This window comes from Streptomyces sp. NPDC018029 (genome assembly GCF_044327655.1).
GTDB lineage: Bacteria > Actinomycetota > Actinomycetes > Streptomycetales > Streptomycetaceae > Streptomyces.
Genome location: NZ_JBIRFV010000015.1, coordinates 56,264 through 112,273, shown reverse-complemented (window position 1 = coordinate 112,273; position 56,010 = coordinate 56,264). Strand labels below are relative to the sequence as shown.

Here is a 56,010-nt window from a genome sequence, read left to right as displayed (position 1 = left end):
CCGGAGCCGGAGCCGGAACACGAGTCGGAGCGGCACGTCCGCTCCATGACCGGCAGGTGAAAGGCGGCCGGACTCCGGCGCGTCCGGGCGGCTGACCGGCCCGGGCAGGCGGTGGAACACCGGCGTGCGCCATCCGCCCCGCCATGGAGTTGTGGGCAGACGGCGGGACGGACGACGCGAGTGAGGGCCGCCGCGCTGTTCGAGGGGGGAGCCGACGGCCCGGCCGGCCTCCTTAACTGATGAGGCACCTCAGTCAAGCGATCCCACACACCGTGCGGCAGAGCGCACACCCCCCGGATTCGAGCACTCCGTTCACACCCCGTGTGAAGGGACCTCCACTAATCTGAGGAGCACCGAGCCACCGGAGGGCATCCATGCAGCCCAACACCCTGCTCGACGCGATCCTCGACGAAGCCGGCATCTCCCACGCGGGACTTGCCGCACATGTGAACCAGGCCGGCAGATCCAGAGGCCTCGCACTGCGGTACGAACACACCGCCGTGTCCCGCTGGTTGAAGGGCCAGCGCCCGCGCGGCCAGGTGCCCGACCTGATCTGCGAGGTGCTCGCCGCCCGGCTGCAGCGGCCCGTCACCCTGGACGACATCGGCCTCGGGCTGCCCGGTGTCCCCGCCGCCCGGGTCGGCTCGGCCGCCTCCACGCTCTCCGGCTTCGTGGAACGGGCCACCGCCCTGTGGCGCTCGGACGAACAGCAGCGCCCGCACCTGCTCGGCGCCCCCGCCGTCACCGGCACACCCGCCGTGATGCCCGTCTGGGAGTGGGAGAACCCGCCCGACGACGTCGACGTCTCCCGCGGCGGACGGCACCCCGTCAGCACGGCCGACATCGAGATGATGCGCGCCGCCCGCGCCCACTACGAGCAGATGTACCGCAAGACCGGGGGCATCGCGACCCGCACCCGCATCGTCGGCTTCCTCAACGCCGAGGCCGCGCCCCTGCTGCGCGGCAGCTACACCGACGAGATGGGCCGCCAACTGCACCGCTCCACGGGCGGGTTGGTGGCCATCGCGGGAATCTGCGCCTACGACTCCGACGCGCACGGCCTCGCCCAGCGCTACTTCCACCAGGCGCTGCGCCTCGCCAAGGCGAGCGGCGACACGGGGCTCGGGGCGTATGTGATCGCGCTGCTCGTCAACCAGTCGCTGTTCATGCGCGAGTACCGGCAGGCCGTCGCGTTCGCCGAGGCGGCGCTGCGGGCGGCGGGCCGCGACCTGACCCCGGCGCTCGCCTCCGACCTGTACGCGATGCAGGCCAAGGCGTACGCACACCTGGGCGACGGCAGGAGCGCGCTGTCCTGCATCCGGCGTGCGGAGGCCGCGGCCGACCGGATCCTGCGCGGCCGTGAGCCGGACGAGACCGGCTATGTCCAGCCCGGTCTGGTGAACGTGCAAGTGGCGGAGGCGCTGCTCAGCCTCGGCGATCTGGTCAGCGCCCGGGAGCACGCCGCGGCGGCCGTGGACACTCCGGCGCACGACCGCGGGCGGGTGCACCGGCTCGCCATGCTCAGCCAGATCGAACTGCGCCAGGGCAACACCGACGAGGCGGTGGCCACGGCGGTGGAAATGGCGGAACAGGCGCGGGGCATGGAGTCCCAGCGGCTGCGCGACCGGCTGCGCGCCGTGCGCGAGCACCTGGTCCGCAGCGACTGCGCGGGCACGGCCGAGGCGGCCGAACTCATCGCGGGGGCGCTGCGCGTACCGCTGTGACGCACAGTCCGGAGGCGCACACACGCTGCTGCAAAGATTCGTCTGCTGCGATATTGCCATCTACCAGTCGGAAGGTGGCAGAACCGTGCAGTGGACGAAACAGAGCGAACAAACTGTGTATGGAAACAGGTGGTTCACGGTCAATCTCGCCGACGTCGAACTGCCCGACGGCCGGCATCTGGACCACTTCCTGATACGGCTGCGGCCCGTCGCCGTGGCCACCGTCGTCAACGACGCCAACGAAGTGCTCCTGCTGTGGCGGCACCGCTTCATCACCGACAGCTGGGGCTGGGAGCTCGCGGCAGGCGTCGTCGAGGACGGCGAGGACATCGCGTACGCGGCGGCACGCGAGATGGAGGAGGAGACCGGGTGGCGGCCGGGCCCGCTGCGGCACCTCATGAGCGTGGAGCCGTCCAACGGCCTCACCGACGCCCGGCACCACATCTACTGGTCCGACGAAGGGACGTACATCGGTCATCCCGAGGACGACTTCGAGTCGGACCGCCGCGAGTGGGTCCCGCTCAAGCTGGTCCCCGACATGGTCTCCCGCGGGGAGGTGCCGGCCGCGAACATGGCCGCGGCCCTGCTCCTCCTCCACCATCTGCGCCTCGGTCAGGACGCGCGCTAGTCAGCGACCGATGGCCTGCCAGACCGCCACGGCGATCGCCGCGACCGCCGCGAGGGCGACGATGGTGGGCAGCGGCCAGCGTGTGTTCTCCAGCGCGGTGACCCTGGCCTCCATGGTCTCCACGTTCTTGGCGGTCTGCTCGTCGTGCTGAGTGAGCAACGCCAGCCGTCCGTCGACGCGGGCGAGCCCCACGTCCAGGCAGCGTCGCAACTCCGCGAGTTCTTCCGGGACCACGGCACTCTCGCCGTCGGTGGTCACGAGACCACTCCTCTCTGTAATGGCGCGTCCCCCCTTCCTCCGCACAGAAAGTGAACTAGCGCGGTGGCCAGGGCGGGAGAGTGTGCGATGGGCATATGCGAGCCCCCGGCGCACACGGTGTGTGAACGCCGCGGGCCCGGCACTCGCAGGAGTGCCGGGCCCGTCGGGTACAGAGAGTGTTCGTACGGGGAGTGAGCCCCGTCAGGCGTACGGCCCGTCAGGCGTACGTGTAGAAGCCCGAGCCGGTCTTCCGGCCGAGCCGCCCGGCGTCCACCATCCGCTGCAGCAGCGGGGGAGCGGCGTACAGCGGCTCCTTGTACTCGGCGTACATGGAGTCGGCGACCGAGGCGACCGTGTCCAGGCCGATCAGGTCGGAGAGCTTGAGCGGGCCCATCGGGTGGGCGCAGCCCAGCTCCATGCCGTTGTCGATGTCCTCACGGCTCGCGATGCCCGACTCGAACATCCGGATCGCGGAGAGCAGGTACGGGATCAGCAGCGCGTTGACCACGAAGCCGGAGCGGTCCTGGGCGCGGATCGCGTGCTTGCCGAGGATCTTCTCGACCACGGCCTGGGCCCGGCTGATGGTGCCCTCGGAGGTGGTCAGCGCGGGGATCAGCTCGACGAGCTGCTGCACCGGCGCCGGGTTGAAGAAGTGGATGCCGATGACCTGGTCGGGACGCGAGGTCGCGACGGCCAGCTTCACCAGCGGAATGGAGGAGGTGTTGGAGGCGAGGATCGCGTCCTGCCGGGTCACCACCTGGTCGAGCACCTGGAAGATCTCCGTCTTGACCTGCTCGTTCTCCACCACGGCCTCGATGACCAGGTCACGGTCGGCGAACTCGCCGAGGTCGGTGGTGAAGCTGAGGCGGTCGAGCGTCGCGTCGCGCTCCTCGTCGGAGATCTTGCCGCGCTCGGCTGCCTTGGAGAGCGAGTTGTAGAGCCGTGTACGCCCGATTTCCAGGGCCTCGCCGGTGGTCTCCGCGACCTTCACGTCCAGTCCGGAGCGGGCGCAGACCTCTGCGATTCCGGCGCCCATCTGGCCACAGCCCACCACTCCGACGCGTGCGATATCGGTCATGGAGTCGGTCACCTCGTGCCTTTCGCTGATCAACGGGGCCGGCAGGTCCCCGTACCCCCGTTTGGATGCGGTGCCTGCCTCGGCCGTGAACGTTACTCCGCAATGAGGGGTCCATGGCGGGCCGGGTCGGGCATGCTGTCCGCAACCGGCAAGGGGTGCCGGTGCACAGCGAGCTCAGGGGGCATGCAGATGAGGCGTATGTCACGTCGGGGTTTCTCGGTGGTGGCCGCGGCGGCGGTGGCCGGCCTGGCGACGGCGGGTGACGCGGCCGCCGCTCCCGACCGGCGACGGAAGAAGAAGCGCGAACTGCGGGGCATGTGGCTGGCGAGCGTCGTCAACCGCGACTGGCCCTCCAAGCCGGGGCTCCCGGCGGCACAGCAGCGCAGCGAGCTCCTGGCCTACCTGGACTCGGCGGCGAGCCGCAGACTCAACGCGGTGGTCTTCCAGGTGCGCCCCACGGCCGACGCCCTGTGGCCCTCGCCGTACGAGCCGTGGTCGGAGTACCTCACCGGGACGCAGGGCAAGGACCCGGGCTGGGACCCGCTGGGCACCGCCGTGCAGGAGGCGCACCGCAGGGGTCTCGAGCTGCACGCGTGGTTCAACCCCTTCAGGATCGCCAACCACACCGACCCGTCGCGCCTGGTGGCCACGCACCCCGCGCGGGTGCACCCCGACTGGGTCGTGCCGTACGGCGGGAAGCTCTACTACAACCCGGGCCTGCCCGCGGTGCGGCGCTTCGTCCAGGACGCGATGCTGGACGCCGTCCGCAAGTACCCGATAGACGCGGTGCACTGGGACGACTACTTCTACCCGTACCCCGTCGCGGGCCAGGTCTTCGACGACGACGCGGCCTTCGAGGAGTACGGCGGCGGCTTCCCGGACCGGGCCTCCTGGCGCCGCGACAACATCGACCGGCTGGTGCGCGAGATGTCGGGCCGGGTGAAGAAGGCGCGGCGGCAGACGCAGTTCGGGATCAGCCCCTTCGCGGTCTGGCGCAACATCGCGACCGACCCGACGGGTTCGGACACCCGGGCCGGGGTGCAGACCTACGACGACCTGTACGCCGACACGCGCGGCTGGGTGAAGAAGGGCTGGCTCGACTACATCGTCCCGCAGGTGTACTGGAACATCGGCTTCCCCGCCGCGGACTACGCCAAGCTCATCCCGTGGTGGAACGACGTCGTGCGCGGCACCGGCGTGAACCTCTACATCGGCGAGGCCCTCTACAAGGCGGGTGACCCGGCGCAGCCCGCGGCCTGGCAGGACCCGGCGGAGTTGTCCAGGCACCTCACGTACGCCAAGGGGTTCGACGAGGTGCGCGGGCACATCTACTTCTCGGCGAAGGAAGTCGGCGTCGACAAGATCGGCGCGATGGCGCGGGTGGTCGCCGACCACTACCAGGAGCCGGCGAAGCCACCGCGCGGAGCCATGTGAGCTACTGAGCCGGGTCCTGATGCCGTACGACGGTGTCGGGGCCCGGCGACATCAGGGTCTCGTGGCCGTCGTCGAACCGGACGCGGTACGGCGGGCCGCCGTCCGCGCCCAGCACCTCGATGATCTCCGCCGTGCGGTCGCGCTGCCCGACGATCCTGCCGTGCACCAACAGTCGGTCACCTACGGTTGCGCGCATGTGGAGTGCTCCCTCGTCCGCTCTGCGGTCGCGTTCCGTGGCCGTCAGTCTACGACGGGTGGTGGCGGTTGACCCCTGGTGCGGCGTGCCGCGGGTCAGCTCCGGGCCCGCTGGGTGACCGCGATGCAGACGAGGACGGCGGCGGCCGTGAGCGGCGCGGCGACGGTCAGGTGCTCGCCGAGCAGGAACACGGACCAGACCAGGGTCAGCAGCGGCTGGGCGAGCTGCAGCTGGCTGGCCTTGGGGACGCCGATCGCCGCCATGCCCCGGTACCAGACGACCAGGCCGAGGAACTGCGAGCCGATCGCGGCGTACAGCAGCCCGGCCGTGCTGTGCCCGGTGAGCTGGAAGGACTCGTGGGGCAGGGCGACCAGCGCGCCCACGACGTTGAGCGGCAGGCAGAGGATCAGCGCCCAGCCGATGACCTGCCAGCCGGGCATCTCACGGGCCAGCCGGCCGCCCTCGGTGTAGCCGGCCGCGCAGATCAGCAGCGCGCCGAAGAGGTAGAGGTCGGCGGCGGTCAGGGCGCCGCCGCTCTGCTGCACGGTGAAGGCGATGACGGCGGCGGCCCCGGTGAGCGCCGCGGCCCAGAACGCGCGCGACGGGCGCGCGCCGGTGCGCAGCGCCGAGAGGACGGCGGTCGTGAGGGGGAGCAGGCCGACGACCACGGCGGCGTGCGCGGTGGTGGAGGTCTGCAGGGCGAGCGTGGTGAGCAGCGGGAAACCGACGACGACGCCCGCGCCGACCACCGCGAGCCCCGCCCAGTGGCGGCGGTGCGGGACCGCGATGCGCAGGGCGAGCAGACAGCCGCCCGCGACGAGTGCGGCGAGCACGCCGCGCAGGGTGACGAAGCTCCAGGGCCCGATGCCTTCGAGGCCCCAGGCGGTCGAGGGGAAAGTGAGGGAGAAGGCGGTGACGCCGAGGGCGGCCATGACGGTGCCGGCGCGGCGGGTGCCGGAGGGACGGGCCGGCCGGGGAGTCTCCGCGGGGGCCGGGACCGCTATCCGGGTCGGGCGAGTAGCGCTATCCTGTGCTGTCATGCATGACAGTAGCAGCGTGGCTGAACTGGCGAAAAGTCTGCGGAGCGAGCTGGACCGCTACTCACCGGGTGGAAAGCTGCCGTCGAGCCGGTCGCTCGTCGAACGGTTCAGGGTGAGCCCGGTGACCGTGTCGCGGGCGCTGGCGCAGCTCGCCGCCGAAGGGCTCGTCGTCACCCGGCCCGGCGCGGGCGTCTTCCGCGCGGAACCGGCGGCGGCCGCCGCACCCGCCGGGGACACCTCGTGGCAGGAGGTGACGCTGAGCGCCGACGCCGCAGCCGAACTCGTGCCGCGCTCGGTCGACGCCTCCGGGGTCCTGGCCACCCTCGCCGCGCCGGCGCCGGGCATCATCGAGTTCAACGGCGGCTATCTGAACCCCGCACTGCAGCCCGAGCGCGCGATGGCGGCGGCCCTCGCACGGGCGGGTCGGCGGCCCGGCGCGTGGGGACGGCCGCCCGTCGACGGCCTGCCCGAGCTGCGCGAGTGGTTCGCCCGGGGGATCGGCGGCGCGATCACGGCCGCCGAAGTGCTGATCACGGCGGGCGGCCAGAGCGCGCTGACGACGGCCCTGCGGGCGCTCGCCCCGCCCGGCGCCCCTGTCCTCGTCGAGTCCCCGACGTATCCGGGCATGCTGGCGATCGCGCGGGCGGCGGGGCTGCGGCCGGTGCCGGTCCCGGTCGACACCGACGGGGTGCGGCCCCAGCTCCTGGCGGCCGCCTTCCGGGCGACCGGCGCCCGGGTCTTCGTCTGCCAGCCGCTGTTCCAGAACCCGACCGGCGCCGTGCTCTCCGCCGAGCGCCGCCCCGAGGTCCTGCGGATCGCCCGCGAGGCGGGTGCCTTCGTCATCGAGGACGACTTCGTGCGCCGCCTCGTCCACGAGGACGCCGGGCCGCTGCCGCGCCCGCTCTCGGCCGACGACCACGACGGCGTCGTCGTCCACGTCTGCTCGCTCACCAAGGCCACCTCGCCGAGCTTCCGCGTCAGCGCGCTCGCCGCCCGCGGACCGGTCCTCGAACGGCTGCGCGCGATCCAGGTCGTCGACCACTTCTTCGTGCCGCGCCCCCTCCAGGAAGCGGCACTCGAACTGGTGGGCACCCCGGCCTGGCCGCGCCATCTGCGGGCGGTGGCGGGGGAGTTGAAGGAGCGCAGGGACGCGATGGCGGCGGCGCTGCGGCTGCGCCTGCCCGAGTTCACGGTGCCGCACATCCCGGCGGGCGGCTACAACCTGTGGCTGCGGCTGCCCGACGGTGTGGACGAGTCCGCGTTCGCCTCCGCGGCCCTGCGCGCGGGCGTGGCCGTGGCCCCCGGCCGCCCGTACTTCGCGGCCGAACCCCCGGCAGGACACGTCCGGCTGAGCTTCGCGGCGATCGCCGGGGTGGGGGAGATCACGGAGGGGGTGCGCAGGCTGCGGGTGGCGTGCGACGAGGTGCTGGGGTAGCCGTGGACCACCCGTCCCACCAGGCGGAATCCACTCGACTCCACCCCGCGGCGGCTGCGAGGCTCGCCCCATGAACGACAGTGTCACCGTGCCCGACGGTTATGAGATATCCGCCGACCCCGCCCGCATCGACGCCGCCCGCGTCCACCACTGGCTCTCCACCGACGCGTACTGGGCGCTCGGACGCACCCGCGAGAAGCAGGACGCGGCGATCGCCGGATCGATCAACTTCGGGGTGTACGAGGCGGGTTCGGGGGAGCAGGTCGCGTACGCCCGCGTTGTGACCGACCGGGCCACCTTCGCCTGGCTCTGCGACGTGTACGTCTCGCCGGACGTGCGCGGCAAGGGCCTCGGTGTCGCGCTCGTCGACGCGGTCTGCGCGCACCTGGAGCCGTACGGCGTGCGACGCACCCTGCTCGCCACGGGGGACGCGCACGGGGTCTACGAGAAGCTCGGCTTCAAGGTCCTGGAGGCCCCGGAGAAGTGGATGGCGCGCGGCACCCAGTGAGTCACTGCGTCCGCCGGTACTCCGTGACGAGCAGCAGGTCCTTCGCCGGGCCGCCGACCCGCCACCGGGCGCGCCAGCGGTCCGCGTCGACCACCTCGAACTCGCCGCGGTAGAGGTCGCGTGCGCAGGGGTGGTCCGCCGTCCAGCGGCCCGTGCGCAGGTCGAGGTCGTGGAAGAAGCGGCCGTCGGCGAACTCCACGCGGGCCGTACCCGCCTCCTCGCCGGGCAGGAACCGCAGTGTGCGCTCGGCGGGGCGTGCGACGCCGTGCCAGGTGAAGGTGCCGGACTCGTGGTGGAGGAGGCCGCCGGTGTCCGGGGCGGGCAGCGGCGAGAAGAGCGTCGTACCGGTGAAGCGGCCCTCGGAGCCGTCAGCGAGGTCCCGGACCGTACGCTCGACGCGCCACTCGCCCGCGAGGTGGGCCAGGACGTCCGGCACGGGACGGAACACCGGGACGGCACCGCTCGCGGCGCCGTCGGTGTTCTCGTCGGGAAAGGACATACCCGCAGGTTACGCGCCCCTACTTGTCCACGGCCGCCAGGCTGCGCTCGTCGTACCGCGTGCCCGCCACCCGGCCCGCGGGCGCCGCCGCGTCGATCGCGGCGAGCTCGTCGGCCGACAGCTCGATCGCGACGGCTCCGACGTTCTCCTCCAGGTACTTCTCGCGGCGCGTGCCCGGGATCGGCACCACGTCGGCACCCCGGTGCTGCACCCAGGCGAGCGCGAGCTGCCCCGCGGTGACGCCCTTCTCGGCGGCGAGCGCGTCCAGGGTCTCCACGATGGACAGGTTCCGCTCCAGGTTGCCGTCGGTGAAGCGGGGCTGGGTGCGGCGCAGGTCGTCCTGGGGGAGTCCGTCGAGCGAGGTGTAGCGGCCGGTGAGGAAGCCGCGCCCGAGCGGCGAGAACGGCACGAGGCCGATGCCGAGCTCGCGGCAGACCGGCGCGATCTCCGCCTCCAGGTCCCTGGTCCACAGCGACCACTCGCTCTGCAGCGCGGCGATCGGGTGCACGGCGTGCGCTCGCCGGAGGGTGCGCGCACTGGCCTCGGAGAGCCCGAGGTGGCGCACCTTGCCCGCCCGGACCAGCTCGGCCATCGCGCCGACGGTCTCCTCGATCGGCACGCTCGGGTCAACCCGGTGCTGGTAGTACAGGTCGATGTGCTCGACGCCGAGACGGCGCAGCGAGGCGTCACAGGCCTCGTGCACGTACGCCGCGTCGCCCCGGATGAGCGTGGGCTCGCCGAGCCGGTTGGCGAAGCCGAACTTGGTGGCGATCACGGCCTGTTCGCGCCGCAGGCCCGCGAGGGCGCGGCCGATGAGCTGTTCGTTGTGGCCGCCGCCGTAGAAGTCGGAGGTGTCGAGGAGGGTGACGCCGAGGTCGAGGGCGCGGTGGATCGTCGCGATGGACTGCGCGTCGTCCGACGTGCCGTAGCCGTGGCTCATCCCCATGCAGCCGAGGCCCTGGGCGGAGACGGTCAGCGCGCCGAGCCGGCGCGTGGGAAGGCTGGTCATGGTGGTACCTCCTGGGGTGTGCCCGGTGATCGGCTCCGACCCTAGGAGCTGGAGTGGACTCCAGGTCAAGGCGGTTCGGGCGCGGGACCGAGGTGTGCGTACGGGGGCTTTCCCCAGGGGGATTCGGCCCGGTAGCCCGATGGTTCGGCGGTACGCCGGTTCCTAGCGTGGAGATCGTCTTCATGTTGCCCCCTCGCCGAACCAGGTCGCCCCTTCCGAACCACATCCAAGGAGCACGATGCGCGTCGCGTCAGCAGTCACCGCGGGTCTGGGACTCGTCGGGTTACTCGCGAGCGGAGTGGCCGCCGCGGCCCCGCCCGGGGACGGGGGCCCGAAGAAGCCGCGCCCGACGCTCAGTTGGGGCCGCTGCCCGGCGGACCAGAAGGAGCTGAACGAGGCGGGCGCGCAGTGCGCGAAGGTGACCGTGCCGCTGGACCACGCCGATCCCGGCGGCCGCACCATCAAGATCGCCATCTCGCGCGTCAAGGCGAAGGCGCCGGGTGAGCGACGCGGCATCCTGCTCTCCAACCCGGGCGGACCGGGCGGCACGGGCCTCGCCAGCACCCTCGCACTGCGGCCCGCGCTGAAGGACGTGGCGGACCGCTACGACCTGATCGGCTTCGACCCCCGCTTCCTCGGCGAGAGCACCCCGATCACCTGCGGCGAGGCCCCGCGGCCCGCCCCGCCCCCCGAGACCACGACCCCGCGCCGCGACTTCGAGGACTCGGTGCGGTCCGCACGCGACACCGCGCGCCGCTGCCAGGAGCACGGCGACAACGCCGAACTGCTCCCGCACGCCTCGACCAGGAACGTCGCCCGCGACATGGACGCCGTCCGGGCGGCGCTCGGCGAGCCCACGCTGTCGTACTACGGCATCTCGTACGGCGCCGACCTGGGCGCCGTCTACACCCAGCTGTTCCCGCGCCGGGCCGACCGGATCGTCCTGGACTCCTCGACCGACCCGGCGGCCACGCAGTACGAACTGTTCCAGCGGTCGGGGGCTCCCGCGGAAGCCGCACTGGGGGGCCAAGTGCGCGCGGACGTACGGAAGTTGCTGGGCCGGGCCGAGCGGCGCCCCATCGCAGTCAAGGGGCTGCGCCTGACCGCGCCGCTCCTGCGGATGATCTTCAAGCAGCTCGTCCAGCACGAGGAGTACGACCCCCAACTGGAGGCCGTCGTAGCCGACTTGAAGAAGGCCGCTGCGGGCGAGGAGGTCGAGCCGGGCCCCGCGCTCGGCGGGCTCCTGGAACTCCTCTCCTCGCCCGGCCTTGCGGACAGCATGGTGGGCGGCGCGATCTTCATGTGCGGCGACGGGGGCTGGCCCGCGGGCGGCTGGCCCGAGAACCCGGCGACGTACTGGAAGAACATGCAGCGCAGCCGCGCCACCCAGCCGGTCTTCGGGCCGTACGTCAACGGAATGATCGCCCCGTGCGCGTTCTGGGGGAGCGAGCCCCGCGAACCCGGCACGAAGATCGGCAACGACGTGCCCGCCCTGCTGCTGCAGGCCCGCCACGACAACAACGTCCCGTACGAAGGGGCTCTCGCCCTGCACGAGAAGCTCACCGGATCCCGCCTCGTGACGGCCGACATCCGCTCGCACGGCGTCTACGGGCGCGGCACCGACGGCCTCACCCCCGTCCCGTGCGCCGACGACGCCGTCAACACCTACCTGCGCGACGGCGAACTGCCCGCCACGGACATCACCTGCACGAAGACCGACCGGAAGGCGGAGAGGACCCGATGACGGAGATCAGCAGGCGCACCGGACTCGCGGCCACCGCGGCGGCACTGCTCACGGGAGCGTCCGGAACGGCCGCCGACGCCGCGCCCTCCGCGCCCTCCGCGCCCCCCGCGCCCGCCTCGCGCAGGAGCACCCTCCAGCGTGGCGTCGACGCGATCCACGCGACCGGCGCGACCGGTGTCGTCGCCGAGGTGCAGAGCGCGCACGGCCGCACCACCGCCCGCGCGGGCGTCGCCGACCTCGGCGGGAAAGGCCCTGTACCCGAGGACGCGTACTACCGCATCGGCAGCGACACCAAGACGTTCACCGCGACCGTCGTCCTCCAGCTCGTCGGCGAAGGGCGGCTGAGGCTCACCGACACCGTCGAGCGGTGGCTGCCCGGCACGATCCGCGGCCACGGCAACGACGGCCGCCGGATCACCGTTACCAACCTGCTGCGGCAGACCAGCGGACTCAACGACTACATCACCGCGGACAGCGGCGACTTCACCCCGGACGCCTACCGGCGCAACCGCTTCCGTTCCCAGTCGCCGAAGGAGCAGCTGACGGCGGCCCTGAGCACGCCACCGCAGTGGCTGCCCGACGCCGACGACCCGGCCGGGGAGCGGCGCTGGTCGTACTCCAACACCAACTACGTCGTCGCCGGGCTGGTCGTCGAGGCGGTCACCGGACACCCCTGGGCCCAGGAGGTCCACGAGCGGATCGTCGAACCGCTCGGCCTGCGCCACACCTTCACACCCGGCACCTCTCCGTACGTGCCGCACCCGACGGCCACCGGCTACACGTACTTCCCGCACGAGACCCGCCCCACGGAGACCACCCTCGGCTTCGGCGGGGGAGCGGACGGCTGCCTCATCTCCACCACCCACGACCACGGCGTCTTCCTGCGCGCCCTGCTCGGCGGGCGGCTGCTGCGCCCGGCGCAGCTCGCGGCGATGAAGAGGACCGTGCCGGTGCGGGACTGGATCCCGGCCGACGGGGTCCGCTACGGCCTGGGCATCGCCTGGCGTCCCGTCGCCGGGCGCGCGGACGGCATCTGGTTCCACGGCGGGACCAGCCTCGGCTGCGTCAGCGAGTGCGGCGTGACCCCGGACGGCGCCACGGCCGTGACCAGCGCGGCCTTCACCCTGCGTCTCGACGACGCCCGGGCGAACGAGGCACAGGCGCGCGCGACGCTCCGGATGGTCGACTCGGCGTTGCGGCGCGGGGACGGTTCGTAGCACCCGGCAGCCGTGTCGCCGCCAGTGCGCCGAGTGCCGCCACCGCCGCCAGGACCGTCAGCGTCGGGGTCATCGCGGAGAGGGACGCGTCGTGGGGCCAGTGGGGGTCATGCCCCTGCGGGCGGTCCGTGGGGGAGGTGAGGGCCGTCATCAGGGTGGTCGCCGCGGCGATGCCCACGGTGGGGCCCACGTTCATCGCCGTCTGCTGGAGGCCGCCGGCCACCCCGGCGTCGGCCACCGGGGCATGGCGTACGACGACGGCCGTCGCTGCCACCATCACCGTGCCGAACCCGGCCCCCACGAGCGCGAACGCGACGCCGGTCGCGAGCGGCCCCGACGATCCGTCCAGCCGGGACAGGGCCAGTACGCCGAGGGCGAGCACCGCCATCGCCGCCGTGACCGTCCGCCGCGGCCCCTGCCGTCGTAGCAGCACGGCGGCGAGCGGCGCGCCCACCACCATCATCACCGCGAGCGGCAGCGCCCTCAGCGCACTGTGCAGCGGGTCGAGCCCCAGCACGTCCTGGAGGAAGTACGTCCCGACGAAGAGCGCACCGAACATCGCCGCGGACGCCGCGACGAGAATGCCGAGCGCGGGGCCGACCGCGGCGGCACCGAGCAGGCGGGGCGGCACCAGGGGGCTCGCCGCACGCCGTTCGTGCCGGACGAACGCGCCGCCCGCGACGACCGCCGCCAGGAGCCCCGCCGCCGTCGCCGCCGTCCAGCCCTGATCCGGCACGGCGACCAGAGTGTGCACGAGACAGGCCAGCGCCACCGCGAGGAGCCCGGCACCCGGCAGGTCGAGCCCGGGTGCGGGAGCGCCGCCCCCGTCCCGCACCGTCGGGACGCGTACCACCAGCGCCAGTACGCCGATCAGGAGCGCGGGCACCACGCTGAGGAAGAACACGGAGCGCCAGCCCAGCTCCGTGGCGAGCGCGCCGCCCAGCACGGGACCGGCCGCCGCCGAGAGGCCGATCGCGCTCGTCCTCAGCGCGATCGGCATCCCGAGCCGGTCCGCAGGGAACGCGGCCCGCAGCATGCCGAGCGTCGCGGGCTGCAGCAACGCCCCGAAGACCCCCTGGGCGACGCGCAGCGCGATCACCCAGCCGACGCCGGACGCGAGGCCGACCCCCGCCGACGCGGCGGCGAAGCCGAGTGTCCCGACGGCGAAGACCCGCCGGTGTCCGTACCGGTCGCCGAGCCGCCCGGCGAAGACGAGCAGGCTCGCCACGGCGATCAGATAACCGGTGCTCGTCCACTGGACCTGTGCGAACGAGGCGTCGAGGTCGCGTTGCAGTGCGGGCTGGACGACCGTCAGCGCGGTGCCGTCCAGCGCGACGACCATCGCGCCGACGACGCTGCAGGCGAGGGTGAGGTGCCGCCGACCCGCCGACGGTGCGGGCGTCGCGGCTGCCCCCGCCTGCGTCTCCGTGGCGGCCGTCACGCCTCCTCCGGTCCGAGATGTGCCTCCAGCGCCGCGTCGAGCAGCGCCTCCACGTCCTCGGCGCCCGTGGCGAGGCGCAGGCTGCCCCAACCCCACAGCTGGGCGATGCCGTGCAGATTCGCCCAGAGCGCGCCCGCGACGACCCGTGCACCCGCGCCGGTGGCGGGGCGGGCCTCGGCGACGAGTCCGGCCAGCGTTTCGAAGAGGGGCAGGCTGGTCTCGCGCAGGCCGAGCTGATTGCTCTCCAGCAGGTCGTGGCGGAACATCAGCTCGAACATCCCGCGGTGGGCGGCGGCGAACCCGAGGTAGGCGCGGCTCAGCGCCTTCAGCCGTGTCCGCGCGTCCTGGTCTGCCCCGTCCGTCAGGGCCCGCGCCGCATCGGCCGCCAGTTCCTCGAAGCCCCGCCGCGCGATCGCGGACAGCAGCGACACATGCGTGGGGAAGTACCGCCGGGGCGCACCGTGCGAGACCCCCGCCCCGCGCGCGATCTCCCGCAGCGACAGTGCCTGTACGCCTCGCGTCGCCACCAGCTCGACGCCCACGTCGACCAGCCGGGCCCGCAGCCCAGTGTCCTGCTCAGTCTGTTCGGCCATAGACAGTGTCTACTACGTATCGGTAGACACTGTCTACCGAACGGCCGTCTGGATGTAGACGGTGTCTACGCAGATCGGGCCCCTAGGCCCTGTCCTTCAGGGGGGAGGTAGGAGATATCTTGATGTCGAGCAATGTTGCAGACGCGGAGCGGAGCACCCGGTGACTGACTCGACCATCATCTACACCCACACTGACGAGGCCCCGGCCCTGGCGACCCATTCGTTCTTGCCGGTGGTCCAGGCCTACGCCTCGACGGCCGGTGTCGGCGTGGAGACCCGCGACATCTCGCTCGCGGGGCGCATCATCGCGAGCTTCCCGGAGCGTCTCGAGGAGAGCCAGCGCATCTCCGACGCCCTCGCCGAGCTCGGCGAGCTGGCCAAGACGCCCGGCGCGAACATCATCAAGCTGCCCAACATCTCGGCCTCGATCCCGCAGCTGAAGGCCGCGATCGCCGAGCTGCAGGGCCAGGGCTACGCGCTCCCGGACTACCCGGACGACCCGAAGACCGACGAGGAGCGCGACATCCGCGCCCGCTACGACAAGGTCAAGGGCAGCGCCGTCAACCCGGTCCTGCGCGAGGGCAACTCCGACCGCCGCGCCCCCGCGTCGGTCAAGAACTACGCCAAGGCCCACCCGCACCGCATGGGTGCCTGGACGGCCGACTCGAAGACGAACGTCGCCACCATGGGCGAGAACGACTTCCGCTCGACCGAGAAGTCCGCGGTCATCACCGAGGCCGGTTCGCTGCGCATCGAGCTCGTCGGCGACGACGGCTCCACCACCGTCCTGCGCGAGTCCGTACCGGTCCTCGCGGGCGAGGTCGTCGACGCCTCCGTGATGCGCGTCGCGGCGCTCCGCGAGTTCCTGAAGCAGCAGGTCGCCCGCGCCAAGTCGCAGGGCGTGCTCTTCTCCGTGCACCTCAAGGCCACGATGATGAAGGTCTCCGACCCGATCGTCTTCGGCCACGTGGTCCGCGCCTTCTTCCCGAAGACCTTCGCCGCGCACGGCGAGACCCTCGCCGCCGCCGGCCTGACGCCGAACGACGGCCTGGGCGGCATCTTCAAGGGCCTGGAGTCGCTGCCCGAGGGCGACAAGATCAAGGCGTCCTTCGAGGCCGAGCTGGCCGAGGGCCCCGAGCTCGCCATGGTCGACTCCGACAAGGGCATCACCAACCTGCACGTTCCCAGCGACGTCATCGTCGACGCCTCCATGCCGGCCATGATCCGCACCTCCGGCCACATGTGGGGCCCGGACGGCGAGGAGCACGACACCCTCGCGGTCCTTCCCGACAGCAGCTACGCGGGCATCTACCAGGTCGTCATCGACGACTGCCGCGCCAACGGCGCCTTCGACCCGGCCACGATGGGCTCCGTCCCGAACGTCGGCCTGATGGCGCAGAAGGCCGAGGAGTACGGCAGCCACGACAAGACCTTCGAGGTCCCGACCACGGGCACCGTGCGCGTCGTCGACACCGCGGGCAACGTCGTCCTGGAGCAGACCGTCGCCGCCGGCGACATCTTCCGCATGTGCCAGACCAAGGACGCCCCGGTCCAGGACTGGGTGAAGCTCGCCGTCACCCGCGCCCGCGCCACCGGTACCCCCGCCGTCTTCTGGCTGGACGAGACCCGCGCCCACGACGCCGTGCTCATCGGCAAGGTGCGGCAGTACCTCGCCGACCACGACACCGAGGGCCTGGACATCCGCATCATGTCCCCGGTCGAGGCCACCGCGTTCTCCCTGGAGCGCATCCGCCGCGGTGAGGACACCATCTCCGTCACCGGCAACGTCCTGCGCGACTACCTCACCGACCTGTTCCCGATCCTGGAGCTGGGCACCAGCGCCAAGATGCTGTCGGTCGTCCCGCTGATGAACGGCGGCGGCCTCTTCGAGACGGGCGCCGGCGGCTCCGCCCCGAAGCACGTCCAGCAGCTGGTCAAGGAGAACTACCTGCGCTGGGACAGCCTCGGTGAGTTCCTCGCCCTCGCGGTGAGCTTCGAGCACCTCGCCACCACCACGGGCAACGCCCGCGCGCAGATCCTCGCCGACACCCTGGACCGTGCCACCGCCACGTTCCTGGAGAACGACAAGTCGCCGAGCCGTCGCCTCGGTGGCATCGACAACCGCGGCAGCCACTTCTACCTCGCCCTGTACTGGGCGCAGGAGCTGGCCAAGCAGACCGAGGACGCGCAGCTCGCCGAGGCGTTCGCGGCGCTGGCCAAGACGCTGGCCGAGCAGGAGCAGACCATCGTCGACGAGCTCATCGCGGTGCAGGGCTCCCCGGCCGACATCGGCGGCTACTACCAGCCCGACGCGGCCAAGGCCTCCGCGGTCATGCGCCCGTCCGCGACGCTCAACCAGGCGCTGTCGACCCTGGGCTGACGCTCGCACGCGGCAATTGCACGCAGTAAGTGAAGGAGGGGCCTCCCGCCACGTGGCGGGAGGCCCCTCCTGCGTGAAGCTACGAGCGGCGCCGGGGCTTGCCGCGCTTGGCGGGCTTGGGCCGGGCCGCACCGCCCCGCTTGGCCTGTGCGGCCTTCTTGGCGGAGGGCTTGGCCGGAGTCCTCGGCTTGGCCTTGGCCTTGGGCTGCTCGGGGGCCTGCGTACGGCCCCGGGAGCTGTTGACCGTACGGCCCCGGACGATCCCGATGAAGTCCTCGACGAGGTCGGGCGTGGTCTCCGCCTCCGGCCACGACAGGGCGACGCGCGACTCGGGGGCGCCCGTCACCGTGCGGTAGGTGAGGTCCTTGCGGTGGTGCAGACGGGCCAGCGACTGCGGTACGACGAGGAGGCCCACGCCCGCCGCGACCAGGTCCACGGCGTCCGAGGTCGTCGCCGGACGCTCGTACGCGGGCAGGCCGGGCCGGGTCTCCCACTCCAGGGTCTCGTCGAGCGGGTGGAACACGACCTCGTCGGCGAGATCTTCGGGGGACACCTCCTCGACCGCCGCCACGACGTGGTCCTTGGGGACCACGACGACCGTCGTCTCTGTGTAGAGGGGGATCGCGCTGAGGTCCGTGCGATCGATGGGGAGCCGTACGAAACCGGCGTCGGCGCCGCCCGCGCGCAGCAGGTCGGGCGCCTCGGCGGCGGCCACCGGGAGGAGGGTCAGCGGGATGTCGGGCAGTCGCTCGTGCCAGATGCGCACCCATTTGGCGGGCGTCACTCCGGGAACGTAGGCGAGCCGGAACGACGGGGGTACTTCCGAGCCTGTCACCTCGCCAGGCTACCCGGCGTGGTCAGGAGTAGCGCACATGCTCGATACCCTGGTCCCATGACGTCGCACCAGACCACCCAGACCATGAAGCCCGCGACCGCGGCGAAGAAGCTGGGTGTGTACCTCCAGGCCACGCCCGCCGAGTTCCAGGAGGGTGTCGTCTCGCGCAGCGAGCTGAACGCGCTGCAGGCCGACCCGCCCGAGTGGCTCCAGGAACTGCGGCGCAACGGCCCGCACCCCCGCCCCGTGGTCGCCGCCAAGCTCGGCGTCTCCATCGCCGGCCTCGCGCGCGGCGGAGTGACCGAGGCGCTCACCACGGAGCAGATCGACGCGCTGAAGGAGGAGCAGCCCAGCTGGCTGCGCCAGGAGCGCGCCGTGCAGGCCGAGGTGCGCAAGGAGACGGTACGCATCAAGGAGAAGCAGGCGGAGCAGGCGGAGAAGCGCGCGGGCCGCGCCGACGACTAGCCCGGAGACTGGACCGTACGGCTACCGGGCGGCTGGGGCGGTGGATCAGAGCGGCCGCCTCACGGCCCGCATGGCGTGCCGCGTCTCGCGGTCGACGGCCCAGACGTCCGCCACGGGACCCAGGTGCCCGAGCTTGTCGGGGTTGATGATCAGGCGGATCGCGCGGATCCGTCCGTCGGCCACTTCGAGCGCCAGCGTGTTGAGCACCTTCCCGTCCCGGTCACGGAAGACTGCTCCGGGCCCGCCGTTCAGCTCCCGCGTCTCCAACGTCACGCCGATCGACATCAGCGCCGGGAAGCTGACGGCGAGCAGCTGCGCGACCTTCTCGGTGCCGGCCACGGTCCTGGACAGCTGCGGGCCCTTGCCGCCGCCGTCGCCGACCATCGTCACGTCGGCGGCGAGCAGCTTCCGCAGGCCGGTGACGTCCCCTTCGCTGAGGGCGTCGAAGAACCGCGACGCCAGTTCCTCCCGCTCCTCGCGAGCGGCCCGGAAGCGCGGCCGCCCCGCCTGCATGTGCCGCCGGGCCCGCACGAGCAACTGCCGGCACGCGGCCTCCGACCGTTCCACGGCCGCGGCGACCTCGTCGAACCCGAAGCCGAACACCTCCCGCAGCACGAACACGGCCCGCTCCAGCGGGCTGAGGCGCTCCAGCAGCAGAAGCGCCGCCACCGACACCGATTCGGCCAGCTCCACCGACCGCGCCGGATCCTGATACGGATCGTTCAGCAGCGGCTCGGGGAACCACGGGCCGACGTACTGCTCGCGCCGTACCCGCGCGGAACGCAGCACGTCGATCGAGATCCGTGTCACCGCGGCCGACAGAAAGGCCTTCGTCGACGTGGGCAGGGTCGTCGTGGCGTCGAAGCGCAGCCACGTCTCCTGGACCGCGTCCTCCGCCTCGGCCACACTGCCGAGAATCCGGTAGGCGATCGAGAACAGCAGCGACCGCAGCTCCTCGAACTCCTCGACCTTGCTCACGCCGACCCCCCGTCTTGACGTCAGTGGACCTGCCCGGGCACGTAGTCGCCCGCAGGCTGCCGGCTGATGACGTTCAGCCGGTTCACCATGTTCATGAAGGAGATGTACACCACCAGGGCGGTGAGCTCCTCCTCGTCGAAGTGCTCGGCGGCCCGCGCCCACACCTCGTCGCTCACCCCGCCGGCCGCGTCGGCGACCCGGGTCCCCTCCTCCGCCAGCTCCAGCGCGGCGCGCTCGGCTTCGGTGTAGACCGTGGCCTCCCGCCACGTCGCCACGAGGTGCAGCCGCACCGCGGTCTCGCCCGCGGCGGCGGCGTCCTTGGTGTGCATGTCGGTGCAGCCCGCGCAGCCGTTGATCTGGCTGATCCGGAGCGCCACCAGCTCCCGGGTGGCCGCCGGCAGCGTCGAATCCTGGAGCGTCTGCACACCGGCGAGGAAGTGCTTGATCGCCTTGCCGGCCTTGGGCTGGGTCATGTAGTTCAGTCGCGCGTCCATGGTGGGTTCCTCCGGATCGTCGGTGACCTGCAACCCCGAGACGAGACAGCACCGCGCCCTGTGACACGGCCGGGTGTGACGTGCGTCTCCACCGGGAGAGTTCCGGGCTCCCGAACTCGGCCTCGGTGTTGCCGGCAGCTCTCGGAGTGCGCGGACGGGGGAGCAGAAGACCGGCAGGAAGGCGCAGGCCAGGCACACCGCGCCTGCCCATACGACGATGCGTACGTTCGCGGCCTCACCGATGAGGCCGGCGAGGGCGGAGCCGACGGCCAGGGCGCCGGTGAGCACGAAGCGGAAGGTGGCGTTCATGCGGCCGAGCAGCGGGTCCGGAGTCAGGTGCTGGCGCAGGGTGACGCCGAGGACATTGTCGATGCCCGTCTGGGTCATGGCGACCAGCCACCCGGCGCCGGCCACCCACAGCCACAGGCCGGTGTCGACCAGTGCGACGGCCAGTGCGGCAGGTGCGCACCACAGCCCGGCCAGGGCCAGAGCGCGGCCGTGGCCGAGGCGGGCGGCGAGCGGGCGGGCGAGGCGGGCACCGAGCAGGATGCCCAGGCCGCCGGCTGCCCAGTACAGGCCGAGTGCTCCGGCGGGCAAGTGCAGTTCGCGGGTGAAAAGCACCGGCAGCATGGCGTTGATCATCTGTGCGCCGAGGTTGGCGAGGGCCGCAGTGAGCGCCAGGGGCCGCAGCTCCCGGGTGCCGAAGACATGGCGCAGTCCTTCGCTGATCTCGGTTCGTAGCCGGCGCCTGACGGTAGAGGGCTTGGTGCGAGTGTCGTGGCGGGCGATACCGGTCAGGCCGCACGCGGAGGCGAGGTAGGCGAGGGCGCCGCCGAGAATCGCCAGGGGTGCCGTGAGGAGTTGGACCATGAAGCCGCCGGCGCCGCGGCCGGCGATGTTGGCACCGGCCATCAGGCTGACGATGGCGGCGTTCGCCGGCACCAGGCGCTCGCGGCCGACCAGTTCGGGCAGGACGCTCTGCGAGCCGACGTCGAAGAACACGGTGGCGCAGCCGGTCAGCAGCACCACCGCGTACAGCTGCGGCAGCGAGAGCACACCCAGCCACCAGGCGACCGGGATCGAGGCGAGCAACACCGCGCGAACGGCGTCGGCGGCCACCAGCAGGCGGCGCCCGGGCAGGCGGTCCACCCACGCGCCCGCGGGCAGTCCGATGAGCAGGAAGGCGGCGGTGGACAGTGCGGCCAGCGCGCCGACCTGGCCGGGGCCGGCGTCGAGCGCGGTGACGGCGAGCAGCGGTATCGCCACATAGCCGACATTGCTGCCGAGGTGGCTGAGGGCGCTTGCGGCGAAGAGCGTGCGGAAGGCGCCCACGCGCCACGGGGAATCAGGGGCTTCGGTCATGCGGCGTACGCTGCGGGACCCGCGCGGCTCTCCCCAGAGATTTAGTCTGAGCTAAATGATCGAGATCGAATTCACCATGGAAGACGTGGCCCGCACCCGCTTCGCGATCTCCCCGCTGTGGGAGGTGGTGGCAAGCGTCCGGGTGCTCAAGGGCGCCGACACACACGGGCTGCACCGCACCTGGTCGGATCAGGTACGCCCGCGGCTCGCGTCGGCCGGCCTCGACCTGAGCCCGCTGTTCGACCTCGTCCCGATGCCCGAGCGCTCGCCCTGGGCCGGCCTCGTCCCGGGGTTCATCTGCCCACCGCCCACGACACCGCTGCCGTCGCTGGAAATCGAGCTGGCCACGGTGCGGGCCATGCCGCCGGCGCTGCTGCACACCACGGCCGGGGTGCCACAGGCCCGGCTGGCGGCGCTGCGCGGCAATCCGGCCGCCGAACTCGCACGGCTGGCGGATGTGATCGAGGCGTACTGGGAGCTGGCGCTGGCCCCGTACTGGTCGCGCATCCTCACCCTGCTGGAGGACGACATCCGCTACCGCGCGGGCCGCCTGGTCGCCGCCGGCGCGCAGCACCTGTTCACCGACCTCGACCCGCAGGTCAGCTGGGCTCAAGGCACCCTGCACCTGGAACACCGCACCGTGCGCGGAGCGCGTCGGCTCGACGGCCGGGGCCTGCTGCTGGTGCCCTCCGCCTTCGTCTGGCCGCGCGTCTTCTCCGTGCTCAAGGAACCGTGGCAACCGTCGCTGCGCTATCCGCCCCGCGCCGTCGGCACGCTCTGGCACCCCCGGCCCGCGACCGGCCCCGACGCCCTGGCGGGGGTGCTCGGCCGCTCCCGCGCGCTGATCCTGGCCGAGCTGACCGCCCCCGCGTCCACCACCGAACTCGCCCGCCGCACCGGCCTGACCCCGGGCGGCACCTCCCAGCACCTCACAGCCCTGCGCAACGCCGGACTGGTCAGCGCCCACCGCGCGGGCAGACAGGTCCTGTACGCACGTACCCAAGCCGGCCAGACAGTGACGGAGGCGGCAGGGGCGGACTCACCCGGCATTGCATAAAACTGCGACGGAACGTATAGTCATGCCATCCAAGAGGAGGGTTCCATGAGGGTACGCGCAGCAGTGGCAGGGGCGAGTGGGTACGCGGGCGGCGAGCTGCTGCGTCTGCTGCTCGGTCACCCCGACGTGGAGATCGGCGCCCTCACCGGCAACTCGAACGCGGGCCGGGTGCTGGGCGGCCTGCAGCCGCAGCTCGCGCCGCTCGCCGACCGCGTCCTGGAGCCGACCACCGCGGACGTGCTCGCGGGGCATGATGTGGTCTTCCTCGCCCTGCCGCACGGGGAGTCCGCCGCCGTCGCCGAGCAGCTCGGGCCGGACGTCCTCGTCGTGGACATGGGGGCCGACTTCCGGTTGAGGGACGCGGGGGACTGGGAGAAATTCTACGGCAGCCCGCACGCCGGCACCTGGCCCTACGGCCTGCCCGAACTGCCCGGCGCCCGTGCCGCGTTGGCGGGCACCAAGCGCATCGCGGTGCCCGGCTGCTACCCCACCGCCGTCTCGCTCGCCCTCTTCCCCGCGTACGCCGCGGACCTCGTCGAGCCCGAAGCGGTGATCGTCGCGGCGTCCGGCACCTCCGGCGCGGGCAAGGCGGCCAAGCCGCACCTCCTCGGCTCGGAGGTCATGGGCAGCATGTCCCCGTACGGGGTGGGCGGCGGCCACCGGCACACCCCCGAGATGATCCAGAACCTGAGCTCCGCCGCGGGCGTCCCCGTCAGCGTCTCCTTCACGCCGACCCTCGCCCCGATGTCCCGCGGCATCCTCGCCACCTGCAGCGCGAAGGCCAAGCCGGGCGTCACCGCCGAGTCCGTGCGACAGACGTACGCGAAGGCGTTCGCCGACGAGCCGTTCGTGCGGCTGCTCCCCGAGGGGCAGTGGCCCGCCACCGCCTCCGTATACGGGTCGAACGCGGTGCAGCTCCAGGTCGCGTACGACGAGGCGGCCGGCCGCGTGATCGTCGTCAGCGCCATCGACAACCTGACCAAGGGCACCGCGGGCGGCGCCCTCCAAAGCATGAACATCGCCCTCGGCCTCGACGAGACCACCGGGCTCACTACGATCGGAGTAGCGCCGTGAGTGTGACGGCAGCCAAGGGATTCACGGCCGCGGGCATCGCCGCCGGAATCAAGGAGAACGGCAACCCGGACCTGGCCCTCGTGGTCAACACCGGGCCCCGCCTGGCCGCCGCGGGCGTCTTCACCTCCAACCGCGTCAAGGCCGCCCCGGTCCTGTGGTCGGAGCAGGTCCTCAAGGGCGGCCTCGTCTCCGCCGTCGTCCTCAACTCCGGCGGTGCCAACGCCTGTACGGGTCCGCGGGGCTTCCAGGACACGCACGCCACCGCCGAGAAGGTGGCCGACGTCCTGTCCGTGAACGCCGGTGAGGTCGCCGTCGCCTCGACCGGGCTCATCGGCGTGACCCTCCCCATGGACAAGCTGCTGCCGGGCGTCGAGAAGGCCGCCGGTGAGCTCTCCGCGCACGGCGGCGAGAAGGCCGCCATCGCCATCAAGACCACCGACAGCGTGCACAAGACGTCCGTGGTCACCAAGGACGGCTGGACCGTCGGCGGCATGGCCAAGGGCGCGGGCATGCTCGCCCCCGGCCTCGCCACGATGCTCGTCGTCCTGACCACGGACGCCGACCTCGAAGCCGACGTCCTGGACCGCGCCCTGCGCGACGCCACCCGGCTCACCTTCGACCGCGTCGACTCCGACGGCTGCATGTCGACCAACGACACGGTGCTGCTGCTCGCCTCGGGCGCCGCCGAAGTCACCCCCGAGTACGCCGAGTTCGCCGAGGCCGTCCGCGAGGTCTGCGCCGACCTCGGACGGCAGCTCATCGGCGACGCGGAGGGCGCCAGCAAGGACATCAGGGTCGACGTCGTGAACGCCGCGAGCGAGGCCGACGCCGTCGAGGTGGGCCGCTCCATCGCCCGCAACAACCTCCTCAAGTGCGCCCTGCACGGCGAGGACCCCAACTGGGGCCGGGTGCTCTCCGCCATCGGCACGACCTCCGCCGCCTTCGACCCGAATCAGCTGAACGTCGCCATCAACGGCGTCTGGGTCTGCAAGAACGGGTCCGTCGGTGAGGACCGCGACCTCGTCGACATGCGCTACCGCGAGGTCGTCATCACCGCCGACCTCGCGGCCGGTGACGAGACCGCGACGATCTGGACCAACGACCTCACCGCGGACTACGTCCACGAGAACAGCGCGTACTCCTCATGAGCAAAGACCCCGGCGGCCAGCCCACCGCCCGCAAACACACCGCGCTCCCCAAGGCCCAGATCCTCATCGAGGCGCTGCCCTGGCTGACCCGGCACCGCGGCAAGACCGTCGTCATCAAGTTCGGCGGCAACGCCATGGTCGACGAGGAGCTGAAGGCCGCCTTCGCGCAGGACGTCGTCTTCCTGCACCATGCGGGCCTCAAGCCCGTCGTCGTGCACGGCGGCGGACCGCAGATCAGCAAGGCCCTCGACCGGCACGGCATCATCAGCGAGTTCAAGGCGGGCCTGCGCGTCACCACCGAGGACGCCATGGACGTCGTACGCATGGTGCTCGCCGGACAGGTGCAGCGCGAGCTCGTCGGGCTGCTCAACCGGCACGGCCCGCTCGCCGTCGGCCTCACCGGCGAGGACGCCCACACCATCACCGCCACCAAGCACCGGCCCCGCATCGAGGGCGAGCTGGTCGACATCGGCCGGGTCGGCGAGATCACCGAGATCGACACCGGCGCCATCGAGGCGCTGCTCGCCGACGGCCGCATCCCGGTCGTCTCCTCGATCGCCCGTTCCCAGGACGATCACCATGTCTACAACGTCAATGCTGATACGGCGGCTTCGGCACTCGCTGCGGCGCTTGATGCCGAGACCCTGATGGTCCTCACCGACGTCGAGGGCCTCTACGAGGACTGGCCCAACAGCGACGAGGTGATCAGCCGTCTCACCGCGAAGGAGCTGGAGAAGCTCCTGCCGGAGCTGGCCAGCGGCATGGTCCCGAAGATGGAGGGCTGTCTGCACGCCGTGCGCAACGGCGTCGAGACGGCCCGCGTCATCGACGGCCGCGTCCAGCACTCGATCCTGCTGGAGATCTTCACCGACGAAGGCATCGGCACAATGGTCGTGCCCGACCAGGACGACAGCACCACCGACGACACCACCACCGACGACAGCGTCACCGACACGAAGGGGGAGTCATGAGCAACCAGGAGCTGACCGCGCGCTGGCAGGGCGCGCTGATGGACAATTACGGCACGCCCCGGCTGCCCCTCGTGCGCGGCGCGGGCACCAAGCTGTGGGACGCCGACGGCAAGGAGTACCTCGACTTCGTCGGCGGCATCGCGGTCAACGCCCTCGGCCACGCCCACCCGGCGCTCGTCGAGGCCGTGAGCACCCAGATCGGTGCCCTCGGCCACGTCTCGAACCTCTTCGTCGCCGAGCCGCCCGTCGCGCTCGCCGAGAAGCTGCTCGGACTCTTCGGGCGCGAGGGCCGGGTGTACTTCTGCAACTCCGGCGCCGAGGCCAACGAAGGCGCGTTCAAGCTCGGCCGGCTGACCGGCCGCCCGCACATGGTCGCCACCCAGGGCGGCTTCCACGGCCGCACCATGGGGGCGCTCGCCCTCACCGGCCAGCCCGGCAAGCAGGAGCCGTTCCTGCCGCTGCCCGGCGACGTCACGCACGTCCCGTACGGCGACGTGGAGGCGCTGCGCGCGGCCGTCACCACCGACACCGCCTTCGTCGTCATCGAGCCGATCCAGGGCGAGAACGGCGTCGTCGTGCCGCCCGCGGGCTACCTCAAGGCGGCCCGGGAGATCACCGAGGCCACCGGCACGCTCCTCGTCCTCGACGAGGTGCAGACCGGAATCGGCCGCACCGGGCAGTGGTTCGAGTACCTGGCGCACGACGGCGTACAGCCGGATGTCGTCACGCTCGCGAAGGGTCTGGGCGGCGGGCTCCCGCTCGGCGCGACCGTCGCGTTCGGCGCCGCCGCGGAACTCTTCAAGCCCGGTCACCACGGCACGACGTTCGGCGGCAACCCCGTCGCGTGCGCCGCGGGCCTCGCCGTCCTGAACACCATCGAGGCGGAGGGCCTCCTGGAGAACACCAAGCGCGCGGGCGAAAAGCTGCGCGACGGAATCGAGTCACAAGGGCACCCGCTGGTACGGCACGTCAGGGGTGCGGGCCTGCTGCTGGGTATCGTGCTCACCGAGCCGCTCGCGCCGCGGGCGCAGCAGGCGGCTCAGGACGCCGGCTTCCTCGTGAACGCGCCCGCCCCCGATGTCGTACGGCTGATGCCGCCGCTGAACGTGCGCGACGACGAGGTGGAGGCGTTCCTGAAGGCACTGCCCGGCATCCTGCACAAGGCCGCCGAGGCCGACGGGGACGGACGATCCGGAGAATGAGACGACGATGAGCCAGGCGCAAGGCAACGAGCACGGCGACCACGCGGGTCCCGCCGTGCCGCAGACCCGCACCGCACGCCACCGCCGGATCGTGGACATCCTCAACCGGCAGCCGGTGCGCTCCCAGAGCCAGCTGGCGAAGCTGCTCGCCGACGACGGTCTGAGCGTCACCCAGGCGACGCTCTCCCGGGACCTGGACGAACTGAACGCGGTCAAGATCCGCAACGCCGAGGGCGACCTGATCTACGCGGTGCCGAGCGAGGGCGGTTTCCGCACCCCGCGCGCACCGCTGGGCGAGTCGGCCAAGGAGGAGCGGATGCGACGCCTCTCCGCGGAACTCCTGATCTCCGCGGAGGCCTCGGCCAACCTCGTCGTCCTGCGCACACCACCGGGCGCCGCCCAGTTCCTGGCATCGGCCATCGACCAGGCCGAACTGCACGACATCCTCGGCACGATCGCGGGCGACGACACGCTGATGCTGATCAGCAGGGAGCCGGCGGGGGGCCAGGCGCTGGCGGACCACTTGCTGCGGCTGGCGTCGAACGAGCACTGAGGGGTCGGCCGCGCGGCTCAGCTGCGGGGGCGGCGCGCCATCCACGCCGCCACCAGCGCTCCCGACACGTTGTGCCACACGGAGAACACCGCCGCGGGCAGCGCCGCCAGCGGGCTGAAGTGGGCCGTGGCCAGGGACGCTGCGAGGCCCGAGTTCTGCATGCCGACCTCGAAGGCCATCGCCCGCGAGGCGGGCGGCCCGAGCCGGGCCAGTTTGCCCGCGCCGTAACCGAGCGCGAGACCGAGGCCGTTGTGCAGGAACACCGCGAGGAACACCAGGACGGCGGCCGACTTGATGGCCGCGGCGCTGCCCGCGACGACGATCGCCACGATGGCGGCGATGGTCAGCGCCGACAGCCAGGGCAGCGCGCCGAGGACCCGGTCGACGTACCGCCCGAAGAGCAGCCGCACGACCAGCCCCGCGAGCACGGGCAGCAGCACCGTCTTGAGGATGTCCGTCACCATCGAACCCGCGTCGACGGGCAGGTACTCGCCCGCGAGCAGCAGCGTCAGCGGCGGTGTGATCAGCGGCGCGAGGACGGTCGAGACGGTGGCGACGGAGACGGACAGCGCCACGTCGCCGCGCGCCAGGTAGGTCACCACGTTCGACGCCGTGCCGCTCGGCGCGCATCCCACCAGGATCACGCCGGCCGCCAACTGCGGTGACAGGCCGAGCGCGTGGGCGATCAGCCAGCCGAGCCCCGGCATGATGACGTAGTGGGCGATCAGGCCGAGTGCGACCGCCCAAGGGCGCTTCACCACGCCCTGGAAGTCGAGCGGGGTCATCGTCAGCCCCATGCAGAACATCACCACACCCAGCAGGTACGGGACGTTCGTTCCCCAGCCTTCGAAGGCGTCCGGCAGGGCGAGGCCGAGCGCGCCCGCGGCCAGGACGAGGACGGGAAAGACGGTGACGGCGCGGCGGGCGGCCCGGTCGGCCGTGCCCGTCCCGCCGACGGTGGAGCCGGTGTTCGTCTGTTCGGTCTGCACGGCGCGATGCAACGCCCCGGCCGTACGCGCGTGCAACCCCGTCTCGATATGTGGTCGCTACACGAGCTTCGGCTCAGGCAACGCTGGGCGGCAGGGGCAACGGCAGCCCCGGCAGCCCGTCGATGCTCTGCGCGATGTAGTCCTTCTTGGTGAAGTACGCGCTGAGGGAGGCGTCGTCCTCGCGCGCGAAGCGCTTGGCGTGCAGATCGCGATCCTCGTCGTACGACATGAAGGGCACCGCGTAGCCGCAGGTGTCGCGGACCAGGTCGGCCTTCACGACGATGATCGCGCGCAGACCGTGCGGAGTGGGGTCGATGTCGGGGAAGTGGCCGAGCAGGTCGGGGAAGCGCGGGTCGTCACGGAAGACGGGCTCGCCCCTGCCGTGCACGCGCACGATGTTGGGCGGTCCCTGAAAGGCGCACCACATGAGCGTGATGCGGCCGTTCTCCCTGAGGTGCGCGACGGTTTCGGCGTTGCTCCCCGCGAAGTCCAGGTAGGCGACGGTGAGTTCGTCGATGACCGCGAAGGAGCCCTTGAGGCCCTTGGGGGAGAGGTTGATCGTGCCGTCGTCGGCAAGGGGAGCGGTCGCCGTGAAGAACATCGGCTGCTCCTCGATGAAGGTGCGCAGCCTGCCGTCTATGCGTTCGTGAGTCTTTCCCATGCGGGGATTATCGGCCACAAGTACTTCGTCTGTCTAACGAAATTTCCGCCCTAGGCTCTCACTCGCCCTCGCCGCATCGGATTGACGAAACATACGGAGCACTGCATACTCATGCATAACAACGCATGAACGCACCGCAAGGAGGGCCCCGTGACCGAGCGCGTCGTACTCGCCTATTCGGGCGGTCTTGACACGTCCGTCGCCATCGGCTGGATCGCCGAGGAGACGGGGGCCGAGGTCATCGCCGTCGCCGTCGACGTCGGCCAGGGCGGCGAGGACCTGGACGTCATCCGCAAGCGCGCGCTCGCCTGCGGTGCCGTGGAGGCCGAGGTCGCCGACGCCAAGGACGAGTTCGCCGAGGAGTACTGCCTCCCGGCGATCAAGGCCAACGCCCTCTACATGGACCGCTATCCGCTGGTCTCCGCCCTCTCGCGGCCCACGATCGTCAAGCACCTGGTGGCCGCCGCCGAGAAGCACGGCGCCGGCACGGTCGCCCACGGCTGCACCGGCAAGGGCAACGACCAGGTGCGCTTCGAGGCCGGCATCGTCGCCCTCGCCCCCGGCCTCAAGTGCATCGCCCCCGTCCGCGACTACGCGATGACCCGGGACAAGGCGATCGCCTTCTGCGAGGAGAAGCAGCTCCCGATCGCGACGTCCAAGAAGTCGCCGTACTCCATCGACCAGAACGTCTTCGGACGGGCCGTCGAGACGGGCTTCCTGGAGGACATCTGGAACGCGCCGATCGAGGACATCTACGAATACACCGCGAATCCGGCCGAGCCGCGCGAGGCCGACGAGGTCGTCATCTCCTTCGAGGCCGGTGTGCCGGTCGCCGTCGACGGCGAGCCCGTCACCGTCCTCCAGGCGATCCAGCGGCTCAACGAGCGCGCGGGCGCCCAGGGCATCGGCCGGATCGACATGGTCGAGGACCGCCTCGTCGGCATCAAGTCCCGCGAGGTGTACGAGGCGCCGGGCGCCCTCGCGCTCATCACCGCCCACCAGGAGCTGGAGAACGTCACCGTCGAGCGCGAACTGGCCCGCTACAAGCGGCAGGTCGAGCAGCGCTGGGGCGAACTGGTCTACGACGGCCTGTGGTTCTCGCCGCTCAAGCGGGCCCTCGACGGCTTCATCGAAGAGGCGAACCAGTACGTGACCGGCGACATCCGGATGACCCTGCACGGCGGCCGCGCCGTCGTCACCGGGCGCAGGTCCAGCGAGTCGCTCTACGATTTCCACCTCGCCACCTACGATTCGGGCGACACGTTCGACCAGTCCAAGGCGCAGGGCTTCATCGAGATCTTCGGTCTCTCGTCGAAGATCGCCGCCAAGCGGGACCTCGCGTAAGCGCGCGGCCCGCCGTACCAGCAACAGCCTTGAGGAGTACGTGCAGTGAGCAGCAACAACGGCGGTGACGTCCGGCTCTGGGGCGGACGGTTCGCCGACGGGCCCGCGGAGGCCCTGGCGAAGCTGTCGGCATCGGTCCACTTCGACTGGCGCCTGGCGCCGTACGACATCGCGGGATCCCGCGCCCACGCGCGCGTGCTCCACACGGCGGGCCTGCTCACCGACGACGAGCTGGCCGGGATGCTGGACGGGCTCGACCGTCTGGAGGCCGACGTGGCCGACGGATCGTTCGTCGGCACCATCGCCGACGAGGACGTCCACACCGCCCTGGAGCGCGGCCTCCTCGAACGGCTCGGCCCCGACCTCGGCGGGAAGCTGCGGGCCGGCCGGTCCCGCAACGACCAGGTGGCGACGCTCTTCCGGATGTACCTGCGCGACCACGCCCGGATCATCGGCGGCCTGCTCGCCGACCTCCAGGGCGCGCTCGTCGGTCTCGCCGAGGCGCACCCCGACGTCGCCATGCCGGGGCGCACACACCTGCAGCACGCCCAGCCGGTGCTCTTCGCGCACCACGTCCTCGCGCACGTCCAGGCGCTGTCCCGGGACGCGGAGCGGCTGCGGCAGTGGGACTCGCGGACGGCCGTGTCGCCGTACGGCTCGGGCGCGCTGGCCGGGTCCTCGCTCGGCCTCGACCCGGAGGCGGTCGCGCGGGACCTCGGCTTCGAGCACGGCTCGTCCGCCAACTCCATCGACGGGACGGCCTCGCGCGACTTCGTCGCGGAGTTCGCCTTCATCACCGCGATGATCGGCGTGAACCTCTCCCGGATCGCCGAGGAGGTCATCATCTGGAACACGAAGGAGTTCTCCTTCGTCACCCTCCACGACGCCTTCTCGACCGGCTCGTCGATCATGCCGCAGAAGAAGAACCCGGACATCGCCGAGCTGGCGCGGGGCAAGTCGGGCCGCCTCATCGGCAATCTGACGGGCCTGCTCGCCACGCTCAAGGCCCTCCCGCTCGCGTACAACCGCGACCTCCAGGAGGACAAGGAGCCGGTCTTCGACTCCTGCGACCAGCTGGAGATCCTGCTGCCCGCCTTCACCGGCATGATGGCGACGCTCACCGTCCACCGCGAGCGCATGGAGGAGCTGGCCCCGGCCGGCTTCTCGCTCGCCACCGACATCGCCGAGTGGCTGGTCAAGCAGGGCGTGCCGTTCCGTGTCGCGCACGAGGTCGCGGGCGAGTGCGTGAAGGTCGCCGAGGCCGAGGGCAAGGAGCTCGACGACCTCACCGACGACCAGTTCGCCGCCATCTCCGAACACCTCACCCCCGAGGTGCGCACCGTCCTGAACGTGCCGGGTGCGCTGGCCTCCCGCAGCGGCCGCGGCGGCACCGCGCCCTCGGCCGTCGCCGACCAGCTCGCCGACGTCAAGGCGGACCTGTCGGTGCAGAAGGAGTGGGTGAACGCCCGCAGGTGACGCGGGGGCGCCGCCGGCCACCGGGGGCGTCGCGAGCTTCCAGGGGCGTCGCGGGTTACGTTGACGGGGCACCCCCTACAACGAGGAGCCCGCGATGCCCTTCGCCCGGCTGGCCGAAGCCACGTCCCCGACCGCGCACATAGGGCTCGGTCTCGCCGCCGTCGGCAGGCCCGGCTACATCACGCTCGGCCGCGACACCGACCTGCCGCCGTCCCGCAGCGTCGAGGCCCTGCGCGAACGCACCTTCGAACTCCTCGACGCGGCCTATGCCTCGGGTGTCCGCTACGTCGACGTGGCGCGGTCGTACGGCCGCTCCGAGGAGTTCCTCGCCGACTGGCTGCACGCCAGGCCCGACATCCGCGACGTCGTCATCGGCAGCAAGTGGGGCTACACCTACACGGCCGACTGGCGCACCGAGGTCGAGGGCCCGCACGAGGTCAAGGACCACAGCCCGGCGGCGTATGCCCGTCAGCGCGCCGAGACCGCCGCCCTGCTCGGCGACCGGCTCGACCTCTACCAGGTCCACTCCGTGACGCCCGAGAGCCCGGCGCTCACCGACAAGGAACTCCACGCCCGGCTCGCCGAGCTCGCGGCCGAGGGTGTCACCGTCGGCCTCTCCGTGAGCGGCCCGGGACAGGCGGCCGCGATCCGCGCAGCCCTCGCCGTGACCGTCGACGGGGAGCCGCTCTTTCGCACCGTCCAGGCGACGTACAACATCCTGGAGACCTCCGCGGGGCCCGCGCTCGCCGAGGCGCACGACGCGGGGCTCACCGTGATCGTCAAGGAGGGCCTGGCCAACGGCCGGCTCGCCGGACCGTACGCCCCGCCCGCGCTGCGCGAGGTCGCCGAGGAGACGGGGCTCGGCTGCGACGCGGTGGCGCTGGCCGTCCTGCTGGCCGAGCCCTGGACCGGCGTGGTCCTGTCCGGCGCGGCCACCTCGGTCCAGCTCGTCTCCAACCTGCACGCCGCCGCCGTCGACCTGGACGCCGGGCAGGTGGAGCGGCTCGTGGGGCTCACCCAGGACCCCGCCGCGTACTGGGAGGGCCGCGCGCGGCTGCCCTGGAACTGAGGCCCACCCGGCCGCTGAGACGTCTTTGTCTCAGTAGGCTTATGGTTGTCTCATGTCAGTCGATCGCGATCAGGTCCTGCGCACCGCCGCGGCCCTGCTCACCCGCAAGGCAACCGCCACCATGGACGAGGTCGCCCGCGCCGCGGGCATCAGCAGGGCGACCCTCCACCGCCACTTCGCCGGCCGCGACGCGCTCGTCCTCGCCCTGGAAGAGCTGGGCCTCCAGGAGTGCGAGGCCGCCCTCGGGCGCGCCGGGCTCGGCGAGGGCGGCGCGGGCGACGCCCTGCGGCGCCTGGTGAAGGAGCTCGAGCCGGCCGCCGGGCTGCTCGCCTTCCTCTACACCGAGAACCAGCTCTTCGAGGGCGACGCGCAGCACGAGGGCTGGTCCCGCATCGACGAGCGGCTCGCCGCGCTCTTCCGGCGCGGCCAGGAGAGCGGCGAGTTCCGCATCGACCTGACCCCCGCCTGGCTGACCGAGGCGCTCTACGGCCTCATCGGCTCCGGCGCCTGGGCCGTCCAGGACGGCCGGGTGGCCGCCAACGACGTCTCGTACATGATCGCCGAGCTGCTGATCGGCGGCGTACAGCGGAGAGTGGACTCATGACCAGCATTCACCGGCCGACAGCGGCACCGGAGGCGGAGCGCAGCCCCGGCCGCTGGCTCGCGCTCGCCGTGCTCGCGCTGGCCGTGCTCCTGGTCGCCGTCGACGCGACCGTGCTCGGCCTGGCGACGCCGTACATCAGCGAGGACCTCAAACCCTCCGGCACCCAACTGCTGTGGATCGGAGACGTCTACTCCTTCGTGATCGCGGGCCTGCTCGTCTCCATGGGCAGCCTCGGCGACCGCATCGGCCGCAAGAAGCTGCTGCTCACCGGAGCCGTCGCCTTCGGCGCGGTGTCGGTCCTCAACTCGTACGCCACCAGCCCCGAGCTGATGATCCTGGCCCGCGCGCTGCTCGGTGTCGCGGGCGCGACACTGATGCCGTCGACGCTGGCGCTGATCCGGAACATCTTCCACGACCCGCGCGAGCGCAGCCTCGCGGTCGGCATCTGGGGCGCCATGGCCTCCGCGGGCGCGGCCGTCGGGCCCGTCGTCGGCGGCTTCCTGCTCGAACACTTCTGGTGGGGCTCGGTCTTCCTCATCAACCTGCCGGTGATGGCCGTGCTCGTCCTCGTCGGCATCAAGTTCCTGCCCGAGTCCAAGAACCCGGCGCCAGGACCCTGGGACCTGATCAGTGTCGCGCTCTCGCTCATCGGCATGATCGCGGTGGTGTACGCCATCAAGGAGGCGGCCGCGCACGGGCTGCGCTGGGACGCCGTGACGGCCGCCGTCATCGGTGTCGCCGCGCTCGTCTGGTTCGTACGCCGCCAACTCACGCTCCCCGCGCCGCTCCTGGACATGCGGCTCTTCCGCAACCGCGGGTTCTCCGGTGCGGTCCTCGCCGACCTGCTGACCGTCCTCGGCCTGTCCGGCCTGGTCTTCTTCCTCTCCCAGTTCCTGCAACTGGTCCAGGGCAGGCGCCCGTTCGAGGCGGGCCTCGCCGAACTGCCCGCCGCGGTGGGCGCGGTGGGGGCGGGCCTCATCGCGGGCATGGTGGCCCGGCGGTTCTCGGTGCGGATCGTGGTCGCGGGCGGCCTCGCCGCGGTCGGTCTCTCGCTCGCCGCGCTGACGGCGCTGAGCCAGCACACCGGCTATCCGCTGCTCGGCGCGTCGCTCCTGGTCGTCGGTATCGGCGCGGGCTTCTCCTTCACCGTCACCGCCGACGTCATCCTCTCCAGCGTCCCCAAGGAACAGGCGGGCGCGGCCTCCGCGGTCTCCGAGACGGCGTACGAACTGGGCGCGGCCCTCGGCATCGCCCTGCTGGGCTCCATCGTCACCGGTGTCTACCGCGACTTCACGGCCCCACCGGGCACGCCGCCCGACGTGGCGTCCGCCTCGCACGAATCGCTCGGCGGCGCGGTGGAGTCGGTGGCGGATCTTCCGTCCGCGCAGGCGGACGTGCTTCTCTCGGCGGCCCAGACGGCCTTCGTCGACGGGCTTCGCCTCGCGGCGGGCGTCGGGGCGGGGGTTCTCCTCGTGACCGCGGCGGTCGCCTGGTTCCTCCTGAAGGACCAGAAACTGGAGGACGGCCCGGGCCCCGAACACTGACCGCTACGCGGGGCGGGTTCGTCGGCCGCGGGCCGGTGGGGGCTGGGCGCGCAGTTCCCCGCGCCCCTAGGGGGGTGCCGTCCGTCGCCGCCTGCTGCGGGCTTTTAAGGGGCGCGGGGAACTGCGCGACCAGCCACACACAACCCGCACCCGACAAACAAGCGCAAGTAATCCGCTCAAGCCCCGCAGGCCTACGCGGCCTTCGCCTTCGTGGCGTACATGTCCACGTACTCCTGCCCCGACAGCAGCATGACCTCCGTCATCACGGAGTCCGTCACCGCGCGCAGCACATAGCGGTCGCGGTCCATCCCGTCGTACCGGGAGAACTCCATCGCCTCGCCGAAGCGGACCGTCACCTTGCCGGGCCGCGGCAGCCCCTTGCCGCCGGGCTGGAGCTTGTCCGTGCCGATCATCGCGAAGGGGACGACGGGCGCGCCGGTCATCAGGGTGAGGCGGGCGATGCCCGTACGGCCCCGGTAGAGCCGGCCGTCGGGGGAGCGCGTCCCCTCGGGGTAGATGCCGAAGACCTTGCCGTCGTCGAGGATGCGCCGGCCGGTCATCAGCGCGGCGACACCGCCGCGCCCGCCGTCCCGGTCGACCGGGATCATGCCGACGCCGGTGAAGAACCACGCCATGAGGCGGCCCTTGAGGCCCTTGCCGGTGACGTACTCGTCCTTGCCGATGAAGAACACCGGCCGGTTGGTCACGAGCGGCAGGATCATCGAGTCGATGAACGTCAGGTGGTTTCCGGCCAGGATGACGGGCCCGGTCCCCGGGATGTTCTCGGCGCCTTCTACCCGTGGGCGGAACATCAGGCGCAAGATCGGTCCGAGCACTGCCTTGATGAGCGCTAGACGGGACAACAGGCCCTCCGGTGTCAACGGGTCGACGACGAGTAAGTGCAGGTGAGTACGGTACTCGCGGGCCACCGCCCTTTGCACATCGGGTTCATGGCCCCGATACGCAGTGTTGACCTGATTCCGTGCGGTGTCGCCCGGGGCCGTCGCCCGTGGGACGACCGTATCCCCGCGGGGTCGCTGTGGCCCGAATCAGTGGTTCTTGTCACGCACACCGTTCGCTCCGCGTGGTGGCCGCTCGGCACGCACCACCACCCCCATGGTGCGCCCACTCGCCACGCCACGTCACCCCGCCGTTCCTTCAGGGGTCTCCCACAGGTCACTTGTGGCCACCTACGATCAGTCCCGCTTTGTCAGGTGCAAGGCAGCGGTACATCGGGAGGAGCGCCAATGGCGACGCAGGAGTCGGGGCAGCAGCAGTCGGGGACCAGCCGGGGGCGTCGAGCGGTACTGGGGGCGGCGATCCTCGGTGCGGGCACCGCCGCCGTGGGGCTGCCCGGCGTGGCGAGAGCGGACGAACGGCACGGCGGCGGGCACGGCAGACATGGCGGATACAAGTCGCTGCCCGTGCCGACGGTCGTGGCCCACCGGGGCGCCAGCGGCTATCGGCCGGAACACACGCTCGGCTCGTACCAGCTCGCCCTCGACATGGGCGCGCACGTCATCGAGCAGGACGTCGTGCCCACCAAGGACGGCTATCTCGTCTGCCGTCACGAGAACGACATCACGGCGACGACGGACGTCTCGGCCCACCCCGAGTTCGCCTCCCGCAAGACCACCAAGTCCGTCGACGGCACCAGCCTCACCGGCTGGTTCACCGAGGACTTCACGCTCGCCGAGCTGAAGACGCTGCGCGCCAAGGAGCGCATCCCCGGCACCCGCCAGCGCAACACCCTCTACGACGGCCGCTGGGACGTCCCCACCCTCGAAGAGGTCTTCCGCTGGGCCGAGAAGGAGGGCCGCAAGCGCGGGAAGCCCATCTGGCTGCACATCGAGACCAAGCACCCCACGTACTTCCGCAAGCTGGGCCTCGGCCTCGAAGAGCCGCTCGCCAAGCTCCTGCGCCGCTACGGCAGGCACAAGAAGAACTCGCCCACCTTCCTGCAGTCCTTCGAGCCCAGCAGCATCCAGCGCCTGGCCAAACTGGTCTCGGCGCCGCGCGTCGTGCTCCTGTCCAGCGCGAACTCCCGCCCCTGGGACTTCGTCGAGGCGGGCGACCCGCGCACCGTCGCCGACCTGATCAAGCCCGAAGGGCTGCGGTGGATGGCGCGCTTCGCGCAGGGCATCGGCCCGACCCTCGACCTGATCATCCCGAGGAAGGCCGACGGCAGCCTCGGCACCCCGACCACGCTCGTCGACGACGCGCACGCGGCCGACCTGATCCTCCACCCGTACACGATGCGCAACGAGAACACCTTCCTGCCCGCGAACTTCAGGAAGGGCACCGACCCGGCCGCCTACGGAGACGCCTTCGGCGCCTTCAAGACCTACTTCGCGACGGGCATCGACGGCATCTTCTCCGACAACCCGGACACCGCCCTGCTCGCCGCCGCGGACTTCGTCAACCGGTGAGGTCGCGGCCCCGGTTGGGGTGAGACACGGCCGCTCCGGAAACCCGGCGCCGGAGCGGCCGCGTCCCGCCGTGCATGACGTACGACCTCATCCCCACGCTCATCCCCACACTGCGCCCGCTGCTCGCCGCCGAGGCGTCCGCGGAGGCGCTCGGCTCGGGCACCGACCCCGGCGACCTCGAACAGGCCGTCTGGCTGCGCCTGTTGGAGCGCCTGGAGTCCGACGGGCCGCCCGCCGACCCGGCGCTGTGGCTGCGCGGCGCCGTCCAGGCCGAGGCGCGCCGCACCCGGCGTACGAGCCGACAGGAAGCGGCGTACGCGACCGAGCCCGCCGACGACGCCGAGCGCGGCCCCGAGCAGCGCGCCCTGACCGCCGACCGGGACCGCGCACTGCACGCCGCGGTGCGCAGACTGCCCGGCCGCTGCCCCCGTCTCATGGCCGCACTTCTGTCCCCCGAAGACCTCACCTACCGAGAAATCGCAGGGGAGTTGGGAATGTCACAGGGGAGTCTGGGGCCAGAACGTTCCCGTTGCCTGGGATGCCTGCGCAGAATGCTGGCGGCGGAGGTTGCGGCTCCAGCCCTGCGGGGAATGGAGCGTTAGACAACCGGTGGAGCAGGTGAGCGGGAGGCATGCACACATGGGCATGAGCGTGACCATCTCGGAGGCGGCGGCCGACGACCAGGACGCCGCCGAACAGATCCTCAAACTGCAGTACCTCTGCTACCAGAGCGAGGCCGAGCTCTACGGCGACTACTCGATCGAACCCCTGACCCAGTCCCTCGACTCCGTCAGAGCGGAGCTGGCCGCGGGCACCGTCCTGGTGGCCCGGCTCGGCACCGAGGTGGTGGCCTCCGTGCGCGGCACGGTCGACGCCGACGGCACCGCGCGCATCGGCAAGCTCATCGTCCACCCGAGGATGCAGCGGCACGGCCTCGGCGGCCGGCTCCTCGACGCCATAGAGCTCCGCCTCGGTGCGGACGGCACCGCGAAATCCTTCCAGCTCTTCACCGGCCACCGCAGCGAACAGAACCTCCAGCTGTACCGCAAGCACGGCTACGCCCCGGTCAAGACCCAGCGCGTCGACGACCGGCTCACGGTCGTGACCCTCGCCAAGGACTCGGACACGAGCGGCGAAGGCGTGTCCCACGTCACATTGACGGCCTGATCGGCCGGAGCGTTGACTCACCCAGCTGTGAACATCACGTGGCGATGTTCTGAACTATGGGTGGGGACTTCAGATGCGTACTTTTCAGGAGCGGTGCACGCGGTACTCGGCTGCCCTGGTGTTACCGGTGCTGCTTGGCGCGGTCGCGTGCGGTGGCGGCTCCGGTGACGCCGAGGACCGGGCCGACGCGAAGAAGGGGGCCCGGGCCTCGCAGGGGGTGAAGGCCGGAGGGGCGGCCGACCGGGATCGGCCGGCCGCCCTGAAGGCCATGGCCCTCACCGACGCCGACGTGGGTGCGCGGCACCGGATCCGGGCCCTGAACAACGGGGTGGCCGCCGCCTACGGAAAAGCGGAATCCAGTGCCACCCCGGCCCGGTGCCGCCCACTGGACCAGATGCTGTCGTACAGCTCCAGCCCACAGCCGAAGGCCTTCCACCCCTACTCCGTCATCGAGAAGGGCTCCACGTACACCGAGCCGAAGGGCACCGAGCTCGTCGTCGGGCTCGCCGCGCACGACACGGCCGGCGCCAAGAAGGTGATGGCCGGGCTCCGCGAAGCGGTGGCGAAGTGCGGCAGCGGCTTCGAGAGCGCCAAGGGGACGTACGGCGACGTCGAGGACTGGCCCGCCCAAGGTCTCGGTGACGACGCCGTCGCGTACGTCCTCCAGGGCGGCGTCAACGGCGAGTCGGCGAGCGCTCGGTACACCGTGATCCGCAGCGGCTCGACCGTCGTCACCTTCCAGGCCACCAACCTCGAAGCGCCCTGGGAGCTCACCGGGCCCGATCTCGACCTGATCGACGCCCAGCTGGACCGGGTGACGAAGGCGCAAGCCGGGGCCTGACGCGCGGGGGCCGGGCTCTCGGCTCCGGAGGCGCTCAGCTCCGGAGGCCCTCAGCTCCGGAGGGGCTCGGCCCCGGGCGTGCTCAGCGCCCCGCCCTGCGCGCCTTCATCAGCCAGAAGATCGCCGTCACCGGCAGGATCACCGGGATGAAGAGGTAGCCCATCCCGAAGTCCGACCACACTGTGGCGTCCGGGAAGGCGGACGGCTCCACCAGCGTCCACGTGCCCACCCCGAGCACGCCGACCAGCTCGGCGGCGCAGCACACGAGCGCCGCCGTGCGGGCCGTGCTCCCGCCGCGCACCAGCGAGTACGTGATGAAGCCGTAGACGAGGCCCGCGAGCGCGGAGAGCGAGTACGCGAGCGGGGCCTTGTCGAAGTCCGTGGAGATCTGCACGGCCGAGCGCGACACGGCGCCGACGACCATCACGCCGTACAGCCACACCAGCAGGATGCCCGGCCCGGCGATCAGCTTCTGACGGCCGTCACGGGGCTCGCTCTCCTCGGTCACCGTCACCTCAGCCTCCCCAGATGTCATAGAGCCGCACTTCGAGCACCGCGAGCACCACGCCGCCCGCGGCGACCGTCACGGAGCCCCAGCGGCTGCGCTCGGCCAGCGACATGAAGCCCGCCGCGGGGACGCACGCGAAAGCGCCGATGAGATAGGCCACGAAGATCACCGTGCCCTGTTCCGCCTGCTCGCCGCGGGCGAGCTGGACGATGCCGGCGACCAGCTGGACGGCGGCCAGCAGGGTCACCACGCCCATGCCGATGAAGTGCCAGTCCTTGGTCGGCTGGTCGCGGTACGCGGCGAAACCGCACCAGGCGGCGAGGGCGAGCGCGGCCACCGAGGTCGCGATCGTCAGGGCAACAAGCATGCCCGTGACTTTATTACGGGTCCTCCGGCCCGCCGCGTCCGGCCCTGGGACCCCCGCGTCCGGCCCTCGGCCCCCTGCACCGCCCGTGGGAGCGCCCCGTACGCTCGATGCTCATGAAGATCCATGCTGACGCGCTCCTGTTCGACAACGACGGCACTCTCGTCTCCTCCCTGGAGTCGGTGTACCGCTGCTGGACGCGGTGGGCGCGGGAGTACGGGATCACCGCGGAGGAGTTCGGCCGGGTCGAGCTGCACGGGCGCCCCGCCGCCGACATCGCCGCCGACCTGCTGCCGCCGGAGAAGGTCGCCGAGGCCGTCGCCCGCATCGACGAGCTGGAGGTCTCCGACGTCGCGGGCGGTGTCGTCCTGCTGCCCGGTACGCGTGAGCTCCTGGACTCCCTGCCGATGGACCGCTGGGCCGTGGTGACCTCCGCGACCCGTGTCCTCGCCGAGGCCAGGCTCGCCGAGGTCGGCATCCGCCCCGGCCTCCTCATAGCCGCCGACGACATCACGCACGGCAAGCCCGACCCGGAGCCCTTCCTCCTCGCGGCCGAGAAGCTCGGCGCCGACCCCGCGCGCTGCGTCGTCTTCGAGGACGCGCCCGCCGGACTCCAGGCGGGCCGCGCCGCGGGCATGACCACCGTGGCGTTGGCCACAACGCACGACGCCTCCGAGCTCTCCGCCGACGTCGTCGTCAAGGACCTCTCCGCCGTGTCCGCGCAGGCCACGGCGGGCGGCGTGGAGATCGTGACCGCCGACTGACCCGCCGGCGTCGCGCGTCCGTCGTCGTCCCACCGCTGTCCGTAATGCGGACAGCGGTGGCGGACGCCGACCTCACGCGTGTTTTACTTGGCCCCATGACCACGACGAGCAGCCGCACCCTTGCGACCGAGGCGATCACGACGCCCGGTGCTCGTTGTATGTGTCGAATGTGCGCCTTCTGAGGGCCCCCGCACCACCTCTGAGCCTCGCGCCCCGAAGCGAAGCCGCTGTGCCGCTCCCGACCGACGTACTCGATGAACCCCATGGAGTCGACAAGTCGACGTAGGAGGCGAGCCGGCCCCCGCGCACACGTCCTCCGGTCCCACCGCACCACCACCGCGAGAACCGTGCCGCGTTCCGAACGAATGCCCCGTGCCCGGCGCATCCCGCGCCGCGCACTCGACAGTGACGGAAACCCCTGTGATCACCACTTCCGGCCTCACCAAGGTCTACCGCTCACGCGGTCGTGAAGTAACCGCCCTCGACGGAGTCGACCTGCACGTCCGCGAGGGCGAGGTGTACGGCGTCATCGGCCAGTCCGGCGCCGGCAAGTCCTCCCTGATCCGCTGCGTCAACCTCCTGGAACGCCCCACCTCCGGCACCGTGACCGTCGCCGGCCAGGACCTCACCGCCCTGGCGGGACGCGGTCCGCGCGCGGGCAAGGAACTGCGCCGGGCCCGCAGCCGCATCGGCATGGTCTTCCAGCACTTCAACCTGCTGTCCTCCAGGACCGTGCAGGACAACGTCGAGCTGCCGCTGGAGATCCTCGGTCTCAGCGGCGCCGAGCGCTCCCGCAAGGCGCTCGAACTGCTCGACCTGGTCGGTCTCGCCGACAAGGCGAAGTCCTACCCGGCCCAGCTCTCCGGCGGCCAGAAGCAGCGCGTCGGCATCGCCCGCGCCCTGGCCGGCGACCCGAAGGTGCTGCTCTCCGACGAGGCGACCAGCGCCCTCGACCCCGAGACGACCCGCTCCATCCTCCAGCTCCTGCGCGACCTCAACCAGCAGCTCGGCCTGACCGTCCTGCTCATCACGCACGAGATGGACGTCGTCAAGAGCGTCTGCGACTCCGCCGCCCTCATGGAGCGCGGACAGATCATCGAGTCCGGCACCGTCAGCGAGCTGCTCGCGACGCCGGGATCCGAGCTCGCCGCCGCGCTCTTCCCGGTCAGCGGCGAGGCCACGGGCGACGACCGCACCGTCGTCGACGTGACCTTCCACGGCGAGGCCGCCACCCAGCCGGTCATCTCCCAGCTGTCGCGCACGTACAACATCGACATCTCGATCCTCGGCGCCGCGATGGACACCGTCGCGGGCCGCCAGGTCGGCCGCATGCGCATCGAGCTGCCCGGCCGCTTCGAGGAGAACGTCGTCCCGATCGGCTTCCTGCGCGAGCAGGGGCTGCAGGTCGACATCGCGGGCGAAGACCCCGCGCCGACGCCGAAGAGCGAGCCGCTGCTGGTCAAGGAAGGTGCCAAGTGACCTGGTCGGAGATGCAGCCCCTGCTGGAGCAGGCCTGTTGGGACACCCTCTACATGGTGGGCTGGTCGACGCTGATAGCCGTCGCCGCCGGACTGCCGCTCGGCGTCCTGCTCGTCCTCACCGAGCGCGGCGGGCTGCTGCAGAACGCCCTCCTCAACAAGGTGATCGGGCAGATCGTGAACATCGCGCGCTCGATGCCCTTCATCATCCTGATGGTCGCCCTGATGGGCTTCACGCGCTGGATCACCGGTACCACGATCGGCCGCGAGGCCGCCCTCGTGCCGCTGGCCATCGGCGCCATCCCGTTCTTCGCGCGCCTGGTGGAGACCTCCATCCGTGAGGTCGACGGCGGGCTCGTCGAAGCCGTGGAGTCGATGGGCGGCTCCACCTGGACCGTCGTGCGCAAGGTCCTCGTCCCGGAGTCGCTGCCCTCGCTGATCTCCGGCGCCACCACCACGATCGTCGCCCTCATCGGCTACTCCGCCATGGCGGGCACCGTCGGCGGCGGCGGTCTCGGCGACCTCGCCCTGCGCTACGGCTACCAGCGCTTCGAGACCGAGCTCATGTGGATCACCGTGGCGATCCTCGCCGTGGTCATCTCGATCATCCAGTTCGTGGGCGACTACGCGGCCCGCAGGCTGCACAAGCGCGGCGGCGGCTCCGGCCGGCTGCTGCTCTTCCGGCCGCTGCGCGGCACGCTGCCCGGCACGGTCGCCGCCGAGTCGACCACGAAGACCGGCTGACCGGCCCCACCGGCGCCACCGCAGACTTCCCCGCACACCAACGCGGGGCTGCACCACCCATGGAGAAAGGCACTTTTCGTGCGTAACACCGCCAAGATCACCACCGCTGTCCTCGCCGCCGGAGCCCTCACTCTCGGGCTCTCCGGCTGCGGCTCCGACAAGGGCTCCGGCGACAAGGACGGCCCGCTCGTCGTCGCCGCGACCCCGACGCCGCAGGGCGAGATCCTGGACTACGTCCAGAAGAACCTCGCCAAGAAGGCGGGCCTCGACCTCGAGGTGAAGGAATTCACCGACTACGTCACGCCGAACACCGCCGTGGAACAGGGCGAGGTCTTCGCCAACTACTTCCAGCACAAGCCGTACCTGGACGACTTCAACAAGAAGCGCGGCACCGACATCGTGCCCGTCCCGGGAGCCACGGTTCACCTGGAGCCGCTCGGCGTCTACTCGCAGAAGGTCAAGAAGCTCGGTGAGCTGAAGAACGGCGCCACCGTCGCCATTCCGAACGACACCACCAACGAGGCCCGCGCGCTCAAGCTCCTCGCGGACAACGGCATCATCGAGCTGAAGAAGGGCGTGGGCTACGAGGCCACCCCCAAGGACATCGCCAAGAACCCCAAGAACATCAAGTTCAAGGAGCTCGAGGCCCCCACGGTGCCCCGCACCCTGGCCGACGTCGACGCCGCGGTGATCAACGGCAACTACGCCCTGGAGGCCAAGCCCGCGCTCAGCCCCGCCAAGGACGCCATCGCCGCCGAGCCCGCCAAGGGCAACCCCTACGGCAACTTCCTCGCCGTCAAGAAGGGCGACGAGAACGACCCGCGCGTGAAGAAGCTCGCCAAGCTCCTCACCTCGCCCGAGGTCAAGAAGTTCATCGACGACAAGTACGACGGCGCCGTCGTCGCGGCGTTCTGACCGTGCGCACGCCCGCCATCGCCGCCGCGGCGGGGGCCCTGACCCTGGCTCTGGGCCTCACCGCGTGCGGCGCGGACACCGGGAACGACGGGGAGCTCGTGGTCGGCGCCACCCCGACGCCGGCCGGCGAGGTCCTCGCGTACATCGAGCAGCACCTCGCGAAGAAGGAGGGCCTCGACCTGCGGATCACGGAGTTCACGGACTACGTCACGCCGAACACCGCGCTCCAGGAGGGCTCCCTCGACGCCAACCTGTACCAGCACACCCCGTACCTCGAGGACTTCAACAAGTCGAAGGACGCGGACCTGGTGCCGGTCACCGAGGTGTACCTGCCCCCGATGGGTGTGTACGCGAAGAAGGTCAAGGACGTCGCCCGGCTCCCCGAGGGCGCGACCGTGGGTGTCCCGAACGACACGACCAACGAGGGCCGGGCGCTCCAACTGCTCGCCTCCAAGGGCCTCATCGGGCTGAAGAAGGGCGTCGGCGGCACCGCGACGCCCGAGGACATCACGTCCAACCCGAAGAAGCTCACCGTCAAGCCGCTCGAACCGGCGCAGCTGCCGCGCTCCCTCGACGACCTCGACGCGGCGGTCATCAACAACAACTACGCGCTCGACGCGAAGCTCAGCCCCAAGAAGGACGCGATCCTCCTCGAGTCCCCGAAGAGCAACCCCTACAACAACGTCCTCGCCGTCAAGAAGGGCGACGAGGACGACCCGCGGGTCAGGAAGCTGGCGAAACTGCTGACTTCACCCGAGGTGAAGAGGTTCATCGAGGACAAGTACAGGGGTTCCGTCCTGCCCGTCCGGGCGGGCTGAACGGCCTCACGCGCGCGTGCCACCCACGGGGTCCTCCTCCACACCGGGAGAGGACCCCGTGGTGCGTCTGCGCCCGCACATGCTGCATGCTGGGCACTTCAGAAGGCCGAAAGGTGAAGGTCCTTCAGGTCTATGAAGGTTACGGAGCGGCGCATGACTACAGCCTCCTCGGGCACATCGGGCACGTCGGGCTCGGCTGGGTTCCCCGACATCTCCATCAGCACGGAGCGGCTGGTGCTGCGCCCCCTCGAAGAGGCGGACGTCCCCGCGTACGCGGAGATGATGAACGACGAACAGGTCACTGCCTGGACCTCCGTGCCCGAGCCCTTCACCGAGGCCGACGCGCACGACTGGATCACCCGACTGGCCCCCGCCGAGCGCGCCGAGGGCCGCGGCCTCGTCCTCGCCGTCACCGAATTCCTCACCCAGCGCCTCGTCGGCATCGTCCAACTCAAGTGCACCGACTGGCGCGTGCGCTCCACCGAACTGAACTACGTCGTCGCCCCCTGGGCCCGCGGCGAGGGCTACGCGTCGGAGGCGGCGCTCGCCACCGCCCAATGGCTGTTCCACGACCAGAAGTTCGAACGCATCGAACTGCGCACCGCCGCCGACAACACCGCCGCCCAGCAGGTCGCGCAGAAGATCGGCTGCATCAGCGAGGGCGTCCTGCGCGGCGCCTGGATAGCGCGCACGCGCAACGGCGGCGACCCCTTCGGAGGCTGGCTGCAGGTGCGCACCGACCTCATCGTCTGGAGCCTGTTGCCCGAAGACCTCGAAGGCGTCTCCGAGAGCCTCGCCGACAGCGGCTTCTCGGCCTTCTCCGACTGGAACTGACCCCGGTTCCAGCAGGTAGGCTCGCCCATGGCCGCGTGCCCGGCTGTCCCCACCGCAGCCGCCACCCCGCACTGACGACCCGCGAGAACCCAGGAGACAGACCAAGATGGCCGACCGGGTCACGGTGATCGGCTGGGACGGCACGCCGCTGACCGCGGCGGCGCGCTCCGCGCTCGGCGCGGCGACGCTCGTGGCGGGCGCCGCCCACCACCTGGCGCTCGACGAGCTCCCCGCCCGCGCCGAGAAGATCCGCCTCGGCAGCGTCGCCCTCGCCGCCCGCCGCATCGCCGCCCACCGCGGCACCGCCGTCGTCCTCGCCGACGGCGACCCCGGCTTCTTCGGCGTCGTACGCACCCTGCGCGCCCCGGAATTCGGCCTCGAAGTCGAAGTGGTGCCCGCCGTCTCCTCCGTCGCCCAGGCCTTCGCCCGCGCGGGCATGCCGTGGGACGACGCCGAGGTCGTGGTCGCCCACCGCCGCACCCTGCGCCGCGCCGTCAACGTCTGCCGCGCCCACCCCAAGGTCGCCGTCCTCACCTCGCCCGGCGCGGGCCCCGCGGAGCTCGGCCTGCTGCTCCAGGGCGTCCACCGCACCTTCGTGATCTGCGAGGAGCTCGGCACCGAGCGCGAGCAGGTCTCCGTCGTCACCTCCGACAACGCCGCCGACCACACCTGGCGCGACCCCAACGTCGTCATCGTCATCGGCGGCACCGCAGCGGCCGCCGACACCGGCTGGATCATGGGGCGCGAACCGACCCGCGGCACCCGCGGCTGGGCGCTGCCCGCCGCGGAGTACGGCGGCGACATCTGGCTCGGCGAGGGGGAGAACGACCGGCTGCGGGCGGCCCAGCTCGCCCGCCTCGGGCCGCGCCCGGGGGACCTCGTCTGGGACATCGGCTGCGGCAGCGGCGCCTTCACCGCGGAGGCGGCCCGCTTCGGCGCCGCCGTGATCGCCGTCGACCGCGACCCCGACGCCCTGGGCCGCACCACGGCGGCCGTCCGCCGCTTCGGCGTGCAGGCGCAGACCGTGCACGGCATCGCCCCGCACATCCTCGAAGACCTGCCCGAACCCGATGTCGTACGCGTCGGGGGCGGGGGAGCCGCGGTGGTCTCCGCGGTCGCCGACCGCCGGCCGGAGCGCATCGTGACGCACGCCGCGACACGCGACGCCGCCGAACTCATCGGCAGGGACCTGAGCGAGCACGGGTACACCGTCGAGTGCGCTCTCCTGCAGTCCGTGGAGCTCGACACACGGGCCTGGCGCGAAGAGAAGCGGACGGTCGCGTTCCTGCTCTCGGGGCGGCTGCCCGACCGCTCCCCGTGACCCTGCCGACACAGAGCGCGGGGTAGGCTGGCCGATTGTTGTACTGCACCCGGGCGCCCAGCCGTTCATTGGTCGATGCCCGGAAACCCCGCCCGTTTTTGGGGGGTGTGTGGTACGGCATGACCGGAGGACGCGCAACGTGGCGCAGTCCACAGCGGGCCGTGGCCGATCAAGCTGCCACGGCGGCGGACCGACAGGGACAATGCCTGTTGTCCGGCGCGCGGTTCGTGCCGCGGGGCGCACACGCTCGTTGAGGATGACGGGCGGTCGGTGCGCCGCTCCGGGCGATGGGGCCGCCCCGGCCGAAGGCCTGGGGGCGGTCGAAGAAGCACTAACCGATGGGCGAGGGGTTACGCATGACCGACACCGGCCAGGTCCCGGGTGAGGGACTGCCGGAGGGCGCAGGCAACGGTGTGCCTTCCGGGCCCGTGCAGGGCATGGAAGCACAGCAGCCGGGCGTTTCCGCTCAGGGCACGCGCCCCTGCGTCGACGCGGCCGCCGCGGCTGACCCCGCCGAGCCCGCCGCCCCCTCCGACTTCTCCGAGCAGCCCGCCGAGGACGACGACCTGCTGCTGCCGGGCGCCCAGGGCGCGTGGAGCGAGGGCCAGGCGGCGGCTCCGGGGCAGACCGGGGCCTTCCACGCCGCCCACGCCGTCCATCAGCCCGGGCCGCACGAGACCGCGGGCCGGGACAGCGGTTCTGTCGACCTGACCGGCGTCCGGATGCCCGGCTCCATGCCCGCCGCGTCCCACCAGGGCCCCGCCCGCCGCCCGCTGCACCACGGCCCGTCGGGCCCGGTCGTGCCGGACGGCTCGGGCAGCCCGGTGCGGTCGCTCGCCGACCGGGGCCCCGCGGGCGCGCCGGCCGCGCAGCAGCACTCCGTGCCGGTGCGCCAGGCGGGACCGCCGACCGCCGGCCCCGAGTACCTCGACGTTCCGCGTGACGACGCCGGGCTGCCAGGTCCGCAGCTGGGCGAGATCCAGCCGCAAGGGGCCGCGCCGTGGGCGCCGGAGGGTGTGGGCGCGTATTCCGCACCAGCAGAAACGGTCGTCCCAGAGGCCGCAGCCGCCACGGCCGCTACGGCTGCCACAGCAGTAACACCGGCACCGGAGTCCCCGGAGGCGGATGTTCCGGCCCCGGAGGCCCCCGAGGCAGCTGAAGCCCCTGTAGCAGCTGAGGCCCCTGCGGCAGCCGAACCGTCCGTGGCCCCCCAGCCCTCCGCGTTCCCGCAGGCCGCGGGTGCCGACGACGGCGCTCCGGGCGAGGCCGCCCCCATGGCGCAGCACGCCGCCGAGCTCGGCCAGGCCCCTGCGGAGGAACAGCAGTTCCCCGTGGCGCAGCAGCAGTTCCCGGTGGAGGAGCAGCAGTTCCCGCTGGACGGGCAGCAGCACCCGGTGGAGGAGCAGCCCGCGTTCGCGCAGGGCGTGCCCGCCGCCGTCGGTCAGCCCGCGTTCGCCGTCGCCTCCGCCCAGCCGTGGGAGAGCGCGCAGGCCCCGCACGCCGAGGAGGCGGCTCAGGCCGGCTTCGCTCCCGAGACACGGCACGCCGCACCGGAACCGCACAGCCCTGAGCCGCAGCCTCAGACGTCCCAGGCGCCGCAGGAGTCCGCGGTGCCGCAGGAGTCCGCGGCGCCCACGAACGCCCCGCTGTCCGGCCCTGGCGACTTCGGCGGTGCCCAGGAGCCCGCCCCCATCGGCCAGTTCGTGCCGGTGGAAGGCACGGTTCCGACCACGCCGCACCTGGCTCCGACACCGCCGCACTCCCTGGTCGTCCCCCAGGAGGACCAGGCCGCCGAGACCCGCCCCGTCCAGGAGGACGCCGCTCCGCAGGCGCCCGCCCCGGAGTTCCCCGCGGATGCGGCCGACGGCGCCCCCGCCCCCGTACCGTCCCCGGAGTTCACGGAAGCCGCGGCACCCGAGGCCGTGACCGCCGAGCCCTCGGCCGCCGTGGAACAGGCAGCGCACGAAGAGGCGACAGGCCCCGCTGAGCCGGCAGCCCCCGAGGAACCGGCAGCCGCCGAAGCGAGACCCGAGGCGGCGCAGCAGCCCGTCATCACGGTGCCCGGCCCCCGCGACGGTGCCCAGCCCACGGCGGCACCCGCACCCGCACCCGCCGCCGAGCCGACCGGCGCGCCGGAAGCGGTCGTTCAGCAGAGCGCCGAGACCCCGGCCGACGAGGCGTCGGCCGAGCCTGTGCACACCCCCCAGGTCCCGACCGTCCCCACTGTGCCCCGTATTGTCTCCTCTGCGGCGGCTCCGACCGAGTTCCCGGCCGCCCCCGAGACGGCCGACCCGGCCGACGAGTTGGACGAGGCCGACGAAGTCATCTCGTTCGAACCGATCGAAGCGAACGAAGTGACCGAAGTGGCCGAAGCACCCGAGATGGCCGAAGCGCCTGAAGCACCCGCCCCCGCGCCCGAGACGGCCGAGGCCCCCGAGGCACTCGCGCCCGTCGCCGCGCAGGAAGCCCCCGAAGCGGCCGAAGCACCCGCCGTCGCGGATCCCGCCATGGCGACGGCGGAGGCCCCGGAGCCCCTGATCGCGGCGGAGCCGGGCGCCGACCCGGCCGAGCCCGTGATGTCGCCCGGCACCGCCGCTCCCGGCTACGCCGACGCCGAGCGCGAGGCCGTCCTGCGCGTCATGCGCGAGCGCCGCGACATCCGCAACGGCTTCCGCTCGGACCCGATCCCGCACGAGGTGCTGCTGCGCGTCCTTGAGGCGGCCCACACGGCGCCCTCCGTGGGCCACTCCCAGCCCTGGGACTTCGTCGTCATCAAGTCCGCGGAGACCCGGCGCAGCATGCACGAACTGGCCATGCGCCAGCGCGACGCGTACGCCAAGTCCCTCCCCAAGGGCCGCGCGAAGCAGTTCAAGGAACTGAAGATCGAGGCCATCCTCGACACCCCGGTGAACATCGTCGTCACCGCCGACCCCACCCGCGGCGGCCGCCACACCCTCGGCCGGCACACCCAGCCGCAGATGGCCCCGTACTCCTCGGCGCTCGCCGTCGAGAACCTCTGGCTCGCCGCGCGCGCCGAAGGCCTCGGTGTCGGCTGGGTCAGCTTCTTCGACGAGCGCGAGATGGTCCGCGCGCTGGGCCTGCCGGAGCACCTCGAGGTCGTCGCGTACCTCTGTGTCGGATACGTCGACGAGTTCCCGGACGAGCCCGAGCTGATGCAGGCGGGCTGGTCCAAGCGCCGCCCGCTGTCCTGGGTCGTCCACGAGGAGACGTACGGCCGACGCGCGCTGCCCGGCGAGGACCCGCACGACCTGCTCGCCGAGACCGTGGCCAACATCCGCCCGCTGGACGCCAAGGCGCTCGGCGAGGCGTGGGAACGCCAGAAGCGGATGACCAAGCCGCCGGGCGCGCTCGGCATGCTGGAGATCATCTCCGCCCAGCTCTCGGGCCTGTCCCGGATGTGCCCGCCGCCGATCCCGGAGCCCGCGGCCGTCGCGATCTTCGCGGGCGACCACGGCGTGCACGCCCAGGGCGTCACCGCCTGGCCCCAGGAGGTGACCGCGCAGATGGTCGCCAACTTCCTCGGCGGCGGCGCGGTCTGCAACGCCTTCGCCAACCAGGTGGGCGCCGAGGTCTGCGTCATCGACGTGGGCGTGGCGAGCGAACTGCCCGCCACCCCCGGCCTGCTGCCCCGCAAGGTCCGCCCGGGCACGGCCGACATGACGACCGGGCCCGCCCTGACCCGCGAAGAGGTCAAGGCGGCCATCGAGGTCGGCATCGAGACGGCCCGCGACCTGGTGGCCGCGGGCAACAAGGCGCTCCTCACCGGCGAGATGGGCATCGCGAACACGACCGCGTCCGCGGCCCTGATCTCCGTCTACACCGAGGTCGACCCCGCCGAGGTCACCGGCCGCGGCACGGGCATCAACGACGAGATGCACAGCCGCAAGGTCGAGGTCGTCCGCCGTGCCCTGGACCTCCACCAGCCCGACCCGGCGGACCCGATCGGCGTCCTCGCGGCGATCGGCGGCCTGGAGCACGCGGCCATGGTGGGCCTGCTGCTCGGCGGCGCCTCCCTGCGTACGCCGGTCATCCTGGACGGCGTGAGCGCGGGCGCCGCGGCCCTGGTCGCCCGCGCCATCGCCCCCGAGGTCCTCGCGGCCTGCATCGCGGGCCACCGCAGCGCGGAGCCCGGCCATGTGGCGGCCCTGAACAAGCTGGGCCTGCGCCCCTTGGTCGACCTGGACCTCCGCCTCGGCGAGGGCACGGGCGCGCTCCTGGCGCTGCCGGTCGTCCAGAGCGCGGCCCGCGCGATGCACGAGGTGGCCACGTTCGACTCGGCGGGCGTCACCGAGAAGTAACCGACCGCCGCGAAGTAACCGCCGAGAAGGAGACGCCGAGGGGCGAAGCCCCCGTTTTCGGTACCGGGGCGGGGCTGGGGGAGACCTCCGGCCCCGCCCCAGCCATACTGAACCCGCACGTCAAGCAGCCGCTCCAGCGCAGCAGCGGTAGCGCACCACGAAGACTCCGCCCGCACGAGGAGCCCCAGAGCCATGGCCGAAAACCCCGCCTACCCCGTAGGTCTCCGCCTCGCGGGACGCCGCGTCGTCGTCCTCGGCGGCGGCCAGGTGGCCCAGCGCCGCCTCCCGGCGCTGATCAAGGCAGGCGCCGACGTCCTCCTCGTCTCCCCCTCGGCGACCCCGTCCGTGGAGGCCATGGCGGACGCGGGCGAGATCACCTGGACCAGGCGCCGGTACGAGGACGGCGACCTCCAGGACGCCTGGTACGCCCTCATCGCCACCAGCGACGACGAGGCGAACACCCGCGCCTCCGCCGAGGCCGAGCGGCACCGCGTCTGGTGCGTGCGCTCCGACGACGCCGAGGCGGCCACGGCCTGGACCCCGGCCACCGGCCGCTCCGAGGGCGTCACCGTCGCGGTCCTCTCCAGCGACGTCCACGACCGCGACCCGCGCCGCACCGCCGCCATCCGCGACGCCGTCGTCGAGGGCCTGCGCGACGGCAGCCTCGTCGCCCCGCACCTGCGCACCAGGACGCCCGGCGTGGCCCTGGTCGGCGGCGGCCCCGGCGACCCCGACCTGATCACCGTGCGCGGCCGGCGCCTGCTCGCCGCCGCGGACGTCGTCATCGCCGACCGCCTCGGCCCCCGCGACCTCCTCGACGAGCTGCCGCCGCACGTCGAGGTCATCGACGCCGCGAAGATCCCGTACGGCCGCTTCATGGCCCAGGAGGCGATCAACAACGCCCTGATCGAGCACGCCAAGCAGGGCAAGGCCGTCGTCCGCCTCAAGGGCGGCGACCCCTACGTCTACGGCCGCGGCATGGAGGAGCTCCAGGCGCTCGCCGAAGCGGGCATCACCTGCACCGTCGTCCCCGGCATCTCCAGCTCGATCTCCGTCCCCTCGGCCGCCGGCATCCCCGTCACCCACCGCGGCGTCGCCCACGAGTTCACGGTGGTCAGCGGCCATGTCGCCCCGGACGACGAGCGCTCCCTGGTCGACTGGCAGTCCCTCGCCAAGCTCCGCGGCACCCTGGTGATCCTCATGGGCGTCGACAAGATCGGGAAGATCGCGGAGGCCCTGATCGCCCACGGCAAGGCCGCCGACACCCCGCTCGCCCTGATCCAGGAGGGCACGACCGCCGCCCAGCGCCGCGTCGACGCGACGCTCGGCACCGTCGCCGAGGCGGTCCGCACCCACGAGGTGAAGCCCCCCGCGGTCATCGTCATCGGCGAGGTCGTGAAGGTCGGCCCCGCGCCCCTCGCGTAACGCGACCCGCCCACCCGCACGTAACCAGCGGTAACGGGACCCGTCCGGAGCCGTTGGCACCACACCCAGGACAAGGCAGTATCACCCTGTGGCTGATCTCATCACCGTCGACGACCCCGACGACCCGCGCCTGCGCGACTACACAGGCCTGACCGACGTCGAACTGCGCCGCAAGCGCGAACCGGCCGAGGGCCTGTTCATCGCGGAGGGCGAGAAGGTCATCAGACGGGCCAAGGACGCCGGCTACGAGATGCGCTCGATGCTGCTCTCGGCCAAGTGGGTCGACGTCATGCGCGACGTCATCGACGAACTCCCCGCGCCGGTGTACGCGGTCAGCCCCGACCTCGCCGAGCGGGTCACCGGCTACCACGTGCACCGCGGCGCCCTCGCCTCCATGCAGCGCAAGCCGCTGCCCACCGCCGACGAGATCCTCGCGACCACCCGCCGCGTGGTCGTCATGGAAGCGGTCAACGATCACACGAACATCGGCGCGATCTTCCGGTCCGCGGCGGCGCTGGGCATGGACGCCGTCCTGCTCTCCCCGGACTGCGCGGACCCGCTCTACCGACGCTCCGTCAAGGTCTCGATGGGCGCCGTCTTCTCGGTCCCGTACGCCCGTCTGGAATCCTGGCCCAAGGGCCTGGAAGGCGTGCGCGAGGCGGGCTTCAACCTGCTGGCCCTCACCCCGGACGAGAAGGCCAAGTCCCTCGACGAGGCCGCCCCGCACCGCATGGACCGCGTCGCGCTGATGCTCGGCGCGGAGGGCGAGGGACTCTCCACCCAGGCGCTGGTCGCCGCCGACGAATGGGTCCGCATCCCGATGGCCCACGGCGTGGACTCGCTCAACGTGGGCGCGGCGGCGGCGGTCGCGTTCTACGCGGTGGCGACGGGCCGCCCGGAGCTCTGAGAGGCCGGGCGCCCTCAGCCGCGGACGCCGCCCTGCGGATGGTGCGCCTGCTCCTGCGACTGCGTCTGCGTCTGCGTCTGCTCCTGCGTCTGTGACTGCTGCTGGCGTACGCCGGTGTCGCCGAGGCTCCGGGCGGGCCCCTGGCACCCCTGGGCCGCCGCGATGCCGAGTGCGACCAGCAGCGTCACGACGACGAACACGGTGAGCCGCTGCCGCAGCAGCCGCGGATTGGCGGGCATGCGACGGCCCGTCCCCGTGGTGCGCGGTCCCTGGCGCCCCGTGCCGCTGCGCGGGGCGGGCCGGCCGCCGGAGCGGGTGGTGTTGCGGGGCCCGGCGGGCCGGGAGCCGGACCGCGGCGCGGCGGGGCGGGACGAGCCGGTCCGGGCCGGCCCCGACCGCGGCGGGGGAGTGGAGCCCGGGGCGGGCCGCCGCTGGGTGCGCTCGTCCAGATAACTCTCCGCGAGCCTGCCCGTCGGCCGGTCGTGGTCCTGGCGGGGCGCGGGCGGCCGCGCCTCGCCGATGCCCTGGGCCTCGCGGGCGGCGATCTCCTTCAGCCGCAGCGACAGTTGGAGCGTGCTGGGCCGCTCCTCCGGGTCCTTGGCGAGGCAGGCCCTGATGAGCGGCGCGAGCGCGTCGGGCACGCCGTGCAGCTGCGCCTCCTCGTGCACCACGCGGTAGAGCATGACCTCGGAACTGCCGTGGCCGAACGGCGAGTCCGCCATGCCCGCGTACGCGAGCGTGGCGCCGAGCGCGAAGACGTCGGTGGCGGGGGTGACGGCCGCGCCGCGCACCTGCTCGGGAGCGAGGAAGCCGGGGGAGCCCACGGCGGTACCGACATGGGTGAGCGTCGAGGCGCCGGTGGCCCACGCGATCCCGAAGTCGATGATCCGCGGCCCCTTGGGGGACAACAAAATATTGGACGGCTTGAGATCCCGATGCACGACACCGGCCTCATGCACAGCCACGAGCCCTTCGGCCAGCGCGGAACCGACCACCGCCACATCGGCCGCGGAGAGCGGCCCCTCGGCGGCGACCTTGTCGTGCAGCGAGGGCCCGGGAACGTACTGCGTGGCGAACCACGGCCGGTCCGCGTCGAGGTCGGCGGCGACGAGCCGGGCCGTGCACCCGCCCCTGATCCGCCGGGCGGCCGAGACCTCCCGCGCGAACCGCGACCTGAATTCCTGATCCTCCGCCAGGTCGGGCCGGATCACCTTCAGGGCGACGCGCTGCCCCCTCCGGTCCGACCCCAGATAGACGACCCCCATGCCGCCGGCGCCCAGGCGCCTGTGCAGCCTGAACGAGCCGACGACACGCGGGTCCTCGCGCCGGAGCCGCATCATCGCCATGTCCATCCCCGCTACCCGGTCCGTCTGACGAGCCACAGCTTACGTTTCCGCGGCCGGGCACGTGCAGAGGCCGCGCCCTCGCGGGGCGATCGATTGTCAGTGCCGGGTGGGAAACTTGAAGAGTGGTCAGGGGACGGGGGGCGGGCGGCCGTTGCCGCCGACCTGTGCCCCAACCAACCATCACTGAAGGGGGATTGATCCCGTGAAGGGTGATCGTGTGGAGATAGTCGTGGACGCCGGTGACACGACTCGGACGTACGAAGTGGTGGCGAGCAGGGCCGGTCGGCGGGTGGAGACGGCGGTCCGCAGGGGAGTGGTCGAAGTGAGCGAAGTCACCCGTAGCGGGTCCGTGGTGCGTACGGCACGTTTCATGGCGACCCGGGTCCTGGCCCTGGTGGAACAGCCCGTCCCCAGGGAGGACGCCTCCGAGGTCACGGCGCGTCCCCTCCGGGAAGACCCTGAGTCCTAGGACCTGTCGTAGGACCCTTTCTCCACCCACGGGAGTACGCGCCCCTCGACCGCTCATCCTCCGGGAGGCCCGGCAATCGGTACGAGGGCATGACGCCCGGGACGCCCCGCGCGCCTAAATTTGAGGTCAAGCGGCGGGTGTAGCACTCGTCCCCCGAGGTCAGACACTCGCCGCTGCACATCCACATCGAAGCGGTCAGGAGAGGAATCATGGCGGACACGGCACCGCGGACCATGATCCGCACGCAAGGGCGCAGGTTCTCCGCGTTCGGCGTCCGCCCGTCCGGCACGCGCCACCCCCTGGTGGCGACGGCCATGGTCCTCCCCCTGGCAGCCCTGCTCGTGGTCGTCT

At 72.0% G+C, this 56,010-nt stretch carries 54 protein-coding genes and 1 pseudogene (2 of these 55 only partly in view); 37 read left to right on the top strand and 18 right to left on the bottom strand.

The window, feature by feature from the left end; genetic code table 11:
* The 3 genes from ACH4D5_RS35345 to ACH4D5_RS35335 all read left to right on the top strand — a co-directional run.
* On the top strand, positions 1-60 hold the end of the coding sequence (locus ACH4D5_RS35345; protein WP_398311092.1) for a PP2C family protein-serine/threonine phosphatase. It extends 1,047 nt beyond the left edge of the window; only the last 60 of its 1,107 coding nucleotides appear in the window; its start codon lies off the left edge, out of view; the stop codon is at positions 58-60.
* 314 nt (positions 61-374) lie between these two features.
* Positions 375-1,724: a transcriptional regulator gene (locus ACH4D5_RS35340; protein ID WP_398311089.1), complete on the top strand. Its 1,350-nt coding sequence runs from the start codon at positions 375-377 to the stop codon at positions 1,722-1,724.
* Between the two features lie 85 nt (positions 1,725-1,809).
* On the top strand, positions 1,810-2,352 hold the full coding sequence (locus tag ACH4D5_RS35335; RefSeq protein ID WP_362993555.1) for an NUDIX hydrolase: 543 nt from the start codon (positions 1,810-1,812) through the stop codon (positions 2,350-2,352).
* On the opposite strand, the gene ACH4D5_RS35330 is transcribed toward ACH4D5_RS35335, so the two are convergent.
* The gene (locus ACH4D5_RS35330) at positions 2,353-2,610 is read right to left on the bottom strand and encodes a hypothetical protein (protein WP_398311086.1); all 258 of its coding nucleotides are present in this window, start codon (positions 2,608-2,610) and stop codon (positions 2,353-2,355) included.
* Positions 2,611-2,827: 217 nt separating this feature from the next.
* The gene (locus ACH4D5_RS35325) at positions 2,828-3,688 is read right to left on the bottom strand and encodes a 3-hydroxybutyryl-CoA dehydrogenase (protein WP_398311083.1); all 861 of its coding nucleotides are present in this window, start codon (positions 3,686-3,688) and stop codon (positions 2,828-2,830) included.
* Between the two features lie 189 nt (positions 3,689-3,877).
* Between ACH4D5_RS35325 and ACH4D5_RS35320 the strand changes: the two genes are divergently transcribed.
* Positions 3,878-5,122: a glycoside hydrolase family 10 protein gene (locus ACH4D5_RS35320; RefSeq protein ID WP_398311080.1), complete on the top strand. Its 1,245-nt coding sequence runs from the start codon at positions 3,878-3,880 to the stop codon at positions 5,120-5,122.
* Position 5,123: 1 nt separating this feature from the next.
* Here ACH4D5_RS35320 and ACH4D5_RS35315 read toward each other — a convergent pair whose 3' ends face one another.
* Entirely contained in the window at positions 5,124-5,318 is a 195-nt protein-coding gene (locus tag ACH4D5_RS35315; RefSeq protein WP_398311077.1) for a DUF1918 domain-containing protein, read from the bottom strand.
* A gap of 95 nt (positions 5,319-5,413) precedes the next feature.
* On the bottom strand, positions 5,414-6,358 hold the full coding sequence (locus ACH4D5_RS35310) for a DMT family transporter (RefSeq protein WP_398311074.1): 945 nt from the start codon (positions 6,356-6,358) through the stop codon (positions 5,414-5,416).
* On the opposite strand from ACH4D5_RS35310, the gene ACH4D5_RS35305 reads away from it, so the two are divergent.
* The gene (locus ACH4D5_RS35305; RefSeq protein WP_398311071.1) at positions 6,357-7,793 is read left to right on the top strand and encodes a PLP-dependent aminotransferase family protein; all 1,437 of its coding nucleotides are present in this window, start codon (positions 6,357-6,359) and stop codon (positions 7,791-7,793) included. The genes ACH4D5_RS35310 and ACH4D5_RS35305 overlap by 2 nt on opposite strands.
* 70 nt (positions 7,794-7,863) lie before the next feature.
* Positions 7,864-8,301: a GNAT family N-acetyltransferase gene (locus ACH4D5_RS35300; RefSeq protein ID WP_398311068.1), complete on the top strand. Its 438-nt coding sequence runs from the start codon at positions 7,864-7,866 to the stop codon at positions 8,299-8,301.
* A gap of 1 nt (position 8,302) precedes the next feature.
* Here ACH4D5_RS35300 and ACH4D5_RS35295 read toward each other — a convergent pair whose 3' ends face one another.
* Together ACH4D5_RS35295 and ACH4D5_RS35290 are read right to left on the bottom strand one after the other, a co-directional pair.
* Positions 8,303-8,800 carry a DUF6314 family protein gene (locus ACH4D5_RS35295; RefSeq protein WP_398311065.1) on the bottom strand — a complete coding sequence of 166 codons (498 nt, stop codon included), beginning with the start codon at positions 8,798-8,800 and terminating at the stop codon, positions 8,303-8,305.
* A gap of 19 nt (positions 8,801-8,819) precedes the next feature.
* Entirely contained in the window at positions 8,820-9,809 is a 990-nt protein-coding gene (locus ACH4D5_RS35290) for an aldo/keto reductase (protein WP_398311062.1), read from the bottom strand.
* Between the two features lie 238 nt (positions 9,810-10,047).
* On the opposite strand from ACH4D5_RS35290, the gene ACH4D5_RS35285 reads away from it, so the two are divergent.
* Together ACH4D5_RS35285 and ACH4D5_RS35280 are read left to right on the top strand one after the other, a co-directional pair.
* Positions 10,048-11,553: an alpha/beta hydrolase gene (locus ACH4D5_RS35285; protein ID WP_398311059.1), complete on the top strand. Its 1,506-nt coding sequence runs from the start codon at positions 10,048-10,050 to the stop codon at positions 11,551-11,553.
* A complete protein-coding gene (locus ACH4D5_RS35280; RefSeq protein ID WP_398311056.1) occupies positions 11,550-12,770 on the top strand; it encodes a serine hydrolase domain-containing protein in 1,221 nt (406 codons plus the stop codon). Before ACH4D5_RS35285 ends, ACH4D5_RS35280 begins: the two co-directional genes overlap by 4 nt.
* On the opposite strand, the gene ACH4D5_RS35275 is transcribed toward ACH4D5_RS35280, so the two are convergent.
* Both ACH4D5_RS35275 and ACH4D5_RS35270 read right to left on the bottom strand, forming a co-directional pair.
* Positions 12,673-14,112: an MFS transporter gene (locus ACH4D5_RS35275; RefSeq protein WP_398311281.1), complete on the bottom strand. Its 1,440-nt coding sequence runs from the start codon at positions 14,110-14,112 to the stop codon at positions 12,673-12,675. The two genes, ACH4D5_RS35280 and ACH4D5_RS35275, sit on opposite strands and share 98 nt — an antisense overlap.
* Positions 14,113-14,207: 95 nt before the next feature.
* Positions 14,208-14,804 (bottom strand): TetR/AcrR family transcriptional regulator, encoded by a 597-nt coding sequence (locus ACH4D5_RS35270; RefSeq protein WP_398311053.1) that lies wholly within the window; start codon positions 14,802-14,804, stop codon positions 14,208-14,210.
* A gap of 160 nt (positions 14,805-14,964) precedes the next feature.
* On the opposite strand from ACH4D5_RS35270, the gene ACH4D5_RS35265 reads away from it, so the two are divergent.
* Positions 14,965-17,184: an NADP-dependent isocitrate dehydrogenase gene (locus tag ACH4D5_RS35265; protein WP_398311050.1), complete on the top strand. Its 2,220-nt coding sequence runs from the start codon at positions 14,965-14,967 to the stop codon at positions 17,182-17,184.
* 79 nt (positions 17,185-17,263) lie between these two features.
* On the opposite strand, the gene ACH4D5_RS35260 is transcribed toward ACH4D5_RS35265, so the two are convergent.
* A complete protein-coding gene (locus ACH4D5_RS35260) occupies positions 17,264-18,019 on the bottom strand; it encodes a LysR substrate-binding domain-containing protein (protein WP_398311047.1) in 756 nt (251 codons plus the stop codon).
* Between the two features lie 57 nt (positions 18,020-18,076).
* On the opposite strand from ACH4D5_RS35260, the gene ACH4D5_RS35255 reads away from it, so the two are divergent.
* Complete coding sequence (locus tag ACH4D5_RS35255; RefSeq protein WP_398311044.1) at positions 18,077-18,484, top strand: DUF5997 family protein; 408 nt, start codon at positions 18,077-18,079, stop codon at positions 18,482-18,484.
* Between the two features lie 45 nt (positions 18,485-18,529).
* Here the strand turns inward: ACH4D5_RS35255 and ACH4D5_RS35250 are convergent, their stop codons facing one another.
* The 3 genes and pseudogenes from ACH4D5_RS35250 to ACH4D5_RS35240 form a co-directional block, all read right to left on the bottom strand.
* Entirely contained in the window at positions 18,530-19,462 is a 933-nt protein-coding gene (locus ACH4D5_RS35250) for an RNA polymerase sigma-70 factor (RefSeq protein WP_398311041.1), read from the bottom strand.
* A gap of 20 nt (positions 19,463-19,482) precedes the next feature.
* A complete protein-coding gene (locus ACH4D5_RS35245) occupies positions 19,483-19,956 on the bottom strand; it encodes a carboxymuconolactone decarboxylase family protein (RefSeq protein ID WP_398311278.1) in 474 nt (157 codons plus the stop codon).
* Between the two features lie 123 nt (positions 19,957-20,079).
* A pseudogene (locus ACH4D5_RS35240) lies at positions 20,080-21,318 on the bottom strand (MFS transporter); the annotation flags it as partial.
* Between the two features lie 55 nt (positions 21,319-21,373).
* Between ACH4D5_RS35240 and ACH4D5_RS35235 the strand changes: the two are divergent.
* The 6 genes from ACH4D5_RS35235 to ACH4D5_RS35210 are packed head-to-tail and all read left to right on the top strand — an operon-like array spanning position 21,374 to position 27,323.
* On the top strand, positions 21,374-22,375 hold the full coding sequence (locus ACH4D5_RS35235) for a DUF5937 family protein (RefSeq protein WP_398311038.1): 1,002 nt from the start codon (positions 21,374-21,376) through the stop codon (positions 22,373-22,375).
* A 45-nt stretch (positions 22,376-22,420) separates the two neighbouring features.
* Positions 22,421-23,449: an N-acetyl-gamma-glutamyl-phosphate reductase gene (gene argC, locus ACH4D5_RS35230; protein WP_398311035.1), complete on the top strand. Its 1,029-nt coding sequence runs from the start codon at positions 22,421-22,423 to the stop codon at positions 23,447-23,449.
* Positions 23,446-24,597 carry a bifunctional glutamate N-acetyltransferase/amino-acid acetyltransferase ArgJ gene (argJ, locus tag ACH4D5_RS35225; protein WP_398311032.1) on the top strand — a complete coding sequence of 384 codons (1,152 nt, stop codon included), beginning with the start codon at positions 23,446-23,448 and terminating at the stop codon, positions 24,595-24,597. The genes argC and argJ overlap by 4 nt, the downstream gene beginning before the upstream one ends.
* Complete coding sequence (argB, locus tag ACH4D5_RS35220; protein ID WP_398311029.1) at positions 24,594-25,568, top strand: acetylglutamate kinase; 975 nt, start codon at positions 24,594-24,596, stop codon at positions 25,566-25,568. The genes argJ and argB overlap by 4 nt, the downstream gene beginning before the upstream one ends.
* Entirely contained in the window at positions 25,565-26,770 is a 1,206-nt protein-coding gene (locus tag ACH4D5_RS35215) for an acetylornithine transaminase (RefSeq protein ID WP_398311026.1), read from the top strand. Before argB ends, ACH4D5_RS35215 begins: the two co-directional genes overlap by 4 nt.
* A gap of 7 nt (positions 26,771-26,777) precedes the next feature.
* Positions 26,778-27,323 (top strand): arginine repressor, encoded by a 546-nt coding sequence (locus tag ACH4D5_RS35210; protein ID WP_398311023.1) that lies wholly within the window; start codon positions 26,778-26,780, stop codon positions 27,321-27,323.
* Positions 27,324-27,340: 17 nt separating this feature from the next.
* Here ACH4D5_RS35210 and ACH4D5_RS35205 read toward each other — a convergent pair whose 3' ends face one another.
* Positions 27,341-28,312 carry a bile acid:sodium symporter family protein gene (locus ACH4D5_RS35205; protein ID WP_398311020.1) on the bottom strand — a complete coding sequence of 324 codons (972 nt, stop codon included), beginning with the start codon at positions 28,310-28,312 and terminating at the stop codon, positions 27,341-27,343.
* Positions 28,313-28,385: 73 nt separating this feature from the next.
* Positions 28,386-28,973: a pyridoxamine 5'-phosphate oxidase family protein gene (locus tag ACH4D5_RS35200; protein ID WP_398311017.1), complete on the bottom strand. Its 588-nt coding sequence runs from the start codon at positions 28,971-28,973 to the stop codon at positions 28,386-28,388.
* Positions 28,974-29,123: 150 nt separating this feature from the next.
* Between ACH4D5_RS35200 and ACH4D5_RS35195 the strand changes: the two genes are divergently transcribed.
* The 5 genes from ACH4D5_RS35195 to ACH4D5_RS35175 all read left to right on the top strand — a co-directional run bounded on the left by ACH4D5_RS35195 (position 29,124) and on the right by ACH4D5_RS35175 (position 35,010).
* The gene (locus tag ACH4D5_RS35195) at positions 29,124-30,317 is read left to right on the top strand and encodes an argininosuccinate synthase (protein WP_398311014.1); all 1,194 of its coding nucleotides are present in this window, start codon (positions 29,124-29,126) and stop codon (positions 30,315-30,317) included.
* Positions 30,318-30,362: 45 nt separating this feature from the next.
* Positions 30,363-31,793 carry an argininosuccinate lyase gene (gene argH, locus ACH4D5_RS35190; RefSeq protein WP_398311011.1) on the top strand — a complete coding sequence of 477 codons (1,431 nt, stop codon included), beginning with the start codon at positions 30,363-30,365 and terminating at the stop codon, positions 31,791-31,793.
* A gap of 94 nt (positions 31,794-31,887) precedes the next feature.
* Positions 31,888-32,862, top strand: coding sequence for an aldo/keto reductase (locus tag ACH4D5_RS35185; protein ID WP_398311008.1), 975 nt, complete (start codon positions 31,888-31,890; stop codon positions 32,860-32,862).
* Positions 32,863-32,914: 52 nt separating this feature from the next.
* Positions 32,915-33,466 carry a TetR/AcrR family transcriptional regulator gene (locus ACH4D5_RS35180; RefSeq protein ID WP_398311005.1) on the top strand — a complete coding sequence of 184 codons (552 nt, stop codon included), beginning with the start codon at positions 32,915-32,917 and terminating at the stop codon, positions 33,464-33,466.
* The gene (locus ACH4D5_RS35175) at positions 33,463-35,010 is read left to right on the top strand and encodes an MFS transporter (RefSeq protein WP_398311002.1); all 1,548 of its coding nucleotides are present in this window, start codon (positions 33,463-33,465) and stop codon (positions 35,008-35,010) included. Before ACH4D5_RS35180 ends, ACH4D5_RS35175 begins: the two co-directional genes overlap by 4 nt.
* A gap of 191 nt (positions 35,011-35,201) precedes the next feature.
* On the opposite strand, the gene ACH4D5_RS35170 is transcribed toward ACH4D5_RS35175, so the two are convergent.
* A complete protein-coding gene (locus ACH4D5_RS35170) occupies positions 35,202-35,822 on the bottom strand; it encodes a 1-acyl-sn-glycerol-3-phosphate acyltransferase (RefSeq protein ID WP_223828252.1) in 621 nt (206 codons plus the stop codon).
* A gap of 435 nt (positions 35,823-36,257) precedes the next feature.
* Here ACH4D5_RS35170 and ACH4D5_RS35165 point away from each other — a divergent pair, with 435 nt between their 5' ends.
* The 4 genes from ACH4D5_RS35165 to ACH4D5_RS35150 all read left to right on the top strand — a co-directional run bounded on the left by ACH4D5_RS35165 (position 36,258) and on the right by ACH4D5_RS35150 (position 39,447).
* A complete protein-coding gene (locus ACH4D5_RS35165) occupies positions 36,258-37,439 on the top strand; it encodes a glycerophosphodiester phosphodiesterase (protein ID WP_398310999.1) in 1,182 nt (393 codons plus the stop codon).
* A 74-nt stretch (positions 37,440-37,513) separates the two neighbouring features.
* Positions 37,514-38,041 carry an RNA polymerase sigma factor gene (locus tag ACH4D5_RS35160; RefSeq protein ID WP_398310996.1) on the top strand — a complete coding sequence of 176 codons (528 nt, stop codon included), beginning with the start codon at positions 37,514-37,516 and terminating at the stop codon, positions 38,039-38,041.
* A gap of 37 nt (positions 38,042-38,078) precedes the next feature.
* Positions 38,079-38,606 (top strand): GNAT family N-acetyltransferase, encoded by a 528-nt coding sequence (locus ACH4D5_RS35155; RefSeq protein ID WP_398310993.1) that lies wholly within the window; start codon positions 38,079-38,081, stop codon positions 38,604-38,606.
* Between the two features lie 73 nt (positions 38,607-38,679).
* Positions 38,680-39,447 carry a hypothetical protein gene (locus ACH4D5_RS35150; RefSeq protein ID WP_398310990.1) on the top strand — a complete coding sequence of 256 codons (768 nt, stop codon included), beginning with the start codon at positions 38,680-38,682 and terminating at the stop codon, positions 39,445-39,447.
* Between the two features lie 82 nt (positions 39,448-39,529).
* Here ACH4D5_RS35150 and ACH4D5_RS35145 read toward each other — a convergent pair whose 3' ends face one another.
* Both ACH4D5_RS35145 and ACH4D5_RS35140 read right to left on the bottom strand, forming a co-directional pair.
* The gene (locus ACH4D5_RS35145; RefSeq protein ID WP_398310987.1) at positions 39,530-39,982 is read right to left on the bottom strand and encodes a hypothetical protein; all 453 of its coding nucleotides are present in this window, start codon (positions 39,980-39,982) and stop codon (positions 39,530-39,532) included.
* Entirely contained in the window at positions 39,963-40,322 is a 360-nt protein-coding gene (locus ACH4D5_RS35140; RefSeq protein ID WP_398310984.1) for a hypothetical protein, read from the bottom strand. The genes ACH4D5_RS35145 and ACH4D5_RS35140 overlap by 20 nt, the downstream gene beginning before the upstream one ends.
* Before the next feature lie 113 nt (positions 40,323-40,435).
* Here ACH4D5_RS35140 and ACH4D5_RS35135 point away from each other — a divergent pair, with 113 nt between their 5' ends.
* The 10 genes from ACH4D5_RS35135 (at position 40,436) to ACH4D5_RS35090 (ending at position 53,844) form a co-directional block, all read left to right on the top strand.
* On the top strand, positions 40,436-41,083 hold the full coding sequence (locus ACH4D5_RS35135; RefSeq protein ID WP_398310981.1) for an HAD family hydrolase: 648 nt from the start codon (positions 40,436-40,438) through the stop codon (positions 41,081-41,083).
* Between the two features lie 420 nt (positions 41,084-41,503).
* On the top strand, positions 41,504-42,562 hold the full coding sequence (locus tag ACH4D5_RS35130; protein ID WP_398310978.1) for a methionine ABC transporter ATP-binding protein: 1,059 nt from the start codon (positions 41,504-41,506) through the stop codon (positions 42,560-42,562).
* Positions 42,559-43,305, top strand: coding sequence for a methionine ABC transporter permease (locus ACH4D5_RS35125; protein ID WP_398310975.1), 747 nt, complete (start codon positions 42,559-42,561; stop codon positions 43,303-43,305). Before ACH4D5_RS35130 ends, ACH4D5_RS35125 begins: the two co-directional genes overlap by 4 nt.
* Before the next feature lie 78 nt (positions 43,306-43,383).
* On the top strand, positions 43,384-44,220 hold the full coding sequence (locus tag ACH4D5_RS35120) for a MetQ/NlpA family ABC transporter substrate-binding protein (RefSeq protein WP_398310972.1): 837 nt from the start codon (positions 43,384-43,386) through the stop codon (positions 44,218-44,220).
* Positions 44,221-44,222: 2 nt separating this feature from the next.
* Entirely contained in the window at positions 44,223-45,038 is an 816-nt protein-coding gene (locus ACH4D5_RS35115; protein WP_398310969.1) for a MetQ/NlpA family ABC transporter substrate-binding protein, read from the top strand.
* A 153-nt stretch (positions 45,039-45,191) separates the two neighbouring features.
* The gene (locus ACH4D5_RS35110) at positions 45,192-45,872 is read left to right on the top strand and encodes a GNAT family N-acetyltransferase (protein ID WP_398310966.1); all 681 of its coding nucleotides are present in this window, start codon (positions 45,192-45,194) and stop codon (positions 45,870-45,872) included.
* A 106-nt stretch (positions 45,873-45,978) separates the two neighbouring features.
* Positions 45,979-47,193 carry a precorrin-6y C5,15-methyltransferase (decarboxylating) subunit CbiE gene (cbiE, locus tag ACH4D5_RS35105; RefSeq protein WP_398310963.1) on the top strand — a complete coding sequence of 405 codons (1,215 nt, stop codon included), beginning with the start codon at positions 45,979-45,981 and terminating at the stop codon, positions 47,191-47,193.
* Between the two features lie 356 nt (positions 47,194-47,549).
* Entirely contained in the window at positions 47,550-51,512 is a 3,963-nt protein-coding gene (cobT, locus tag ACH4D5_RS35100) for a nicotinate-nucleotide--dimethylbenzimidazole phosphoribosyltransferase (protein WP_398310960.1), read from the top strand.
* A gap of 192 nt (positions 51,513-51,704) precedes the next feature.
* A complete protein-coding gene (gene cobA / locus ACH4D5_RS35095; protein ID WP_398310957.1) occupies positions 51,705-52,937 on the top strand; it encodes a uroporphyrinogen-III C-methyltransferase in 1,233 nt (410 codons plus the stop codon).
* Positions 52,938-53,025: 88 nt separating this feature from the next.
* Positions 53,026-53,844 (top strand): TrmH family RNA methyltransferase, encoded by an 819-nt coding sequence (locus ACH4D5_RS35090; protein ID WP_398310954.1) that lies wholly within the window; start codon positions 53,026-53,028, stop codon positions 53,842-53,844.
* Between the two features lie 14 nt (positions 53,845-53,858).
* Here ACH4D5_RS35090 and ACH4D5_RS35085 read toward each other — a convergent pair whose 3' ends face one another.
* On the bottom strand, positions 53,859-55,196 hold the full coding sequence (locus ACH4D5_RS35085; protein WP_398311275.1) for a protein kinase: 1,338 nt from the start codon (positions 55,194-55,196) through the stop codon (positions 53,859-53,861).
* 196 nt (positions 55,197-55,392) lie between these two features.
* On the opposite strand from ACH4D5_RS35085, the gene ACH4D5_RS35080 reads away from it, so the two are divergent.
* On the top strand, positions 55,393-55,659 hold the full coding sequence (locus tag ACH4D5_RS35080) for a hypothetical protein (RefSeq protein ID WP_398310951.1): 267 nt from the start codon (positions 55,393-55,395) through the stop codon (positions 55,657-55,659).
* Between the two features lie 209 nt (positions 55,660-55,868).
* Positions 55,869-56,010, top strand: the 5' portion of a protein-coding gene (locus ACH4D5_RS35075) for a hypothetical protein (protein WP_055569527.1). Its footprint extends 62 nt past the window's final position; only the first 142 of its 204 coding nucleotides appear in the window; the start codon lies at positions 55,869-55,871; its stop codon lies beyond the right edge, outside the window.

Coding starts and splice junctions, on each gene's coding strand:
- ACH4D5_RS35310 (WP_398311074.1), bottom strand. CDS start 6,358: ATGACAGCACAGGATAGCGCTACTCGCCCGACCCGGATAGCGGTCCCG.
- ACH4D5_RS35305 (WP_398311071.1), top strand. CDS start 6,357: ATGCATGACAGTAGCAGCGTGGCTGAACTGGCGAAAAGTCTGCGGAGC.
- ACH4D5_RS35200 (WP_398311017.1), bottom strand. CDS start 28,973: ATGGGAAAGACTCACGAACGCATAGACGGCAGGCTGCGCACCTTCATC.
- ACH4D5_RS35235 (WP_398311038.1), top strand. CDS start 21,374: ATGATCGAGATCGAATTCACCATGGAAGACGTGGCCCGCACCCGCTTC.
- ACH4D5_RS35185 (WP_398311008.1), top strand. CDS start 31,888: ATGCCCTTCGCCCGGCTGGCCGAAGCCACGTCCCCGACCGCGCACATA.
- ACH4D5_RS35340 (WP_398311089.1), top strand. CDS start 375: ATGCAGCCCAACACCCTGCTCGACGCGATCCTCGACGAAGCCGGCATC.
- argC (WP_398311035.1), top strand. CDS start 22,421: ATGAGGGTACGCGCAGCAGTGGCAGGGGCGAGTGGGTACGCGGGCGGC.
- ACH4D5_RS35175 (WP_398311002.1), top strand. CDS start 33,463: ATGACCAGCATTCACCGGCCGACAGCGGCACCGGAGGCGGAGCGCAGC.
- cbiE (WP_398310963.1), top strand. CDS start 45,979: ATGGCCGACCGGGTCACGGTGATCGGCTGGGACGGCACGCCGCTGACC.
- ACH4D5_RS35150 (WP_398310990.1), top strand. CDS start 38,680: ATGCGTACTTTTCAGGAGCGGTGCACGCGGTACTCGGCTGCCCTGGTG.
- ACH4D5_RS35245 (WP_398311278.1), bottom strand. CDS start 19,956: ATGGACGCGCGACTGAACTACATGACCCAGCCCAAGGCCGGCAAGGCG.
- argB (WP_398311029.1), top strand. CDS start 24,594: ATGAGCAAAGACCCCGGCGGCCAGCCCACCGCCCGCAAACACACCGCG.
- ACH4D5_RS35295 (WP_398311065.1), bottom strand. CDS start 8,800: ATGTCCTTTCCCGACGAGAACACCGACGGCGCCGCGAGCGGTGCCGTC.
- ACH4D5_RS35285 (WP_398311059.1), top strand. CDS start 10,048: ATGCGCGTCGCGTCAGCAGTCACCGCGGGTCTGGGACTCGTCGGGTTA.
- ACH4D5_RS35180 (WP_398311005.1), top strand. CDS start 32,915: ATGTCAGTCGATCGCGATCAGGTCCTGCGCACCGCCGCGGCCCTGCTC.
- ACH4D5_RS35145 (WP_398310987.1), bottom strand. CDS start 39,982: ATGACATCTGGGGAGGCTGAGGTGACGGTGACCGAGGAGAGCGAGCCC.
- ACH4D5_RS35210 (WP_398311023.1), top strand. CDS start 26,778: ATGAGCCAGGCGCAAGGCAACGAGCACGGCGACCACGCGGGTCCCGCC.
- ACH4D5_RS35275 (WP_398311281.1), bottom strand. CDS start 14,112: ATGGTCGTCGCGCTGGACGGCACCGCGCTGACGGTCGTCCAGCCCGCA.
- ACH4D5_RS35270 (WP_398311053.1), bottom strand. CDS start 14,804: ATGGCCGAACAGACTGAGCAGGACACTGGGCTGCGGGCCCGGCTGGTC.
- cobA (WP_398310957.1), top strand. CDS start 51,705: ATGGCCGAAAACCCCGCCTACCCCGTAGGTCTCCGCCTCGCGGGACGC.
- ACH4D5_RS35215 (WP_398311026.1), top strand. CDS start 25,565: ATGAGCAACCAGGAGCTGACCGCGCGCTGGCAGGGCGCGCTGATGGAC.
- ACH4D5_RS35170 (WP_223828252.1), bottom strand. CDS start 35,822: ATGTTCCGCCCACGGGTAGAAGGCGCCGAGAACATCCCGGGGACCGGG.
- ACH4D5_RS35155 (WP_398310993.1), top strand. CDS start 38,079: ATGGGCATGAGCGTGACCATCTCGGAGGCGGCGGCCGACGACCAGGAC.
- ACH4D5_RS35110 (WP_398310966.1), top strand. CDS start 45,192: ATGACTACAGCCTCCTCGGGCACATCGGGCACGTCGGGCTCGGCTGGG.
- ACH4D5_RS35140 (WP_398310984.1), bottom strand. CDS start 40,322: ATGCTTGTTGCCCTGACGATCGCGACCTCGGTGGCCGCGCTCGCCCTC.
- ACH4D5_RS35320 (WP_398311080.1), top strand. CDS start 3,878: ATGAGGCGTATGTCACGTCGGGGTTTCTCGGTGGTGGCCGCGGCGGCG.
- ACH4D5_RS35085 (WP_398311275.1), bottom strand. CDS start 55,196: ATGGACATGGCGATGATGCGGCTCCGGCGCGAGGACCCGCGTGTCGTC.
- ACH4D5_RS35315 (WP_398311077.1), bottom strand. CDS start 5,318: ATGCGCGCAACCGTAGGTGACCGACTGTTGGTGCACGGCAGGATCGTC.
- ACH4D5_RS35160 (WP_398310996.1), top strand. CDS start 37,514: ATGACGTACGACCTCATCCCCACGCTCATCCCCACACTGCGCCCGCTG.
- ACH4D5_RS35325 (WP_398311083.1), bottom strand. CDS start 3,688: ATGACCGATATCGCACGCGTCGGAGTGGTGGGCTGTGGCCAGATGGGC.
- cobT (WP_398310960.1), top strand. CDS start 47,550: ATGACCGACACCGGCCAGGTCCCGGGTGAGGGACTGCCGGAGGGCGCA.
- ACH4D5_RS35300 (WP_398311068.1), top strand. CDS start 7,864: ATGAACGACAGTGTCACCGTGCCCGACGGTTATGAGATATCCGCCGAC.
- ACH4D5_RS35255 (WP_398311044.1), top strand. CDS start 18,077: ATGACGTCGCACCAGACCACCCAGACCATGAAGCCCGCGACCGCGGCG.
- ACH4D5_RS35165 (WP_398310999.1), top strand. CDS start 36,258: ATGGCGACGCAGGAGTCGGGGCAGCAGCAGTCGGGGACCAGCCGGGGG.
- ACH4D5_RS35290 (WP_398311062.1), bottom strand. CDS start 9,809: ATGACCAGCCTTCCCACGCGCCGGCTCGGCGCGCTGACCGTCTCCGCC.
- ACH4D5_RS35135 (WP_398310981.1), top strand. CDS start 40,436: ATGAAGATCCATGCTGACGCGCTCCTGTTCGACAACGACGGCACTCTC.
- ACH4D5_RS35280 (WP_398311056.1), top strand. CDS start 11,550: ATGACGGAGATCAGCAGGCGCACCGGACTCGCGGCCACCGCGGCGGCA.